The sequence below is a fragment of the Nonomuraea sp. NPDC059007 genome, from assembly GCF_042740555.1.
Taxonomy (GTDB): Bacteria; Actinomycetota; Actinomycetes; order Streptosporangiales; family Streptosporangiaceae; genus Nonomuraea.
The window spans coordinates 1-43,924 of record NZ_JBHYJD010000071.1; the positions used below are offsets into that span (position 1 = coordinate 1).

Below are 43,924 nucleotides of genomic sequence, written 5' to 3' on the forward strand. Positions count from 1 at the left end.
CCTTCGTCGCCATCTCCTGCGACCCGGCCAGCCGCGCTTTCTACGAGCGCAAACGCGCCGAGGGCAAGCGGCACCACCAGGCACTCATCGCCCTGCCCCGCCGCCGCATCAACGTCCTGCACGCCATCTTGCGCACCCGCAAGCCCTACGACCCCGGCCACCAGATCCGCACCGCAGCTTGACAGAAGCATTAGGCAGCCCCCTGGTACTCGACGCTGTCCTTGGTCAGCTCCATGAAGGCATCCTCCAGCGAGGCGAGCTGCGGGGTGAGCTCGCTGAGCGCGACGCCGTGGTAGGCGGCGAGCTTGCCGATCTCCTCGCCCGTCATGCCGGAGACGACCAGCGAGGACTCCAGGCCGTCGCGGACGGTGGCCCCGGCGGCGGTGAGCCGCCGTGCCAGCGATCCGGGGTCGGAGGTGCGCACGAGCACGGTGCCCGCGCCGTTGGCCCGCATCAGCTCACCGATGCCGGTGTCGGCGATGAGCCGTCCCCGGCCGACGACGACCAGGTAGTCGGCGGTCTGCGCCATCTCGCTCATGAGGTGGCTGGAGACCAGCACCGCCCGTCCCTCGCGGGCGAGCGAGCGCATGAAGTCCCTGATCCACCGGATGCCCTCGGGGTCGAGGCCGTTCACCGGCTCGTCGAAGATCAGCACCCGGGGGTCGCCGAGCAGCGCCGCCGCGATGCCGAGCCGCTGCCGCATGCCGAGCGAGAATCCGCCCGCCCGCCTTTCCGCGACGCCCTCCAGGCCCGTCCTGGCCAGCACCTCGCCGACCCGCCGCCGGGGCAGGCCGTTGCTCACCGCCAGCGCCAGCAGATGGTCGTACGCCCTGCGGGCGCCGTGCACCGCCCCGGCGTCCAGCAGCGCGCCCACCTCGGTCAGCGGCACCGGCAGGTCGGCGTAGCGGCGGCCGCCGATGGTCACCGAGCCACGGGTCGGAGCGGCCAGCCCCATGATCATTTTCATGGTGGTGGACTTGCCGGCGCCGTTCGGCCCGAGAAACCCGGTCACCTGGCCGGGCTCGACGGAGAACGACAGGTCGTCCACCACGGTGTCGGGCCCGTACTTCTTGGTCAGTCCTCTGACGTCGATCGTGGTCATGCGGGAGATCCTGGCGGGCCCGGCTGGGCGGGTTCTGAGCGCTTCTGGGAGAACTCTGAGAACCGGCGAAGGCCCCGGCCCGCGGCGGCCTGGCTCACACAGGAAACTCTCAGCCGGAAAGGGCCCGGACCACCCCGGTGAAGACCGACGGCAGCCGGGCCGCCGCCGGGACGATCAGCCTCGCCGACGCCCGCCGCCGCGCCGCGGCCAGGAGCGCGGCGGTGAGCACCCGGTGCTTGCGCGTCAGCAGCAGCCAGGCCCGCTCGTAGTCCTGCGGCCGCTCCTCGACCAGGCAGCGGACCAGGGCCCGCGCCGTCAGGACCGCCAGGCACAGCCCTTCGCCGGTGAGGGCGTCGGTGTAGCCCGCCGCGTCCCCCACCAGCAGGACCCGCCCGGCCACCCGGCTGCGTACGCGCTGGCGCAACGGCCCCGCCCCGCGCACCGGAGTGGCCGCGGGGCCGTCCAGCCGGGCGAGCAGGCCGGGAAAGGACGGCAGGCGCTCGTCGAAGCCGCCCCGGTCCCGGCTCAGGATCGCCACGCCCACCAGGTCGTCGGCCACCGGCGTCACGTACGCCTCGCCGGCCGCCGACCAGTGCACCTCCACGTGGTCCGACCAGGGGGCGACCCGGTAGTGGCGGCGCAGGCCGTACCGGGCGGGCGCGCGGTCGGGCAGCCCGAGCCGCAGCCAGGAGCGCAGCGGCGAGTGCAGGCCGTCGGCGGCGACCAGCCAGCGGGCCCGCAGCCCCGCGGCCTCGACGCCGTCCCGGTCGTGGCGGGGCCGCACCACCTTGCCGGTGACGGTCTCCACGCCCAGTTCGGCGGCCCGCGCGGACAGCGCCGCGTGCAACACGGTCCGGCGTACCCCCAATCCGGGCGCGTCGCCGAAGTCGGCGCGCGCGTGGGTGCCGGCGTCGAGGTAGTCGATGCCGAGGAGCGGGTGGCCGGACAGCTCGACGCCCATCGCCCGCAGCGCCGTCACGCCGCCGGGCATCAGGCCCTCGCCGCACGCCTTGTCGACGGGCGAGCTGCGCGGCTCCACGACCACGGCGCGCAGCCCCGCCAGCGTGGCGTGGATCGCCGTGGCCAGCCCGGCGGGACCGCCGCCGGCCACGACGACGTCGATCACGCGACCTCGTCCAGCTGGGCCAGCGCCCGGTTCTCGCAGCGGATGCGGACCACCATGAGCACGGCGTTCAGCACGGTGAAGGTCAGCGCGGTCACCCAGGCGGTGTGCACGAGCGGGAGCGCGAGACCCTCGACGGCGACCGCCACGTAGTTGGGGTGGCGCAGCCGGCGGAACCGGTACGGCCCGCTACGCACCAGCGGCAGCCCGGGCACCACGATCACCTGCGTGTTCCAGCGCGGTCCGAGCGCGGTGATGCACCACCAGCGCAACCCCTGCGCGGCGACGACGAGCGCGAGCATCGTCCAGCCGAGCGCCGGGACGAACGGCCGCCCGGCCAGGAACACCTCGGCCAGGCACCCGGCCAGCAGGCCGGTGTGCAGCAGCACCATCCAGGGATAGTGGCCCTGCCCGCTGAGGATCCCGCCGCGTTCCATGCTCCAGCGGGCGTTGCGGCGGGCGACGACGAGTTCGGCCAGGCGTTCCAGGCCGACGAGCAGGATGAGGAGGGGGTACCAGAACATCGGCGGCTACCAGCGCAGCAGGACGAGTTCGGAGCAGAATCCAGGGCCCATGGCCATCATCAGACCATAGCTTCCCGGCGGTGGGGTACGGCTGCGCAAAGTGTCACGAAGGACATGCAGCACCGACGCCGACGACAGGTTGCCGTTGCCGGCCAGCGAGCGCCAGGTCAGCTCCAGCGCCTCGCGCGGCAGGCCGAGCGTCTCCGCGACGGCTTCGAGCACCTTCGGCCCGCCCGGGTGGCACACCCAGGTGGTCACGTCATTCCTGGTCAGGCTGTGTTCGGCCAGCAGGGCGTCGACGTCGCCGGCCAGGTGGGCGCGGACGACCCCCGGCACACCGGCGTCGAGGACGACGCCGAAGCCGCTGTCGCGCACCTCCCAGCCCATGACGTGCTCGGTGTCCGGGTACAGATGGCTGCGGGTGGCCACCACCTCGGGCCCCGCCGCAGTGCCCTCGGGTCCGGCAGGAGTGCCGGAGCCGCGGACCACGACGGCCGCGGCGCCGTCGCCGAACAACGCGCTGGCCACCAGGCTCGCGACCGAGCCGTCGCCGCGCTGCAGGGTGAGCGAGCACAGCTCGACCGACAGCAGCACGGCCACGTGGTCCGGCCAGCCGCGCAGGTAGTCGTGCAGGCGGGCGATGCCGGCCGCGCCCGCCACGCAGCCCAGGCCGAAGATCGGTACGCGCTTGACGTCCGGGCGCATGCCCAGCCGCAGGCCCACCCTGGCCTCGATCGAGGGCGCCGCGACGCCCGTGACCGTGGTGAACATGATCAGGTCCACGTCAGCCGGGGTGAGCCCGGCCTGCTCCAGCGCGCCGGACACCGCCTCGGCACCCAGATCGACGGCGGCCGCGACGAACACGTCGTTGGCCGCGCCGAAGCCGTCGAGCTTGCCGTACTCCTCCAGGGGCAGGACCAGGTTGCGGTGATCGACCCGGGCGCTGTCGTGCAGACGGTTCAGCAGGCGCCGGTCGGCGCCCTCCGGGAGGAAGGACCGTGCCGCCAGTTCGGTGATTTCGGTCTGCGCGTACCGATGCGGGGGTACCGCGCCGTGCACGGCTGCGATCCAGGTCATAGCCGGAGATTGCCCCGCACCCATGGTTACTATGCCCATAAAGCGTCATGGATCGAGGTGCGCGTGCGAACGGTGGCAGGGCTGGCGCGCGCATGTCATCCCGGGCCCACGCTCGCCGTCACCGCCTTCGTCACCGCCGTGACCGCGGCCAGCGGACGCGACCTGCGAGGAACCGTCCTGGTCGCGGCGGCGATCCTGACCGGGCAACTGTCCATCGGGTGGTGCAACGACGCCGCCGACGCCGCCCGCGACGCCGCCGCCGCGCGCGGCGACAAGCCGATCGTGGCGGGCATGGTGGCCGCGGGCACCGTGCGCGCGGCCGCGTTCGCCGCCCTGGCGCTGTGCGTGCCGCTGTCGCTGGCCTCCGGCCCGCAGGCGGGCCTGGCGCACCTGCTCGGCGTCGGCGCCGCGTGGGCCTACGACCTCGGGCTGAAGGCGACCATGCTGTCGTGGCTGCCGTACATGATCGGTTTCGGCGTGCTGCCCGCGTTCGTCACGCTCGGCCTGCCCGGCCGGCCGTGGCCGGCGTGGTGGGCCGTCCTCGGCGCCGCGCTGCTCGGGCTGGGCGCCCACCTGGCCAACGTCCTGCCGGACATCAAGGACGACCTGGCCACCGGCGTACGCGGCTGGCCGCAGCGGCTCGGCCCCGCCCGCGTCGCCGCGCTCGTCCCGCTGCCCCTGCTGGCCGCCACCGCGCTGATCTCCTTCGGCGTGTACGGCGCCGCCTCCTGGCCGGCCCTCGCCGTGGCGGCCGCGGTGACCGTGGCCGGGCTGTGGCGCGGCGGCAGGGCGCCGTTCCTCGCGGCGATCGTGGTGGCGGGGATCGACGTGGCGCTGCTGGTGATCAACGGCTCCAGACTCACCGGCTGAACGCCACGCTCAGCCCGGCTCTGGCTCCCGGCTCACCGGGTGAACGCTCCGGGTTCACCGGCTGAATGCCGTGCTCAGACCGGTTCTGGCCCAGCGGGTCACCACGGCGGCGGCCAACGGGGCGGGGACCGTACCGGCGCCGAGGCCGACCTCCACGAGGAGGTCGAAGACCTCCGGGCGGCGCGCGGCGGTGGCGATGGCCGCGTCGATGAAGCCGGGTGACTGTGCCGCGCCGCCAGCACGTCGGTCGTGCGCAGGTGCCGCCCGAGCGCGGCGCGCAGCCCGCGCCGGTAGACGGGCAGCGGGTCGGCGCTCGCGGTGACGGCGGCCTCGCCGGCCAGGCGGCCCGACAGCAGCGCGTAGTAGATGCCCTCGCCGGTGAGCGGGTTGATGAGGCTGGCGGCGTCCCCGGCGAACAGCACCCGGCCGACGCCCGCGCGCGGTCGGCCGGGCGACAGCGGCAGGTGATGGGCGCGCAGGTCGCGGGCGGGCAGGTGCGGCAGCAGTTCGGCGAGCCTGCCGTGCAGGACCTGGCGGCCGGGCAGGCCGGTGGCGCGCAGGTGGGGGAGCAGCATGCCGAAGCCGACGTTCGCGGTGCCGTCGCCGATCGGGAACGCCCAGGCGTAGGCGGGCCACCCGGCCCGCTGCATGGCGATGAGCTGGGCGTCGTCGTCATCCGGCAGGTCGGCGTAACCGCGTACGGCGATCGCGATGTGCCGCTCCGGCGTCTGCCTGGCACCCAGCAGGCGGCGTACCGCGGAGTAGGCGCCGTCGGCCGCGACGACGGCGCGGGCGGTCAGCGTGCCGTCCACGGTCAGCAGGCCGTCCCGGACGGCCAGCGCGCGCACCCGGTGGCGCCGCACCTCGACGCCGCGCTCGCGGGCCGCCTCGACCAGCCGCGCGTCGAACACCATGCGCGGCACGACGTGGTTGGGCCGGGCGACCGTCGCCGAGACGCGCACGCCGCCGGGGGAGACCACGGACAGGCGCCGGGTCGGGCGGTAGTCGTCGAGCAGGCCGGGCAGTCCGAGCAGGTCCAGTTCGTCACGGCCGTGCGCGGCGATGCCGTCGCCGCAGGCCTTGTCGCGCGGGAAGTCGTCGCGGTCCACGAGCAGGACGCTCGCCTCGGGCCGTAGCTGTTTGGCGCGCAACGCGGCCGCCGCGCCCGCGGGTCCGCCACCGACGACGAGCACATCCCACACGTTGGTCACGTAGCGCCTCTACCCACTCCAACCATCGCGGCAACGCCCGGTGTCACACGCGCGGCGCCGGCGGTGCTCTACAGATGTGAACGTTGTGAGGCATCGTAGGAGCGCATCGGCCGCGGTGGCCAGGCGGGCCGAGTGGAAGGACGGCGCGGTGGTGTCGAGTCCCCCCGGCGTCCGGGCCGACCTCGAGCAGGTGTTCCGCACGGCCTATCCGCGCGTCGTCGCGGTCGCCGCCAGGGTGCTCGGCTCCCGGGACGAGGCGGAGGACGTGGCCCAGGAGGTGTTCCTGACGTTCGGGCGCTCCACGGTGCCCGCGGGGGAGGCGCTGGGCTGGTTGTCGGTGGCCGCCGCGCACACCGCGCTGAACCATCTGCGCACCGGCCGCCGCCGCGCCTCGCGCGAGGAGGCCGCCTCCCGTGCGGCCGGTCCGCGCGAAGCGGTCGCCGGTGAGGTCGTGAGCCCGGACGTCGCCGACGCGGTCGTCACCCGCGAGGAGCGCCGCCGCGTGCGCGAGGCGCTGGCGAGGCTGCCCCGCAGGCAGGCCGTCGCGCTCGTCCTGCGCCACAGCGGTCTCAGTTACGCCGAGGTCGCCGCCGTTCTCGACCTGTCCCCGGGCAGCGTGGGCACCACGGTGCGCCGCGCTGAGTCCGCTCTGCGCAAGGAGTTGAACCGTCATGCGTCATCCGAGTGACGGCACGCTGCGCCGGCTCCTCGACGAGCCCGCCGCGGTCGCCGAAGCCGACCGCGAGCACGTGGCCGGCTGCCCGATCTGCCGGTCGGGACTGGCCGATGTCCAGCAGGACGCGGCGCTCGTGGGCGCGGCATTGGGCACCGCACCCGGCGTGGACGCCGACGCGGGCTGGCGCCGCCTGTCCGGCGCGCTCACCGCCGGGGGCGGGCAGGTCACGGCCCCGGCCACGCCGCACCGGCGGCGGTGGAAGGCACTGCGCAGCCCGCTGGCCGCGGTCGCCGGCGCCGCCGTCCTGGTGAGCGGGGTCACCGCCGCGGCCGCCGCGGAGTGGCTGCCGATCTTCCGCGCCGAGCAGATCGCCCCGGTCGTCGCCCCGCGCGCCGACCTGGTGCGGATGCCCGACCTGTCCGACCTCGGCGACATGGAGGTCACCGAGAAGATCGACCTGCGGCGGGTGGCCGACGCCGCCGCCGCGCAGAAGGCCACCGGGCTGTCCGTCCCCCGGGTGGACTCGCTGCCGCGCGGCGTCACCGGACAGCCCAGCTTCCACGTCGTCGGCCGGGTGAGCGCGACGCTCACGTTCTCGGCCGAGAAGACGGCCCGGACCGTGGCCTCGGCCGGCCGGACGCTGCCGCCCACGCTCCCCGGCCTGGACGGCAGCCGGTTCCGCCTGGCCGCCGGTCCCGCCGTGGCCGCGGCCTGGTCGGCGGGCCGGCCGATGCCCGCCCTGATCGTGGCCCGCGCGGTGCCGCCCACGGCGGAGTCCTCCGGCGTGCCGTTCCAGAAGGCCCGCGACTACCTGCTGTCGCTGGGCGTCCTGCCGGAGAACGTGGCCGCGCAACTGCGCGCCTTCTCCGGCGACGGGACGACGCTGCCCCTGTTCACGACCATCGAGAAGGTGACGAGCTCGGCCACCGACGTCGGCGGCGTACCGGCGACCCTGCTCGTCCCGCGCGACGGCACGATGGCGGCGGTGATCTGGATGGACCGCGGCGTCCTCACCGTGGTGGCCGGCACCCTGAGCGCCGGCGAGGTGCTGACGGTGGCCCGCGAACTGAAGGTGGAACGATGATCGACGACACCGCGGCCCGGTTGCTCACCGAGCTGCCGCCCGCTTCGGCCGCGTGGGGTTCCGGCCTGCGCAAGCGCTACCGGCGCCGGACCGCCGTCGACGGCGTCTCCCTCAGCGTCGCCCGCGGCGAGGTGGTGGGCCTGCTCGGCCCGAACGGAGCGGGCAAGACCACCGTGATCAAGATGCTGCTCGGCCTGGTCCGGCCGGACGCGGGGGAGGTGCTCCTGCTCGGCCGGCCGGCCCACGACCCGCGGGCCCGCGCCCGCGTCGGCTACCTGCCGGAACTGTTCCGCTACCAGCCCTGGCTCACCGCCGCCGAGGTGCTGGACCTGCACGTGCGGCTGGCCGGCGTCATCGTCCCCGACCGGGATCGGCGCGAATGCCTGGCGACGGTCGGCCTCGCCGACCGCGCCGCGGATCGGGTGGGCGGCTTCTCCAAGGGCATGCAGCAGCGCCTCGGCCTGGCCGTCGCGCTGGTCGCCCGCCCCGAGCTCATCGTGCTCGACGAGCCGACCAGCGCTCTCGACCCCATCGGCCGCGCCGACGTCCGCGACCTCCTGCTGTCGCTGAAGGCCCGCCAGGTCGCCGTCCTGCTCAACTCCCACCTCATCGGCGAGGTCGAGCGCGTGTGCGACCGGGCCGTCATCCTCGACAAGGGCCGGGTCGCCGCCTCCGGCACCCTCACCGAACTGCTCGGCGGGCGCGAGCTGCGGCTGCGTCTCGACGGAGTGAGTCAGGAAGCGGAGGTACGGCTGGCCGCCGCCGGCCGCGTGCACCGCACCGGAGAGGCGTACACCGTCGAGCTGCCCGCGGAACAGGACCCCGCCACCGTGCCGGACCTCGTCGCCGACCTGGTCGCCCTCGGGGTGCGCGTGCACGCGGTCGAACCCGGCCGGGTCACCCTCGAAGAACGCCTCCTCGACATCGTCCGCTCCGACCAGGCGGAGGAAAGCCGATGAACGCCGGGATCGTGCTCACGCTCGCCGCCCTCACCATCAAGGAGTCGGCCCGGCGCAGGGTGCTGCGTGCGCTGGCCGTACTGACCGTCGTGCTGCTGGGGCTCAGCGCGTGGGGGTTCTCCCTGATGATCACGATCGAGTTCGACGGCGGCGTGATGACCACCGGGGAGGCCAAGCTGGTGGCCTCCCAGATGCTCAACCTGGTGATGTTCGGCATGAGCCTGATCGCCGCGCTGGGCACCGCCTTCCTCGCCGGCCCCACCCTGGCCGGCGAGATCGAGTCGGGCATCGCGCTGGCGGTGCTGGCCCGCCCGGTGCACCGCTGGGCGGTGCTGCTGGGCAAGTGGCTGGGCCTGGTCGTGTTCGGCAGTGGCTTCGTGGTCGTGGCGGGGCTGGCCCAGTTCCTCATCGTCTGGTTCATCGTGGGCTACTGGCCGCCGCAGCCGGTGACCGGCCTCGCGCTGCTCGCGGCCCAGACGACGGTGCTGCTCACCCTCGGCCTGCTGCTGTCCACGGCCGTTTCGCCGATGGCCTCGGGCATCGTGGCCGTCGGCCTGTTCGGCGCCACCTGGATCGCGGGCGTGGTCGGCGGCGTCGGGCTGGCCCTCGGCAACGAGGGGGTGGCCAGGATCGGCACCGTCTCCCAGATCCTGCTGCCGACGGACGGGCTGTGGCGCGGGGCCATGAACGCCTTCCAGGACCCGATCGTGCTGGCCCGCTTCGGCGGACCGGCGCTGGAGGGCGGTTTCCCGTTTCTGAGCAACGCCCCGCTGACTCCGGCGTACCTGGTGTGGACCGGCGTCTGGGTCGTTCTCGTCCTGGGCCTGGCCGCCCTGTCCTTCCGCCGCCGCGACCTCTGAACTCAGCGGCCGGCCAGCTCGGAGAAGATCTCCACCAGCTCCGGCCGGTCGAACGGGCCGACATGCGGCGCCGCGACACTGCGCACGTCGGTCCGGTTGTCCGGGGTGAGCCGGTCGGCCTCGGCGATGAACCGGTCCTGCAGCGCGAGCGGAATCAGCCGGTCGAGGGTGAGGCGTACGTAGGTGCGGGGGATGCGGCCCCAGGTGTGCGCCTCGCCCCGGGCCTCGGCCAGCGGAATGCTCGCGGTCTCGTCCGGTTCGAGGGCGTTGAGCAGCCGGCTCACGCCTTCGTCGGTGAAGTCCGCCGCCAGGGCCTGCTTGACGGCCCGGAACAGTGCCGGGCCGGCCGAGCGCCAGTTGATCCGGGTCACCCCCAGGACCGCCGGGTCGGCGACCACGGCGGCGCTCAGCAGGTGGACCAGGCTGTCCTCGTTCTCCGGCGTTTCGAGGTAGGCGGCCAGGTTCGGCAGGTCCACGCAGCAGTAGGCGGCGACGTAGACGACCCGGTCGAGCAGGTCGGGGATGGCGTTGCCGACCCGGCTGACGGTGACGCCGCCCTGGCTCATGCCGGCCAGGATCACCGGGCCGTGGCGGCGGGCGCGGCGTACCACGTCCACGACGCGCTCGACGTAGTCGTCGATGGTGATCTTGGCGAGCGGGGACGGTTCGGCGGCCAGCGCCCGCAGGTCCTGTGGGGCCTGGTACGAGCGGGGGTAGAAGGCCTCCCGGCCGTGTCCCGGCAGGTCGACGGCGACGCACCGGTGCCCGCGCAGGGTGAGCTCGGTGGTCAGGCCGGTGGCCCAGGAGGACGAGGAGTTGGTGCCGTGGATGAACACGAGAGTGGTCATGGTCGTTCTCTTCCTTGGCTGGGGTTGGATGGGCGCCACATCGGCCACAGCGGCGGGCTGCCGGCCACGTGGACCGGCTCGCCGAGATCCTCGAAGCCGTGGCGGCGGTAGAGGGCGCGGCTGCGGGCCGAGCTCGCCTCCAGGTAGGCGGGCAGGGCGTCGGCGTCCGCTCGTTCGAGCCGGTGCCGGAGCATCGCCGAGCCGAGTCCGGCGCCCTGCCGCCCCGTGACCACTCCCATGCAGGGGAGGTAGAGGTGCCGTTCGCGGTTGGGGTGGCGTGGGGCCAGCGCTTCGCCGAGAGCCCGCAGCCGCTCGCCGCCGCCCGGCTCCTCCTCGGGCGTGTGGCCGGCGGGCAACGTCAGCCAGATCGCGGCGCCCGCGCGGCCACCGGCCAGGTACGCCTCGGCCATGGGGCGGGTGAGCAGGTGGCGGTAGTAGTGCTCCTGGACGGACTCTGGCGGGCCGAGCCAGCGGACGAGCGGGTCGTTCAGGAACGCCTCGGTGAGGACGTCCAGCACCGCCCGCCGATCCGCCTCCTCCGCCCGCCGCACGTCTGCGTACGGTGTATCAAGTGTCATGTCTTGAGGGTATTTGCCGCTCGCTCACATGCGCATATTTCTGGAATTTGGCGGGCGGAAGTGCACTAGCGAGGGCTGCGATTGAACTAGTACACTCAAGCTTCATGTCGACCCAGCGTCCGGAACCGCCCTACAGACACATCGCGGCGGAGATCCGCGCCCGGATCGTCAACGGCCGCCTGCGGCCCGGCGACCGGGTGCCGTCGATCCGGGAGATCGCCCAGCGCTGGGGCGTCGCGGTCGCGACCGCGACCCGGGTCATGGCCACCCTGCGCGACGACGGGCTGGTCGAGACGAGGGTCGGCGCCGGCACGGTGGTCAGCGGGCGCACGGGCCTGAAACGGCAGCCGGGACCACGGCAAGCGCTGGACGGGAAGCAGACCCTCCGCGCCGCCATCGCGATCGCCGATGCCGAAGGCCTCGACGCCGTGTCCATGCGGCGGCTCGCGGCCGAACTCGGCGTCGGCCCGATGTCGCTCTACCGGCACGTGTCGGGCAAGGACGAACTGGTGGCGCGGATGACCGACGAGGTCTTCGGCGAGCAGGAACTCCCCGACCCGGGGCCGGACGGCTGGCGGGCCAAGCTCGAACTGATCTCCCGCCTGCAGTGGGAGCTGTGCCGGCGACACCTCTGGCTGCCCCGGGCCGTCTCCTTCACCCGGCCGTTGCTGGTGCCCAACGTGATGGCGTACACCGAATGGACCCTGCGCGCGCTGGACGGGCTCGGACTGCCGATGACGATCCGGATTCGTGAGGCCCTGACGCTGCACGCCCTGGTCCTCACCGTCGCGCTGTCCATGGCCGAGGAGGTCGAAGCCGAGCAGGAGACCGGCGTGACCCTCGACCGATGGTGGCTCACCCAGCGGAAGAAGGCCGACGACCTCCTGCGTTCCGGCCGGTTCCCGCTGCTGGCCACGCTGGCCGGCGACGAGGTGGCGGACGCCGACGGCCTGTTCGAGTACGGCCTGGCCCGCCACCTCGACGGCTTCGCCACCCTGATCGATCGATGATCAGACGGTGCGCTTGGCCCAGAAGTGGATCCCGATCTGCGCGAACTGCGACACCGGAACGGCACTGGACGACTGGCTCTGGCCGAGGTGCCGGAGCGTCTGGACGTTCTTCGTCGGCAGCGTGCCGCCCGGGCCGGCCACGGCGGTCGGGTGGAACCACTTCTGCCGGTCGCTGTTGTCACAGGTCGCCACGGTGACGTTCACCGTGTTCGTGGCGGTCAGGCACAGCGGAGCGCCGCTGCCGACGCTGGCCCGCAGCGTGTAGATGAACGCGCTCTGCCCGCCCCCGGACGAGACGGTGGCCGTCTGCGCCCACTGGCCGAAGCCGCTGTTCGTGTCGCTCCTCAGCACGACGTTGGCCCCGTTGAAATTGGCGGAGGCCGTGAGCACCGTCCTGGCGTTGTCCCCCCGATACTCCAGCTCCTTGAACACCTCGGCGTGAGCCGGAGAGGCGACCAGCGCCCCGATCCCCGACAGGCTCACCGCGGCGAGCGTCATCGCGACGGAGCGGCGCAGGTTGTGTGATGCGGACATGAAAAAGGAACCCCCTGGTTGATGTCCCTTGAGACCGATCGGCTCAAGGCGGCATCAGTACACAGCGGGGTCACGTCGTGGTCAGCGCACAAATACCACTTCACCCGGCACGCACACGAGACGTACATCACACCCGGCCGGGCCTTGTGGTCTGTGGCCCGATTTGACTGGAAATGTTAGATCATAGGCTCGTGAATGATCAGATCAGGGACATTGCCGCCCGAAATGGACTTGGTAGGCCTGAGGCGGTCTATGGGCCCGCGGATGGGGGAACTCCCTGGGATCGGGAGATGCACCTCTTCGAGCACGGGCTGGTCGTCCGGTTGCCGGATGGGCGGGTTCAGGGGCTCCGGTGGGAGTCGGTGACGGTGCTGAAGGATGTCATCGATCCGTTCCGGAGCGTGTACTCGCTGACCGACGGGGGCTCGGCGCCCGTGGTCATCGACGGGTTCGAACGGCCGGAGCAGTGGGGGCCCGCCATTCACGGGGCGGTCCTGCGGGCGCATCTGCCGCAGGCGCGGGCGGCGCTGCAGGCGGGCAACACCGTGGCGTTCGGGGAGATCGCGGCGACCCAGCAGGCGTTGCTCACCCCGGCCGGCGTGGTGCCGTGGCCGGAGATCAGCGAGATCGGGGTCGAGAACGGCGTCGCCTCGATCAAGGTCCGGCAGCAGTGGCGGCCGCTCACCACCACGCATGTCCGCGACCTCCCGAACTTCCTGGTCCTGTTCACGCTCATCGAGGAGCTCAAGGGCGGGGCCCCCGCCTCGGGCTCCCGGCTGGGCTGGGTGGTCGGCGGGGTGGTGAGCTTCCTGGTCATCGCCCTGGTGGCCGGCGGAATCGTCGTGGTCAAGCGCCTGGTCAAGACGGGTGTGCGCGAGGGCATCACCGCCGCGCAGGAGACGCCCACGCCCACGCCGTCCGACACGGCCTCGGCTGATCCGCAGCCCTCGGAGACGTACACGCCGACGCCCGAGCCGACCCCGACCGAGGAGCCGTTCGACGCGACCACGCTCGACGACGAGGACACCGACCAGACCCCGATCACGACCGGCGCGCTGCTCGCCGACACCTTCACCACCCGCAAGGGCGTGCGCTACAACCTCAAGGGCACCCGGTCGGACGACTGCCCCGCCTGGTTCCAGGAAGGCCGGGTGCGGACCTTGCTGCGCGGCGCGCGCTGCAAGGAGATGATCTCGGGCGTCTATGCCAGCGCCAACTCGACCAAGAACAACCGGATCATGGTCGTGATCCGGGTCATCCCGTTCAAGGACTCGAGCACCGCCAAGCGCACGTTCAACAAGCTGCCGGCCGGCTCCCGGGACTGGGGCTTCATGTGCCCGCTGAAGGGCCCGGGCTCCGGCCTGTGCGCGAACGGCCGCGGCAGCTGGTCCTCGGCGTACATCTGGGGCTGGACCCAGCACAACCACCGCTACGTCATCGCGACCCTGGCCCTGTACGAGAACCTCGCCGACGGCAGCAGCACCAAGCCGTGGCTCACCGACGCGTCGAAGGCGGCACTGGCGGCGGCCGGCCCCATGGTCTACCACGACAACAACTGAGCGCGGCATCGCTCAACGGCGGAGCACCAGGACGATGTGGCCGAGCGGGGTGTCGTGGAGTCCGGCGATCTGCAGCCCGGCCCCCGCGGCGAGGCCGGCGTAGTCCGCGACGGTCCGCTCGCGCCCGCCGCTGAGCACGAGCATGCGCAGGTTCATCTCGGCGAACCCGGCCGGATCGGCGCGCTGCTCGATGACGACCACCCGCCCGTCCGGCCCGGCCGCGTCGGCGCACCGCCGCAGGATCCGCCGGGAGTCGTCGTCGCTCCAGTCGTGGATGACCCGCCTGAGCACGTACGCGTCGCCGCCGGCCGGCAGCGGGTCGAAGAAGCTCTGGCCCGCGAACGAGCACCGCGGCTCCAGCCCCAGCCCGGCGAGGTGCCGCCGGCCGCGTTCCACGGTGCCGGGCAGGTCCACGAGCGTGCCCCGCAGATCCGGGAAGGCGCCGAGCACCTCGGCCAGCAGGGTCCCGGCCCCGCCGCCGACGTCGACCACGTGCCGCACACCGGACCAGTCGTAACCCCCGGCCGCGTCGGCGAGGTAGTCGGCCCCGTCCGCCATCATCGCGTCGAACGTCTCGCTCATCCGCGGGTTCGCCGCCAGGTAGGACCAGAAATCCGCGCCGAAGACGGTCTCCCACGCCGGCAGCCCGGTGCGGACCGTGTGCAGCAGGCCGGTGAACGCCACGTCCATCTGCCCGCCGAACCCGTCCAGGTCGAGCCGGGCCCGCATCCCGGACGGATGGGCCGAGGCCAGCAGCGCGGCGGGCCCGTTGACGGCGAACGTGCCCGGCTCCGGCTCGGTGAACACACCCTTGCCGGCCAGGTGCCGCAGCAGGCGTACCAGAGCATCGGGGTCGGCGCCCGAACGGCGGGCCAGCTCGTGCACGGGCACCGGCTCGTCGCCCATCAGATCGCTCAGCCGCAGTGTGGCCGCGACCCGCACCGCCATCGGGGTGACCAGGTCGGTCACCGGCGCCAGCACCGCCCACGCCTCTTCCCACGCCGTCATGGCCGGAGCCCCTTCTCGCGAGATCGAGCTCCGAGCGTACTCCCGAAGGTGATCACAGGGCCGCAAGCAGCAGGATGAGCGGCAGCGAGATGACCGACGACAGCGACATCGCCAGCGAGTGGGTCTTGAACGTGCCGCGCGTGGACAGCCCCAGCATGGTCTGGAACATCCAGAAGAAGTTGCTGCTCACGTGCGGCAGGAACAAAGCTCCGGAACCGGCGGCCAGCGCCACGAACACCAGTGGCGTGTCCAGCGACCCGGCCAGCGGCGCGAGGATGCCGGCCGCGGTGATCGCGGCGACGGAGATCGAGCCGAGCGCGATGTGCAGCACCGCCGCCACCAGCCAGACCAGGATCAGCGGCGGCAGGAAGTTCGAGCCGAACGCGCCGCCGAGCACCTTGGCCAGCCCGGAACCCTCGATGACCGCCCCGAGCGAGCCGCTGATGCCCGACAGCACGAGGATCGGCCCGCACGACGACAACCCCTGGCCCATGGCGGCGTGGACCTCCGCGCGGGAGTGCGTGCGGAGAGTCAGCAGGTACGACGCGGTCGCCCCGGCGAACATGGCCACCACCGGATCGGTCACGAAGCCGAGCACCGGCGAGGTCCAGCCGAGGTTGCCGGCCAGCGCGCCGAGCGCGATGAGCATCAGGGTGGCGACGACGGGCAGCAGCGACACTCCCAGCCCGGCCTTGGTCTCCCGCTTGACCAGCACGGACCCGGCGGCCGAGCCGCCGTCATCGGCCGGCTCCTCGTCGGGGATCTCGTCCAGGGCCGGGTCCCAGCGCAGGGCGCGCGGGGTGAGCAGGGCGAAGACGAGCATGGTGAGCACCGCCGTCGGCAGGCCGACGATCAGGCCGTACCAGAACATCTGGCCGAGCGGCACGTCCAGCAGCCCGGCCACGGCCAGCGCCGCCACCCCCGGCACCACGAACACCAGCCCGACCTCGATCCCGGCGGTCAGCGCCCCGCCCATCAGCGCCTTGCCGTCGCGCCCCAGACGCGGGCCGAGGCGGCGGGCCAGCGGCGCGGTCAGCACGAGCAGCACGTCGGAGTAGATCGAGGTGAACAGCGAGCTGAGCGACACCGCGAACACGTACGGGATGCTGCGCTCGCCGAAGACGCGCAGCATCAGCTCGATCAGCCGGCGCAGCGCGTCGGTCAGCGTCAGCAGCGAGCCCATCAGCACGCCGAACGTGACCAGCAGCCCGATGTCGGCCATCACCTCGCCGAACCCGGCGGTGATCGCCTTGGTGGTGCCGTCGGCCCCGACGCCGGTGGTCAGCCCGAGGAAGATCGTGCCGAGGAGCAGCGCGATGACGGGCGGGATCTTCCAGACGGTGATGGTGACGATGACGCCCAGGATGGCGACGCCGGTCATCGTCAGGAGCAGAGCGTTGCTCACAGTGGCCCTCCTCGGGGGGTGACGGGGCAATCACCAGTCAGGCAGGCCACCCGGCATACTGTCCACGATGAACTTTGTCGTTCTTCCATAGGCAGCGCCTATGGAACCGGGGGTGCGGAGACGGACGTGGACGCTCGCCAGCTCGCCTACTTCCTCGCCGTCGTCGACCACGGCGGCGTGCAGCGCGCGGCCGAGGAGCTGTGGGTGGCCCAGCCCTCGGTCTCCCAGGCGATCAAGAAACTGGAGCGCGGCCTGGGCACCCCGCTGTTTCGCCGGTACGGCCGGCGCCTCGTGCTCACCCCCGCGGGCGAGGCCCTGGTCACCCCGGCCCGCCAGGTCACCCGCTGGCTGGCGGCGGCGGACGAGAGCGTGGCCGCGGTGGAACGCCTGCTGGCCGGGAAGCTGACCATCGCCGCCATGCCCAGCCAGGCGGTCAGCCCGCTGACCGAACTGGTGGCCGCCTTCCGCCGCCTGCATCCCGGCGTGCAGGTCTCGGTCCGGGCCGCCGACCGCCCGGCCGACGTCGCCGCGGCCCTGCGGACCGGGACCGCGGAACTCGGCCTCATCGCCACGCTCGGACGCCCCGGCCCCGACCCCGACCTGGTCGTGCACCCCGTGGACGAGCAGCCGTTCGTCCTGGTCGCGCAGGACGCCGCCGACCTGCCCGGGGGTGACGATCCCGTCGCGCCCGCGCTGCTGGGCGGCGCCCGGCTCATCGTCGGCCAGCCCGGAACCGGGATGCGCAGGGCCGCCGACCGGATCCTGGCCGCCGCGCCCGATGCCGCGATCGCCGTCGAGATGGAGCACCGCGAGGCGCTGCTGCCGCTGGTCCTGGCCGGAGTCGGCATCGCCGTGGTCGCGGCCTCCTGGCGGCGCCTGGCCGAGCCGATGGGGCTGGTCGTGCGCGACCTGGCGCTGGAGGAGGTGCTGCACGTCTCGCTGGTGCACCGCACCGAGCCGGTCAGCGCCCTGGCCCGCGCCTTCGTCGCGGCGATATAGCGAACGCCTATAGGACGGCCACGATCCTCGTCTTGGACCGCGGCCCGCCGGTTCCGGCTCAATGGCGCCATGACCTCCCACCGCATCGCCCTCATTCCCGGCGACGGGATCGGCATCGAGGTGCTGCCCGCCGCGACCGCCGTACTCGACGCCGTCGGCCGCAGGCACGGCTTCACGCTGGGCTACGACACCTTCGACTGGTCGTGCGAGCGCCACGAGCGCGAGGGCGCGATGATGCCGGCCGACGGCCTGGACCGCATCCGCCACCACGACGCCATCCTGCTCGGCGCCGTCGGGCGGCCGGGCGTGCCGGACCACGTGTCGCTGTGGGGACTGCTGATCCCGATCCGCCGGACCTTCCGCCAGTACGTCAACCTGCGGCCCATCACGACCCTGGACGGCGTTGCGGGACCGCTGCGCGCCGCGGAGGGCGTGGACCTCGTCGTGGTGCGCGAGAACGTCGAAGGCGAGTACTCCGAGATCGGCGGCCGGCTCAACCGCGGCTTCCCCGAGGAGATGGCGGTCCAGGAGTCGGTGTTCACCAGGGCGGGCGTCACCCGCGTGGTGGACTACGCCTTCGACCTGGCCGCCCGCCGCCGCGGCGTCCTGACCTCCGCCACCAAGTCCAACGGCATCATCCACACCATGCCCTTCTGGGACGAGCTCGTCAGGGAACGCGCGCGGCCCGAGGTGTCCTGGAACCAGGAGCACATCGACGCGCTCGCCGCGAAGATCGTCCTGAGGCCGCGGGAGTTCGACGTCATCGTGGCCTCCAACCTGTTCGGCGACATCCTGAGCGACCTGGCCGCGGCCGTCGCCGGCGGCATCGGCCTGGCCCCGGCCGCCAACCTCAACCCGGAGCGCGACTTCCCGTCGATGTTCGAACCGGTGCACGGCTCGGCCCCCGACATCGCCGGGACCGGCGTCGCGAACCCCGTCGGCGCCCTCTGGTCGGCCGCCATGATGCTCGACCACCTGGGCCACGCCGAGGCCGGTGACGAGGTGCGCGCCGCCTTCCGCGCGGTCCTGGCCGAGACCCCGGTACGCACTCCCGACCTGGGCGGCGCCGCCACGACCAAGGAGTTCACCACCGAGGTGCTGAACCGTCTCGGCACGGGAGGAGGCCGCCCACGCCAGGCATGAGCGGCCTCCCCGGTCAGAGGGTCACGGACAGTTGTGCACACCGCTCCTTGCGGAGGAGACCACCACGTCAGCCACCGCAGGGGCGCTCACGTGGACGGCGTTGACCAGCATCCCGGCGGACGTGCCCGCCACCGGCCGCTGCTCGTTCAGCGTGATCGTCGCCACGCCCGCCCGGATGACGGTGTTGGGCGCGATCGAGGCGACCGGGTGCGACACCCCGCCGATGGTCAGCGAGCCGAGCGTCGTCGTGCCGCTCGCGCTCGCGGTGTACGTCCCGAGCGCGCACGTGCTCGTCGAGGTGGCCCGCACCCCGGCGACCTTGATGACCGGCAGGCCGGGCAGCCCGATGGACACCTCGTCGGCCGTCGCCTGCCCCGTGGAACTGCCCAGGCCGGTGACCACCCCGGCCTTGAGCGCCTTGGCGTTGACCAGCGCGAGCGAGATCGCGGCCGCCGTCTTCTCGGTCGTGGACCTGGCCGAGGTGGACACCTCGCCCGTGTCGGCCACGACGGTCTGCGGCAGCAGGATCGGCTTGACCGACAACGCGTGGGAACGGCCGGTGTAGTACAGCAGCTTGGCCGTGCCCGAGGCGTCCGACGGCAGGTAGCACGCGTCGCCGGTGAAGCTCGCCTTGATCGCGACGCTCGTCGCGGTGGCCGGCTGGGCGACACTGGCGATCACGCAGCTCGCCACGCCCGCGGCGTCCGTGCGCGCCTGGCACGACTGCGCCGCCGAGCCCGTTCCGAGGGTCAGCGTCACGGGCCGGTCCTTGACCGGACGGTCCGCGGCGTCGGTGAGCGTGGCCTTCAGGGTGGCCGGGGCGTCGTTGGCGACGTTGGCCGGGCCGTTCACCTTCAGGCCCGTCTTGACCAGCACGTGGGTCTCGGCCCTGGCGGTGTCGTTGGCCGCGTTCGGGTCCGGACCGGCGAGGTTGTCGATCACCGCGGTCGCGGTGATCGTGCACTCCTCGCCGCTGTGCACGACGTCGTCCTGAACCTTCGCGCGGATCGTGATCTGCCGCGAGGTGCCTCGGGTCAGCTCGCCGAGATGACAGGTGACCTTGGCGGCGTCGCGCACGCACGGGCCGGTGCTGTCCACGAAGGCGACCTCGGGAGGCAGCGTGGTGGTGACCTCGACCGAGCTGGCCGGGTTGGGGCCCTCGTTGGTGGCCTTCACCGTCCAGGTCAGGGTCTCGCCGCCGCGCACCGGGTCGGGGGCGGCGGTGATGGCGACGCCGACGTCGGTCGTGTTGACCGCCTCCCAGTTGTCCTTCAGCTGCTCCAGGGTGGGCAGTTGCTCCGGGAGCGGTTCGGCCACGACGGGCAGGTCGGCTCCACGGCGCAGTCCGCCCGCGAAGCCGGTGAACGGGATCGAGGTCGCCACCCTGGCCCAGTCGTCGAAGCCGGTCAGCGTATCGGTGCTGCTGGTGTTGGTGGCGCAGTCGGCCGGGTCCCTGGCGCCGGTGACCGGGTCCGGCGGGCCGGCGGTGTTGATGTTGACGGCGGGGTTGACCGGGTTGTCGTCCTCGTCGCCGTCGTCGTTCCAGTCCGGGTCGACGTTGACGTCCTCGGTGACCTTCGCGCCCTGGACGCCGGGGATGCCCGGTCTTTGGTCGCGGCCGTTGACGAAGATGAACCTGTTCTCGTTGTCGTCGGCGTCCAGGAGCAGCTCGTCGAGCGCGTTCTCGGTCAGCGGGCGCAGCACCTTGCCGCGCGAGGTGCCGTCCAGCGCCAGGCGGGGCGGCGAGAAGTCCACGATCCTGCCGCCGCCGACGCGCGGGATGCCGAACTGCAGGTCGTAGTTCATGGCGCTGACGTAGTTCGGCTTGCAGTTGACGTCGACATCACCGCCGTGTTCCAGCCGCAGGGTGTGGCCGAGCTCGTGCAGCAGCGTGCCGCCGTCGTGGTTGTAGTCGACGAAGAACCTGTTGTTCGTGCTGGCCTGGCCGCCGCTGGTGCAGGTGGCCGCCTCGGAGGTGCTGATCGCGTAGCGGAAGACGCCGCGCCGTACCGCCGCGAAGTTGTTGGTGTTGCCGGCGGCGGCGTTGAAGGCGGCGTCGATGCCGCAGTTGTTCAGCGCGCCGATCATGCCGCCGCCGCCGAGGTCGTCGCCGACCAGGCAGGCCGGGTTGGCCACGTCGGCGTTGGTGCACCGGCCGCCGGGGGAGGGGTCCTCTGCGCTGGCGTCGATGAACAGGCAGTCGGCGTCGGCGCCGTCGCGCTGCCCGTCCAGGCCGTTGTCCAGGTCGTCGAAGCACGTGCCGGGCTGCTGCTGGCGGCGTACCGTCGTGTCGACCAGGTTGCCGGTGTCCACCCACAGGTTGATGCCGCGCGAGCCGTCCGGATTGGAGATCGGCGCGGACTTCATGGCGTTCTTCATCGCCTGGATGTCGACGCGGCCGGGCGCCTCGCCGGCCGAGTAGTCGAGCTCCAGGAAGACGTCCTTGCGCAGTGGGTTCGCGCCGAACCTCTTCAGGTCCAGCGCCATCGAGCCGTCGGCGTTGCGGATGCCGTGGATCTCGGCCAGGTCGGTCAGGCCGTCGCCGTCGCTGTCGGTGCTGGAGCCGACGGTCGAGGAGATCGTGAAGCCGATCCTCGTCTTGGCGCCGTCGTTCTCCTCGGGGTAGTCGAAGTCGCCGTTGCCCTCGGCGCAGGTGTGGCCTTTCGGCACGCCGTCGCGCAGGCAGGGGGTGCCGACCGCGAGGTTGTCGCCGGAGAAGGTGGCGTTGACGATGTCGAACTCCAGGTCGAGCGTGAGGTCGCGCTCGTTCTTGCTGAGGTCCATCTGGTCGTCGCCGAAGTTGGTGCCGTCGTCGTAGTCCCAGATCTCGATGGCCAGGTCCACCGTCGTGTCGTTGCCCTGCAGGTTCACCGCCTTGCTGAACACCCAGCCGTTGGGAGCCTCGGGCAGGCCCAGGGGCTCGAACTCGTCGTCCTCGATGCGCGGGCCGCGGGGGAAGCGCTCGCCGGCGATCGTGGCCACCGGGTAGTAGTCGCCGTCGCCGGAGGCGTCGTCGGGGTTGTCGATCTGTTTGAGGTAGTCGATCCTGACGGTGACCGTGACCTGGGTGTCCGCCGACGCGTTCCCGGTCAGCGCCACCATCAGGGCGGCGATCAGGACGCCGATCAGGGCGACGGATCTGCCGCGTGGTAAGAGTGCCATGATGTACCGCTCCAGAGAGATTCACAGGGGAATGTCCTCCCTGTGACTGTCGGGGGCGTCACGTCCGGAAACATGAGTAACCCCGTACTCAGAGCGGGTTGCGCAGGGGCTGGGCGGGCAGGCTCGCCTCGGGTTCCGGCAACCAGGCGTCGCCGGGCGGGGCCAGCCAGTCATGGGCCGTGGCCAGGTCGTCCACGGCCTCACGCAGGGCGCGCAGGCCCGGATGGTCGCCGTCGGAACGCCAGATCATCATCCAGGGAAACACCGCGACCGGATCCACGAGCGGCCGCAGGACCGCGCCCGGAATGTCAGGTTGCGTGGTCAACGTGAGGATGGGCGCGTCGCGGTCGCGGATGTGCTGCGCGAGCTCGTCGCCGCCCCGCACGTGCGGGTGGGCGAGCGCGGGGTCCACGCCGAAGGGCGCCAGCAACTGCAGGAGCGCGTGCTCCCACCCGGGCGTCGCGTGGTCGCCCGCGCGGATGCACGGGTTGGTGCCGCGCAACGACTCCAGCGGTACGGCCGGCAGCGCGGCCAGCGGATGCCGCTCGGGCACCAGCACCGCGATGCGCTCATGGCGGACCGGGCGCTGCCGTACCCCGTCCAGGAGGCCGGGACTGCGGCCGAACGTGACGTCCAGCCGCCCGTCCAGCAGCAGCGGCACCGCGGCCTCCGCGCCGCTGTGGAAGCGGGCGAAGAACTCCACCCCCGGCGCCCGCCCGCGCGCCGCGGCCAGCACCAGCGCGGGCGTGAGGCCGGAGCCGACCACGTCGACGGTCAGCGACCGGGGCTGGCCGCGCAGTTCGATCATGGTCGCGTCGAACAGCCCCAGGATCTCCCGCGCCCGCGTCAGCAGCAGGCGGCCCTCCGCCGTGAGCGTGACCTTGCGGGTCGTGCGCTCCAGCAGCCGGCGGCCCACCCGGTCCTCCAGCCGCCTGACGTCGCGGCTGAGTGCCTGCTGCGCCACGAACAGACGCTGGGCGGCTCGGCTGAAGTGCAACTCCTCGGCCACGGCCACGTAGTGGCGCAACAGCCGGATCTCCACGTCGTCAGGCACCCCTCCTTCCTACCCGATTAACGCAGCTGGCGCGTGAATCACCTTCGAACAGGTGTTGGACCCCAGGCGAGCGCCGCCGCCAGGATCGAGACATGGCGGGACGAGGGACGATCATGATGGCCTACGGGCTGACCGGTGTGATGAACGCGCTGTGGGGCGCCACGCTCCCGGCCACCGACGCCCGCCTGGAACTCGGGCCGGGACGGCTCGGCGGGCTGCTGATGGCGCTGGCCGTCGGCGCCCTCGTGGCCATGCCGGTGGCCGGCCGGCTGGCCGAGCGGTGGACGGGGCGGCGCCTGCTCCGGATCTGCGCTCCGGCGGCGGCGCTCGGGCTGGCCGGCCCGGCGCTGGCCGGCGGGACCGGCACGCTGATGATCTCGGCGGTCGTGCTCGGCATGCTGTTCGGGCTGCTCAACGTGGCCCTGAGCCTCCAGGCGGCGGCCGTGGAGCGTTCCCTCGCGCGGCCGGTCATGGCCACGGTGCACGGGACGTGGACGCTCGGGGCCGTGGCGGGCGGCGCGGTCATCACCGCGGCCCTGCGGGCCGGGGTGGACGTGCGGGTGCTGATGGGCACGGGCGCGATCATCCTGGCCGTGGCCTTGCTGGGGGTCAAAGGCATCCCGGAGCCACCCCTGCGCCTCGTCCCTCAGCCCGCCGGGCACGCGCGGCCCGCTCCGCCGCGGCCCGGGATCATGGTGATGCTCGGCGTGGTCGGCGCGGCGGCCTTCATCACCGAGGGCGCCGCCACCGACTGGGCCGGGGTGCACGCCACCCGCGTCCTGGGCGCCGACCCCGCCACCGGCTCGCTCGTGTACACCGTCTTCTTCGTCGCGATGACACTCGTCCGCTTCGCCGGGGACGCGCTGCGCACCCGGCTCGGCGTCCGCACCACGATCCGGCTGTGCGGCGTGACCGCCACCGCCGGTTACGGCCTCGTCCTGCTCGCCGGCGTCCTGCCCTTCGGCACGGCGGCGCGGGTGGGCTGCGCGATGGCCGGCTGGGCGCTGGCCGGCGCCGGCATGGCCGTCGTCTGGCCGATCGTGGCCAGCCTGCTCGGCGCCGCCGACGGCGCGGCCCGCCGCCTGTCGGCGGTCACCACCATCAGCTACGGCGGCGGCCTCGTCGGACCCGCCCTCATCGGCTACGTCGCCACAGCGGCGACGCTGCCCCTCGCCCTGGTGATCCCGGCGGCGCTCGCGCTGCTCGTGGCCACCGCCGCACCACCCCTGCTGAACGCGGTCTCCGCGGCAGCGACCCACCACCGGCCCCTCAGGGCCACCGCATCCAGGAGGACATCATGACCGTCGGCACTCTCGGCACCCCGGGCGCCCGCCTGCACTTCGAGGTACGCGGCCAGGGCCCGCTCGTCGCCCTCGCCGGCGCCCCGATGGACGCCGACTCCTTCGCCCCGCTGGCCGACCTGCTGGCCACCGACCACACCGTGCTCACCGCCGACCCGCGCGGCATCAAGCGCAGCCTGCTCGACGACCCCGCCCAGGACTCCACGCCGGAACTGCGCGCCGGCGACCTGTCACGCCTGCTGGCACACGTGGACGCCGGTCCCGCCGTGGTCTTCGGCTCCAGCGGCGGCGCGATCACCGCCCTCGCCCTCGCCCAGACCCACCCGGAGCAGCTGCGCGCGGTCATCGCCCACGAGCCCCCGCTCGTCGAACTCCTGGAGGACCGCGACAAGCTCCACGCCCAGACCGGCGAGCTCATCGCCACCTACCTCGGCGGCGACGCGGTCGGCGCGTGGGCGAAGTTCATGGCGCAGGCCGGCATCACGGTGCCCGACGAGGCGCTGGAGATGATGTTCGGCGGCGAGCGCGACCCGCAGGACGTGGCCGACGAGCGGCGCTGGTTCGCCCACGAGCTGCACGGCACCACCCACTGGGCGCCCGACCTGGACCTGCTGCGCGCGGCCCCGCGCCTCGTGATCGGCATCGGCGAGGAGTCGGCCGGGCAACTGTGCGACCGTACCTCCCGCGCCCTCGGCGCCGCCCTGGGCATCGAGCCGGTCGTGTTCCCCGGCGACCACACCGGCTTCGCCGACGACGCAGGCGGTTTCCTCCCCGCCCTGCGCGCAGTCCTCTGACTTTTCGCGAACATTCTGTATACCTGGAAGCTTTCAGGGTCCCCGGATATAACGCATCGACAGGGAATCCAAAGCGCTTATTCATAGTGTCCTTCACCAACGGGAAATCAGCCTGATCTCCCCGGTTTCGAAGGAGCTTCCCATGTTTCTGAAATTCGCCGTCGGCGTGGCCGCCGTGCTGGCAGTGGCGGCCCCCGCGCAGGCCTCTGAGCAGCGGACGGAGACCGCGGCCCCGCAGGCGGCCGAGCAGTCGGCCGACCTGCGGAAGACGGTCAAGCGGCCCAAGTTCCAGATGCCTTTCACCTGCAACCAGAAATGGTACGCGGAGGCGTCGACCAGAGACCACAACCCGGCGCTCGATTTCTGGCTGGGCGACCACAACACCAACAAGCCCTCGACATATGGGCAGTGGGTACGCGCGTCCGCATCGGGCAAGGTCGTCCTTGCCTACAAGGACGACCAGGCCGGGCACGTCGTGCAGATCCGGCACACGTTCAAGACCGGAAAGGACTGGTTCACGACCTACCTTCACCTGAAGAAGCGCAGCGTGAAGGTGGGCCAGACGGTGCCGATGGGCAAGAAGATCGGCGAGGTCGGCCGCAGCGGTCCGACCGCCAACGGCGTGAACCACCTGCACTACGAGCAGGCGGCCTCCTACGGGAAGACCGCGGACTGGGGGAACTCGGGAGCGCCGCGCAAGGCCGTCAAGTTCAACAACAAGACGTACACCGGGGTCGGGGAGTCGTGGCAGATCCGCAGCCGTAACACCGGCGCCCAGGACAGCTGCGGCCGCCCCGGCCGCTGACCATCGGCAGGGGCGGCCGCACCCGCCCCTGCCGGAGGTTTGGCGCGAGCCGTCCGGGCAGATGAGCGGCATGGACGAACGAGAGCCCGAAGACCTTCCCGAAGCCGTCGGTCGGGTCAACGGCGAGAGCGACATGCGGGTCGAGCGCGCCGGCGTCGAAGTACGGGACACACCGCGCCCGATCCCGGCGGAGCCGATCGACCCCCCGCCCGATCCCGAGCGGAAGGTGCGGGAGGAGCGGCGCGAGGCCGCCGAACAGGAGAGCCGGGACGTGGAGCCCGACGCCGAGCCCACCGACTAGGAGCCGTCCATGAGGCGGCTCTCCCAGGCCCAGGCCACGATCCCGACCCGCCCGCGGACGCCGAGCTTGTCCAGGATGCCCGACACATACCCCTTGACGGTGCTCAGCGACAGGAACAGCTCATCGGCGATCTCCTGGTTGGTACGCCCCCTGGCGATCGCCCGGACGATCTCGGCCTCCCGCGCGGTCAGCGGCCGTACCGGCACCCGCGCCCCTGCCCGCGCCCCGCGTTCGGCCAGATGGCGCAGCAACCGCAGCGTGATCGACGGCGAGATGAGCGCGTCCCCCGTGTACGCGGCCCGCACCGCCTCCACGAGCAGCTTGGGACCCGCGTCCTTCAGCACGAACCCGGCGGCCCCCAGCCGCAACGCCCCGTAGACGTACTCGTCCAGGTCGAACGTGGTCACCATGACCACCCGCGTCGGCGCGCCGGCCAGCGCGCGGGCCACCCCGATCCCGTCCAGGCGGGGCATCTGGACGTCCACCAGGCACACGTCCGGCAGCGTCCGGCGCGCCTGCTCGATCGCCTCCACGCCGTCGGCGGCCTCGGCGACCACGATGATGCCGGGCTGGTCCTCCAGGATGATCCGCAGGCTGGCCCTGATCATCTCCTGGTCGTCGGCCAGCAGCACCCGGATGGGCGGCGTCATCGACGCCCGCCGGTCGGGATGACGGCGTGGACGGACCAGCCGCGGCCGGGCCGGGGCCCGGCCGCCAGCGTGCCGCCGAGCGCTTCGAGGCGCTCGCGCATCCCGATCAGCCCGTACCCGGGACGGCGGTAGCGGCGGGCGGGCGCCTGCGGCGCGTCGTCCTCGACCGCGACGGTCACCGCCCGGTCGTCCTCGCTGATGCCGACGGTGACCGCGCGCGCGTGCGGCGCGTGCCGGGCGACGTTCGTCAGCGCCTCCCGCACGATCCGGTACACGGTACTGCTCACCTCCGGCGGCCAGCCGGACGGTTCCGCGTCCATCCGCAGGTACGCCCGGCGGCCCTGGCCGGCGAAGCCCTCGATCAGCTCGCCGAGCCGTTCATGGCCCTCGCCGGCCGGGGCGGCCTCGCGCAGAAGGTCCACCACGCGCCGGGTGGCGGCCAGCGCCGCGGTGCCCGCCGACTCGATGCCGGCCAGGGAGCCGGGGGTCTTCTCCGGATGCTTGGCGGCGACGAGCTGGGCGGCCTGGGCCTGGAGCACGATGCTGGTGATGTGGTGGGCGACGACGTCGTGCAGCTCCCTGGCCAGCTCCAGGCGTTCGGCCTGCCGTACCCGCTCGGCCGCGGTGTGGCGGCGGGCGGCGAGCAGCCGGGGGGCCAGCCCGAGCAGCACGGCGGCCAGCCAGGCCAGGGCGCTCAGCGGCGGCACCGCCGAGCCGGGATCGGCGAGGAAGCCGCCCGCCACCACGGCCAGCCCGGCGGCGGCCACGGCGCCGGCCACGCGCACGGGCAGCGTCCTGACCGCGGCGCCGACGAGCACCGCGAGTGCCAGCGAGGTGGCCGGGCTGGGCTCGGCGGGCAGGGGGACGAGGCGGGTGGCGAGAACGGCGAGCGCGGCGACGGCCAGGCCCGCGAGCGCCGTCCACAGCGGGCTGAGCCCGCGCACGAGAGCGAGTACGCACACCACGACCGCCACCGCCGCCCCGAACAACCCATGACCGGGCCCCCAGCTGCCGGCGACCTGGTACGCCTGGAAGGCGACGGCCGCCGCCAGCACGGCACCGAGCCCCGCGTTCTTCAGCTGTTCGGGAACACGCACGTCGCCCAGGCTAGAAGAGGACCCCGCCGGGCTGTACCGGCCAAAGGTACGGTCCCTTTCCCTGCTTTCCGCCGATGTGGGGGCCGGTCCCGGCTCGCAGGATGAAGCCTCATGTCACAAGAAACGCTCCCCGCGACGTCCTCCGGCCGGCCGAGGGTCGCCGCGCTCGACGTGCTGCGCGGGTTCGCCCTGTGCGGCATCCTGCTCGCCAACGTCAAGCCGATCGCGCACATGGGCGGCACCGCGCCGGCCGATCCGGACAGCGGGCCTTCCCTGCTGGGGCTGCTCGTCGACCAGCGCTTCTTCCCGATCTTCTCGCTGCTGTTCGGCGTCGGGTTCTCGCTGCTGCTGGAGTCGGCGCGCCGCCACACCCCACGTCCGCGCGTCCTGCTGCTGCGGCGCCTCCTGGTCCTGGCCGCCATAGGTCTGGCGCACATGTTCCTGCTGTGGCGGGGCGACATCCTGACCATCTACGCCGTCGCCGGCCTCGTCGTACTGCTGCCCTCGACCTGGCTGCCGCGCTGGGCCGTCGCTGGGCTGGCGGCCGCCCTCATCGCGACGCCACTGATCCTCGGCAGCAACGGCGTGCCGCTGGTACCCGGGCTGTTCCTGCTGGGCTCGGCGCTGACGCGCTACGGCGTGATCGACCGGATGGAGCACGCCGTGCGCGGCCCGGCCGTCCTGTTCGTGCTCTTCGCGGCGGGGGCGGTGCCCGCCGTGTGGCTGCAGGTCGCGACCGGCTCCAACCTCTGGTTCTCCGTGGCCGGGCTGCTGACGGCGGGCGTCTACGTGTGCGGCCTGCTGCTCCTGCTGCGTACGCCGCTGCGGCCGGTGCTGCACCGGGTGTTCGCGCCGCTGGGCCGGATGGCACTGACCAACTACCTGACCGCCACCGTGCTCGTGCTGCTGGCCACCCTCGTGCTCGGGGGGTCGCCGGACGCGTGGTCATCGGGGATGGTCGTGCTGATCGCGGGAGCCGTACTCGTGCCCCAGTGGGTGGTGTCCACGTTGTGGCTGCGGCGCTTCCGGCAGGGGCCGCTCGAATGGCTCTGGCGATGGGCCACCTGGGCCCGCCGCCCGGCCCTGCACCGCACCCCGTGACCGGCTCGTCAGAGGGCGGGGCCGGGGAGGGCTCGATCGAACTCCATCAGGGCGACCGGAGGGCCCTCGCCGAAGTCGTGGTCGTGCCGCCTGCCGGTCTCGGCGAAGCCGTGCTTGCCGTAGAAGCGGCGTGCCTGAGCCGAATCCCGGAGCGTCCACAGATGCACCCGGTCGTAGCCGGCCTCCCGCAGCCGGTCCAAGGTGGCGGTCAGCAGGGCCGCCGCCAAGCCGCTGCCCCAGACGTCCGGGTGGGCGAAGAAGGTGTGGATCTCCGCCAGTCCTGGGCTGGAGGAGGCGCCGAAGCGGGAAAAGGCTCCTGCCCGGTCGTCCAGGAGCGCGAGCAGGATCGGATCCCCGCCCTCGGCCACGATGGTGTGCCACTTGACGCGCCGCTCCTCGATCCCGGCGGCGGCGACTTTCGGCGTGCACAACGGGCCGTGCGAGATGCCCCAGGAGACGGCGTGAATCTCACCGAGAACGTCACCGTCGCCGGGCCCCGCCTCGCGAATCGTGATCATGCTGTGCATGGGATCGACCCTATGCCGTGGCCTCGGGGGACACGTCCTCGGGTGGGCTGCTCAGGCACGGTGTTCACGAATCGTGCTGGGCCGCGGGCGGCCGGCTCGTCGAGGACGTGCCAGTGGGTGGTGGCCTGCCGCCCGGCGATCAGCCCGGCGGCGCCCAGCAGGAACGATCCGGTGCCACATCGGGGCTGGGCACGTCGGGGAAGGAGGTGGTCGCGGTGAGGCTCAGGTCTCTCACACCCCCGTCAAGTCGGCCCGAAGCGTGCCCCGAGATCGCGGGCCGGGCGACGACCAGCGGCTCGACCGGCAGGCCGAAACCGTCGGTGGCGGCTGCCAGGATGGCCGCCATGACCGACGATCTGCTCCGGCGGGTGATCGCCAAGGCGTCCGAAGAGGACCTGCCGCCCACCGTGACCGCCGACGAGCTCGGGCAGGCCGAGCGTGAGCTGGGCTTCCCGCTGCCACCCCTGCTGCGGCGCCTCTACCTGGAGGTGGCCGACGGCGGGTTCGGGCCCGACTACCAGCTGCTCTCCCTGCGCGAGGCCGTCGCGGCCCGCGAGGAGGAACGATGGCCGGCGGGCGTCCTGCCCGTGCTGGACTGGGGGTGCGGGATGTACGCGGCGATCGACTGCGAGCACGCGCGCGCCACGGTGCTGCTGTACGAGCCGAACGGGCTGAGCAGTGACGATGACGAGCATCTCGCCTGGTACGTCGACGCCGACGACCTGACCGGCTGGCTGGAGACCTGGCTGGCGGAGACGGGCTGGTACGAGGAGGACGCGGAGGAGACCGCCGAGATGCCGCACTGGACCCTCGCCCGGGAGCGCCTGACCCGGTAATCGCTACTCGCCGCCGCGAGCCAGGCCGCCACGCGTCGGGCCGTCGCGCGCCGGGGTGTCCGCGAAGCGGCCCAGCGTCTGAGCCGGTGAGCCGCTACTCGCCGCCACGCGCCAGGGTGCCATCGAAGCTGTCGCGCGCTGGGGTGCTCGCGAAGCCGTGGTGCATGATGCGGAGGAGTTCGCGTGCGTGTTCCGCGCCGGTGGCGGCGATGGCGGCGGCGCTGGTCAGGGTGAGCAGGTCGGTAGCGGTGAGGGCGGCGTTCACCTCGCCGGACCGCTGGGCTCGGGTGAGGAGCTTCTGGGCGGTCGCCCGCATGGAGCTGTGCCACCGGTCGAACAGCTCGGTGCGGCGCTCGGTGTCCGTTCCCGCCAGGGCCGGCGCGCGTTTGGTGGCGACGTGGGTGACGAAGGCGTCCAGCCAGGTGAACAGTGCCTGCGCCGCCGGTTCGGTACCGAGCAGTGTGGCGCCCTGCTCCTCCAGCGCGGTGACCTCGCTCGCGTACACCGCCACGATCAGGTCCTGACGGGTGGGGAAGTGGCGGTAGAGGGTCGCGTTGCCCACGCCCGCCCGGCGGGCCACCTCGTCCAGCGCGACGTCGGGCCCGCGCTCGTCGAAGAGCTCCCGCGCCGCCGCGAGCAGCGCCTGGGCACTCCTGGCCGCGTCCGCTCTGCGTGGCCGTCCGGCCGCCATCCGATGCTCCTCGGTTGCTAAATGGGGAGTTCCCCGTTTACCGTAGCGCATCATGACACTCACCTACGAGGACCGCGTCGCCATCACCGACCTGATCGCGATGCACGGGCACCTGTGCGACAGCGGAGAGCTCGATCGCCTGGACGAGGTGTTCACCGCCGACGTGCTCTATGACGTGACCGACTTCGGGCAGGAGGTCCTGAGAGGGGTGGCGGCCTGCGCCGACGCCGGGCGCGCGCTGGGGGAGCTGAACCCGGTCGGGCATCACGTCACGAACATCGTCCTGAACGAGGAGGCCGATGGGCGGGTGCGTGCTCGTTCCAAGGGCATCGGGGTCAACGCCGACGGCACCAGCGGGAGCGTCATCTACGAGGACACCGTCCTGCGGCTGGGCCAGGGCTGGCGGATCAGCCGCAGGAAGGTGATCGCGCGGCGCGTTCCTCTCGGCGGTTGACGCGAAATATCCGGACCTGACGCTGGTCCAGGGCTCCCATCCGGGTCGCTCGGTCGAGCCCCGGCTTCCGGCAGCGGAACCGTCAGGTTCGCAGGACGGCGGCGAGGTCGTTGAGGCTGGTGAGGGTGTCGGCCATCGTGTCCTGGTCGGCTTCGGTGAGGGGGATCTGCCGGGCCTTGGTGAGGAACTCACGGGCGGCGGGGTGGTCGTCGGCCCGGGCGGCCAGTTCGGCGCGGTAGGCCAGGGCTTCCAGGAGTTCCTTCGGCGTCGCGGTGTCCTGGTCGCGGCGCAGGGCGGTGTCCAGGATGCGGGCGGCCTGGTCGTGATTGCCGTGGGAGTCGCCCATGACCACGGCGTTGCGTATGGAGGCGGCCAGCTTGGTCAGCGGCGGGTCCGTGTCCGCGGCGCCGGTGTCGGCCTGGGCGGCCATGAATCTGATCCAGTTGCCGCCGGGGTCGATCACCGTGAATCCGGAATGGTTGTCGGCGTTCTTCCGCTTGCGCGGGCGGGTCATCCTGGGGATGCCGGAGACCAGCAGCTTGCCGTACGTCGCGCGCATCCCCTCGGCGAAGGCGCCGAACAGTTCCCCGGTGTCGGGCACCACCACGACGCAACTCCCGTAGGAGTCTTCCGGGATGAAGTCCGGCATGCCGAAGAATCCGATCTCGATGTCGTCGCGCTTCAGCGTCACGTACGGGTTCGGGCGGGTCTGACGGTAGGTCTTGGTGAAGCCCAGCATCTCGTAGAACTCGGCGATCTCGTCGATGGAACGGCAGGGCAGCAGCGGCACGGTCTTTTCACCGGTCATGCCGAGCACTCTACTAGACAAATTTGACTAATGACGGACCCGGGCGCGAGATGATGTTCCTTGTTCGTACCGTGACAAGGAGCATCATGTCGGTTCTCGAATTCCGGACCTACCGCCTCAAGCCCGGCACCCGTGCCGACTTCGTCCATGCGATGGCGACGCTGGCCGTACCTCTGCTGCGCCAGTACGGCATCGACGTCGTGGACAGCGGGGCGTCGCTGGTGGATGAGGACGGCCACGAGGAGGCCTACCTCATCCGGGCCTTCGCCTCGCTTGAGGCGCATCGCGAGCAGGAGGAGGAGTTCTACGGCAGTGACGCCTGGCTGAAGGGTCCCCGGGAGGAGATCGTCTCGCGGATCGAGAGCTACCACTCCATCGTGATCGAGGTGCCGGAGGAAGCCGTTGAGGCGTTGCGCCGTGGCGGTCAGCTCTTCAGGCGGTAGCGGATCGGCAGGTGCTTCAGGCCGCCCACGAAGGTGGTCGACATCCACTCGGGTGTTCCGGCGAGTTCGATCGAGGCGAGGCGGGGCAGGAGCTCGGCGAACAGGGCCCGGGTCTCCATGCGGGCCAGGGCCGCGCCGAGGCAGTAGTGGACGCCGAACCCGAAGGCGAGGTGCTTGTTGGGGTCGCGGCCGACGTCGAAGCGGAACGGGTCGGTGAAGACGTCCTCGTCGCGGTTGGCCGAGGGGTAGGACAGGAGCACCGACTCGCCCGCCTTGACAGCCACGCCGTTCACCCGGGTGTCGGCGGCGGCCGTGCGCATGAACTCCTTGACCGGCGTCACCCAGCGGATCATCTCCTCGACCGCGGCCGGCAGCAGGGCGGGATCGTCGCGCAGCCGGGCCAGCTCGGCGGGGTGCTCAATGAGCGCGTGCAGGCCGCCGCTGATCGTGGAGCTGGTGGTGTCGTGGCCGGCGGTGGCGATGATGACGTAGTAGGAGGCGGCGTCGTAGTCGGACAGGAGCTCGCCGTCGACGCGGGCGTTGGCGATGGCCGAGGCGAGGTCGTCGGTGGGGGTGTCCCTGCGCGCGGCGGTCAGGCCGTGGAAGTAGGTGAAGAAGTCGAGCAGCGTCGCCATGATGTCCTCAGTGGTGTCGCCCCGCTGGAACTCCTTGTCGGTGCCGCCGAACAACTGCTGGGTGAGCTTGAGCATCCGGGGGAAGTCCGACTCCGGCAGGCCGAGCAGCGAGAGGATCACATACAGCGGGTACTGCGTGGCGACCTGGGTGGCGAAGTCGCATTCTCCGCCGTACTCGCTCATCCGGTCCACGTACTGCCGGGCCAGCTCCCGCACCCGCTGCTCCATCGCGCGCATGGCCCTGGGCTTGAACCAGTCGGCGCCGATCGCGCGGGTCACCCGGTGCTGCGGGTCGTCCATGTGGATCAGCGTCCGCAGGGCGGTGCCCTCGGCCCGGCTCTGAGCCATCCGGGCGTCCGTCTCGGCCTTGGCCAGCACCGGCCGGGGCGCGTTGCGGAAGACGGGATGATTGCGTTCGATCTCCATGATGTCGGCGTGGCGGGTCACGGCCCAGAACGGCTGGTATCCCTCCGCCTCCACCCAGTGCACCGGATCGTCGCGGCGCAGCAGGCTGAGCGCCCGGTGCAGCCGGGCCTCGTCGGCGTAGGCCGACGGGTCGGCGAGGGTCAGTCCCGCCTCGGTCAGAGTCATCGTCATGGGGGAGATCCTTGGTGTGGGGCGGAAACGGCCTCACACTACGATCTTCCACCGGTACGCGCACGGGCAAGGCCGGCCCGGCCCCGGGAGGCCGGGCCGGTTCAGGTCAGATGGTGTCCTGCCAGGTGACGCCGCCCGCGCGGTAGCCGGCGACCCGGCTGTTCACCTCGGCGGGGGAGACGACCTCGTTCTTGGCGTGGTAGACCCAGTCGACCTGCTGGATCCAGGTGCGCATCGGCCCGGTCTGGCCGGCCGAGATGAACCACTCGTTGAAGTTGATCGACATAGGAGTCTCGGGATAGTACTTGCCGCCGTGCTCGGCGGCGAGCCGGCCGTCGATGTAGTAGCGGATCGTGCCGCCGGAGACCTGGACGACCAGGTCGTGCCAGCCGGCGTGGCTGGAGTTGACGAACGTCGAGGTGTTGTCGGCCAGCCACGGGTCGGGCTGGTAGGTCTCCCAGCTCGTCATGTACATGAGCGGGCCGGTCAGGCCCCACCCGCCGTTGGGCAGGTACTCGAAGTCCAGTTCGCCGTAGTCCGGGTCCATCGGCGCGTCCAGCGGGGTGATGGTGAAGAACGTCTGCACCGTCTCGTCCCCGTCGGCGCCCGTGGTGGGGGCGTCGCTGAACCTCACCCGGGCGGCGTAGGTGCCCTCGAAGAACTTGCGCTGGTGCAGCATCTCCGACTGGGTGACGTTCACGCCGTCGTTGGTCGCCTTCAGCTGCATCACCTTGGCGCCGTCGGCCGTCGGGAAGGTCACGTTCCCCTTCGGCCAGGTGGCTCCCGGCACGCCCGGCCCGCCGGGGTTGGTGCGGACCGTCCAGTTACGCGCGGCGATGAGCGGGTCGTCGGCGCTGGTGTACGCGAAGTCGTCGAACAGCACGCCCGCGGGCCCGGTCGTGGGCGGGTCGCCCCACAGCCGCGTGCCGGCCAGGTGGACGGTGGCCTTCGGCCAGTCGGTGTAGGCCGGCACGGCGCCGAAGGAGTAGTCGTCGCTCTGGCTGAACGACTGCCAGTCGGCCCGGTGGAAGCGCACCTCCAGCTGGGTCTGGGCGCCCGCGCCCAGCGTCCCGCCGCGGAAGCCCACCTCCAGGTAGCCGTTGCCGAACGTGCCGGTGACCTGCGAGCATCCTGCCCGCGCCCACGAGCAGGCGAAGACGTGGGGTCCCGAGCCGGTGAAGTAGTAGCGGATCTTCAGGTCGCGCAGCCGGAGCGTCGTCGTGCCCGTGTTGACGAGGTTGAACAGGGGCTCCGCCTGCGGTGCGGCGGGCTGGGGCGCGGTCGTGTAGTACTGCAGGCGCACCGCCGGAGCGGCCGTGGCCCGCGCGGGCACGGCCAGCGTGCCCAGCACGGCCAGGGCCACGAGTAAGTGCTTCATCATGGGGGGTTTCTCCTCACCTGTTGGTGCTAACGGACGGCTCCGGCGGTGAGGCCGGAGGTGATACGGCGCTGGAAGACCACGTACGCGGCCAGCACCGGCAGCATCGAGATCGTGAGCCCGGCGAACAGCCCGCTCCAGTCGCTGGCGTAGCCCTGCCGTACGGCCAGCACCGCCAGCCCCTGCGCCAGGACGAACTCGGACTCCTCCGGATTGAGCGCGAGCGGCAGCAGGTACTGGTTCCAGAGGCCGAGGAAGTTGAAGATGCCGACGCTGATGAGGCCGGGCTTGGCCATGGGCAGCATGACCCGGAAGAACACGCCGGAGTGGGAGCAGCCGTCGAGGAAGGCGGCTTCGGCGACGGAGGTGGGCAGCGTGCGGAAGAAGGAGGTCAGGAAGAAGACGGTGAACGGCAGCGCGTACGCGGTGTAGACGAGGATCAGCCCGAGCGGGGTGCCGAGCAGGCCCAGGGAGCGCACGACGAAGAAGAGCGGGACGAGGGCGAGGAAGAGGGGGAAGGCCATCCCGGCGATGAACAGGTAGTAGAGGAGCCGCGAACCGGGGAAGCGGTAACGGGCCAGGACGTAGGCCACCATCGCCCCGAACAACATGGTGAGAACCACCGCGCTCCCCACCACAACCGCCGAGTTCAGGAAATATCGGCCAATGGAGGCTTCTGTCCATGCCCGAACCCAGTTCTCCCCATGCAACCGGTCCGGCAGGCTCCACGGGCTGGTCAGGATGTCCCGGTCGGCCTTGAACGAGCTCATCACCGCCCACACCAGCGGCAGCGTGACGATGACGCCCCAGCCCACGAGGGCCAGGTGCAGCAACGAGCTCCACGGGCGCGGCCGCCGTACCCGATGAGAGAGGGTCATGCCATCTCCACCCGATCGCGGCGCGAACCACGCAGCACGAGCACGGCGAGCGCCAGGGTGAGGAAGAACAGCGCGACCCCGAGCGCGGAGGCGTAGCCGAACTTCCCGTAGGTGAAGGCGTTGCGGTACAGGGTGAGGCCGAGCACCTCGGTGGCGTTGTCGGGGCCGCCGGGACCGACGGTCATGATCTGCACGATGGCGAAGCCGTCGAGGGCGGCCATGCCCAGATAGATGAAGGCGACCTGGACGTTCTCCCAGACCAGCGGCAGTACGACGCGGGTCAGGCGGGTGAGCGCGGAGGCGCCGTCGATGGCGGCGGCCTCCAGGATCTCCCGGGGGATCGACTCCATCGCGGCGCAGAACAACACCACGTAGAAGCCGGCCGCGCTCCACACGACCACCGCCATGACCGCCCACAGCGCGAGCGACGGGTCGCCGAGCCAGGAGCGTCCCTCGATGCCCAGCAGGTTCAGGACCCCGTTGAGCAGCCCGGAGTTCGGGGTGTAGACGAACTGGAACAGGACCCCGACCACGGCGACCGACAGCAGTTGCGGGAAGAAGTAGACGACGCGGTAGACCCCCGCGCCCCGCCGGCGGCCGAGGCTGAGCGCCGCGGCCAGGAACAGCGCGAGCACCACGGTGGCGATCGGCACCACCAGCAGCATGAGAGCGTTGTTCTTCAGCGCCGCCAGCACCTGCGGATCGTCCAGCAGCCGGGCGAAGTTGTCCGCCCCGACGAACTCCGCCCGTGCCGAGACCCCGCGCCAGTCGGTCAGCGCCAGGTAGAACGCCTGCGCGTAGGGCGAGAGCACGAGCACCGCGTACAGCGTCAGCGGCAGGACGAGGAACCCCGCGATGAACGGCAGCCGGCGGTGCCTCATCGCTCGTACTTGGTGATCGAGGCGTCCGCGGCCACCTGGTCGGCGGCCTTCTGCACGCGATCCGTCCACTGCGCGGCGCTGACCCGGCCGTTGAGCAGCTCTCCCGTCGAGTCGTGTACGGCTTTCGCCAGCGGCGCGTACCAGCCGGGAAAGCGGTAGGACAGCACGTGCTCGCCCGCCGCCGCGACCAGTTCGCCCACCGACTTCAGCCCGCTGGACAGCGGGAGCCCCTCCAGCGCGTCCTTGCGCACCGGCATGGCGCTGGCGGTCGTGGCGAAGTTGGCCGCGCTCTCCTTCGCCAGCATGAGGCGCAGGAACTCCAGCCCGCCCGCGGTGTTCTTGCCCTGCGCGGGGACGATGAACGGCTCGCTGCCCGCGGCCTGGATGGCGGTGCCGGGCAGCTTGTCGCCGTCCGAGAGCCGGGGCGTGGGCCCGGCGACCATGTCGAAGCCGGCGGGGGTGACCTTGGCCTGTTCGGCCTCCAGCCAGGAGCCGCAGGGGAGGAAGACGGCCTTGCCCTGGCACCAGGCGGTCTGCGCCTCGGTGTGCGACAGCGCTTCCGAGCCCTTCATGATGTGCCCGCGCCCGGCCAGCTCGGCGAAGGCCTCGACGACGTCCTTGACGCTGCCGGCCCGCCAGGCGCCGGGCTCCAGGTTGTCGATGGCGGCGACCTGCTCCATGCCGCCGGCCTTGGCGACCATGGTGAGCAGCGGGTCGTTCATGTACTCGGGGTACTTGCCCTGATAGGTCCAGGGGGCCAGGCCCGCCTTCTTGATCTCGTCGCCGAGCGTCAGCATCTCGGCCCAGGTCGCCGGGTAGGTCCAGCCGTGCTTGGCGAACAGTGAGGAGCTGTACCACAGGCCCCAGACGGTATAGGCGTAGTTGAGCACGTACGGCACGCCGCCGAAGCTGCCCGCCTCGACGATGCCGGGCACCAGGGTGTCGCGCACCTTGACGGCCGGATCGTCGGCCGAGGGCGCGTCGAGTAACTTCTCCAGCGACAGAAGCTGCTTGTCGGCGACGAGCGAGGCGACGTCCAGCGCGCCGGCGCCGGAGTTGTCGATCACGTCGGGCGGGTCGCCGGCCACCATGCGCGGCTGCATGGCCTGGCCGACGCCCTGGATGCCGGCGTGCGTGATCTTCGCCCCTGGATGGCGCTTGGTGTAGAGCGACTCGGCGAACTTCGCCCAGTCGTCGCCGAATCCGCCCTTGAAGATGACGACGTCCAGCGGGTCCTTGGCGGCGACGCCGAGCGGGTTGGCGGCGCTGGTGGGCCCGGCGGCGGCCGGGGCGGAGGCCACGGGCGCGCCGCCGCCGGTGGCGCAGGCGGCGACGACCGGGGTGAGGGCGAGCAGGCCGAGGAATCCGCGGCGCGTGGGGGTGTTTTCAGGCATGACGAAGACAGCTTTCGGCTAAGAGACTGGTCCTTGTGCTGGGGGTTGCGAGGGAGTTCAGGAGCCGCGGCGGATCCGGCCCGCGTAGAGCGCTTCGAGGCGCAGGTTGTGCTCGTCGCCCTCCGGCACGTTGGCCGACAGGTAGATCGGCGGGGCCTTGCCCGCCTCCAGCTGGTCGCGGACGACCCGCGTGACGACGAGCTGGGCGAGCAGGGCCGAGGTGATCGTGGAGACCGCGCCGACCGCGCCGCCGTCCGGAAGGGGGAGTACGGCGTCGCCGTACGGTGCCATGTTGTCGAGCACCACGTCGGCCAGGTCGCACAACCGGGCGCCCGAGGGATGGCGGGAGGCGACGGCGGTGCTGTGGGCCAGGGAGGTGATGGCGATCAGGTCGTGACCGCGCTTCTTGACGGCCTGGGCCAGCTCCACCACGACGCCGTTGACGCCGGAGTTGGAGATGACCACGAACAGGTCCGGCTCGCCGATCGGGGCGGCGGCCAGGATGCGGTGCGCGACCTCGGGGTCGCGTTCGAGGTCGTAGCGGGTGAGTTCGGCGCGGTCGGCTCCGCCGTACAGGACGATGTCGCGCAGGGCGAGCCGGTTGGTGGGCACGAGGCCGCCCGCGCGGCCGGCGATCTCCATGGCGACCGCTTCCGAGTGGCCGGAGCCGAAGGCCTGGATCACGCCCCCGTTGTCGAGACATCTGCCGATAAGGCGGGCGGCTTGCCCGATCTCGCCGGCGTGGGTCCGCGGAATGGTCCTGACCAGGTCGGCCACATGGTCTGCGTAGGTGTCGGGGTTCATTGCCCTCCGTCTAGGCGGTGTCCGGTGACGGCGCGTACCGTCAGGTCGAACGCCTCCTTGGTGCGCTCGTAGGTGCGCTGCGCGACCGCGACGTAGACCACGTCGAGGACGAGCAGCTGGGAGTGGATCGCGGCGAACCCGTCGCTGCGGAAGGTCGTCTCCCGCGCCGCCGTCGTGAGGACCAGTTCGGCCACCTCGGCCAGCGGGGAGCTCGGATGCGAGGTGACCGCCACGGTGATCGCGCCGTGGCTCGCCGCCTCGGCGAGCACCTCGATGACCTCCCTGGTCCTGCCGCTGTGCGAGATGCCGATCGCCACGTCGCCGTCGCCCAGCAGCGCGGCGTCGGTCAGCGCGCTGTGCGCGTCCGACCTGCTCCAGGTGGGGACGCGGATGCGCTGGAGGCGGTACTCCATCTCACCGGCGACCGCCGCGCTGCTGGCCACGCCGAACAGCAGCACCCGGCCGGCGTTCTTGATGACGTTCGCCACCTTCTCCACCGTGGCCAGGTCGAGCTGGGCGGCGGTCTCCTGGATCAGCCGGATGTCGCTGTTGGAGACCACGCCCAGCACCTTGTCCAGGCCGTCGGCGGGCAGGATCTCCTGCCCTATGTCGGTGTCCCAATGCTGCTGGGCGGCCCGGCCGGTCTGGCTGGCGATCGTGACCCGGAGTTCGGCGTAGCCGCTGAAGCCCAGCGCCCGGCAGAACCGGGTGATCGTGGCCGTGGACGTGCCGCTGCGCTCGGCCAGATCCACGATGGTCATCCTGGCTGTCTCCGCCGGGTCGTCCAGGATCACCTCCGCGACCTTGCGCAGCGCTTCGGGCATCTCGCCCTGCTCGGCCCGGATCCGGGGCAGTAGTTCCACGTCGTCCTCCTTGATGGTGAAAATTATGCTCACCATCTGGTGTCGTCAAGGGTTTAGGCCGATAATTCTTGACATGAGTTTAGTTCTCGGCGTGGACGCCGGAGGGACGTCGTCGCGCGCGGTCGTCGCCACCCTGGACGGGCAGGTGCTGGGGCGGGGGCGGGCCGGATGCGGCAACCCGGCCGCCTGCCCGCCCGGAGAGGCTTTTCGCCAGGTGGGCAAGGCCATCGAGGAGGCGTTGGCGACGGCCGGGCCCGGCGGGGTCCGGGCGGCGGTGATCGGTCTGGCGGGCATCGAGGGGCTGCCCGAGGGGCTTGCCGCGCACTTCCCGGTGGCGCCGCGGGTGGTCGGGGACGTGGTCGTGGCCTTCGCCGCGGGCACACCCGCGGCCTCCGGAACCGTGCTGATCTCCGGCACGGGGGCGATCGCGGCGAAAATTATTGACCACGAGATCGCGGCGACGGCCGACGGGCACGGCTGGCAGCTCGGGGACGAGGGCTCCGGGTTCTGGATCGGGCGGCAGGCGGCCCGCTCGGCCGTCCGCGGGACACCGGGCCCGCTCACCGCGTCGGTGCTCGGGCACCTTGGCGTCCGCGAGCCGGAGATGGTGGCGGTGGCCGTCCAGGCGGCCGCGCCGCTGGCGCTGGCCGAACTGGCGCCCCTGGTCAGCCGGGCGGCCGGTGAGGGCGATCCGGCGGCGGTGAAGATCGTCGAGCGGGCGGCCGGGTTGCTGGTGCGGACCTTCCGCGAGGTGCACGTGCCCGGCACGCCCGTGGTGCTGGCCGGGAGCGTGCTGACGAGCGAGGGTCCGGTACGGCGGGCCGTACGGGATCTGCTGCCGGACTGCGCGCCGCTGGTCGCCGGGCGGGGCGAGGACGCCGCGGCCTGGCTGGCGGCACGCGCACTCGCACCCGCAACACCCCACCGGGACTTCCTCCCATAATGACCCCCACGCACCCTGCGGCCCGCCCCGGCAGGACCGCGTGGGGCGGCTGGCCCATGTGGAGCGGTATCGGCGTCCACGGGTCGGGGACCTCCTCGGCGTGGAGGCCGGCCGAAGGGCGTGGGGCCGGCCGAAGGGCGTGGGGGCCGGTCGAAGGAGATGTCAGCGGCTCGCCACGGTCCTGAAGTGGGCCAGGCAGGCGGCCAGGGCCAGTTCGAAGGCGTCGTCGGCGCGCGACGGCGGGGCGGCGGCCATCGCCTGGGACAGGGCGGGGGCGTCGTTCTGGCCGGACAGGTCCCAGATCGGGTCCGGCGCGGCCAGGTCGAGAGCCGAGCCGAAGATCAGGTTCTCCACCGCGGTGATCATGGTCAGGACGTCCCGGAGGGCGAACCCGGCCTCGTTCAGCATCCGTACGGCCTGCTCGTACTGCCCCAGCACCCGCGGCGTCCGCACCGGCGTCGCCAGAAGCAGCGGGATGGCGCGCGGGTGCGCGGCGAAGGCGGCGCGGTAGGAACGCGCCCAGCCGGCCAGCGCCTTGTCCCAGGGCGGGACGTCGAGCATGGAGGAGTCGATCCGGTAGGAGACGTGCTCGCGGATCAGCTCGATGACGCCCTCGCGCCCGTCGACGTGGTGGTAGAGCGAGCCGGTCTGCACGCCGAGCCGCCGCGCGATCTGCGGCAGGCTGACCTCGCCCTGCTCGTCGACCAGGGCCAGCGCGGCGGTGGTGATGCGTTCGCGGTCAAGGAGTGGTGTCCGAGGCCGGCCCATGTGTCGTTCTCCCCGTTACGTCTTCTCAAGCGTGCCCTCAGAGGCTACATTGCCAAAATCAAAACGCTTTAGGTTTTTGGTGCTGGTGCCTAGAAGGGCGTAACCGCCATGCCTCTCAGATCCGACTCGCTCGGCAGCGTCGACATCTCCTTCTTCGTCATCTCCGCCGCCGCGCCGCTCACCGTCATGGCGGGGGTCTCGCCCATCGCGATCATGCTCGGCGGCATCGGGGCTCCCGCCGGCTACCTGGTCGCGGGTCTCGTCCTGGCGATCTTCGCGATCGGCTTCACCACGATGAGCAGGCACGTACGCGGCGGCGGCGCCTTCTACGCGTTCATCACCCACGGGCTGGGCCGCCCGGCCGGAGCCGGCGGCGCGCTGGTGGCCATGGTCGGCTACAACGCCATGGAGATCGGCGTGTACGGCCTGCTCGGCAGCGCCACCGCCGGCACGCTGAAGAGCCTGCTGGGCATCGACGTGCCCTGGGTCGTCATCGCCGTGGCCGGGCTGCTGATCACCTACTACGGCGGCTACCGCTCGATCACCTTCGGCGCCAAGGTCCTGGGCGTCCTGCTCGTCGCCGAGACCGCGATCCTGCTGCTCCTGGCCGGCGGGGTGCTGCTGAAGGGCACGCTGAGCCTGGACTCCTTCGCCCCGGTCAACGTGACGGCGCCGGGCATGATCGCCGTCCTGGCGTTCGCGTTCGGCGCGTTCACCGGGTTCGAGTCGACCGTGATCTACCGGCGCGAGGCCCGCGACCCCGGCCGCACGATCCCGCGCGCCACCTACGTCGCGCTGGCCTTCCTCGGCTTCTTCTACGCGTTCATCGTCTGGATCGTGATCCAGGCCTTCGGCGGCGCCGCCATCGTGAAGGCCGCCGCGGACGACCCGGCCGGGCTCTTCTTCGGCGCGATCACCGCCTACGTGGGCGGCTGGGCCGCCGACCTCATGCACATCCTGATCGTGACCAGCATCTTCGCCTCGCTGCTCGCCTTCCACAACGCGATCAACCGCTACACCCTGTCGCTGGCCGAGGAGCGGGTGCTCCCGTCCGTGCTCGGCCGGATCCATCCCCGCCACCAGTCCCCGTACGTCGCGGGCATCGCCCAGACCGCGCTCGGCCTGGTCGTCGTGCTCGCCTTCTGGCTGGCCGGCGCCGACCCGTACACCCACCTGCTGCTCTGGGTGAACACGCTGGGCATGATGAGCCTGGTGACGCTGATGCTGCTGGCGGCCATCGCCGTACCGTTCTACTTCGGCAGGGACCGGCGGGGGGAGGGCCTCGTGCGCACGCTCGTCGCGCCCGTCGCCGCCGCGGTCCTGCTCGCCGGGGCGCTCGGCCTGATCGTCACCAAGATCTCCCTGTTCACCGGCGGCGCCGTCGCGGTGAACACGGTCATCCTCACCCTCATCCCCGCGGTCTTCGCCATCGGAACAGGGCTGGCGCTCTGGCTCAGAAGGCACCGCGCGGAGGTCTACCAGAACTTCGGGAGTGAACCGTGCCCACAGCCGACCTCGTCCTGATCGGCGCCCGCGTCCGTACCCTCGACCCGGCCCGGCCGCGCGCCACCGCGCTCGCCGTCAAGGGCGGCCTGATCGCCGCCGTCGGCGACGACAGCGACGCGCGGGACTGGCGGGGGAACGGCACCCGCGTCGTGGACCTGGCGGGAGCGACCCTGGTGCCCGGCCTGACCGACGCGCACGCCCATCCGCTGTGGGGCCTGGACCTGGCCACCGGCACCGATCTGTCCGGAGTCACCGACCTCGGCGGGCTGCGCGCCGCCCTCCGCGCGGCGCCGCGGGTGGACGGGTGGGTGCTCGGCTACGGGCTCGACCACAACGTGTTCGGCGGCCGGGCGCTCCACCACGACCTGATCGAGGAGGCGGTGTCCGGCGCCCCCGCGCACCTGCGGCTCTACGACGCGCACTCCGTCCTGGTCAGCGGGGCCGCGCTGGAGCGGGCGGGCATCGACGGGCCGCGTGTGTTCGCCCAGCGCGCCGCCGTGGTCTGCGACGCCGGCGGCCGCCCGACCGGCCATCTCGTGGAACACGCCGCGATGGATCTGATGAAGCCGCTGCTGCCCGTCACGCCGCCGGCCGTACGGGCGGAACGCCTGCTGGAACTCCTGTCCGGCATGGCCGCGACCGGCCTGACCGGCGCCCACGTCATGGACGTGGGCGCCGACGAC

46 protein-coding genes and 1 pseudogene are annotated in these 43,924 nt (G+C 72.1%); 21 read left to right on the forward strand and 26 right to left on the reverse strand.

Annotated elements, in window-relative coordinates; translation table 11 throughout:
* Nucleotides 1–182: pseudogene (locus ACFWY5_RS53165) on the forward strand (IS110 family transposase); the annotation flags it as partial.
* A gap of 8 nt (nucleotides 183–190) precedes the next feature.
* Here the strand turns inward: ACFWY5_RS53165 and ACFWY5_RS53170 are convergent.
* From ACFWY5_RS53170 to ACFWY5_RS53185, 4 genes are all read right to left on the reverse strand, one after another.
* A complete protein-coding gene (locus ACFWY5_RS53170) occupies nucleotides 191–1,102 on the reverse strand; it encodes an ABC transporter ATP-binding protein (protein ID WP_379639635.1) in 912 nt (303 codons plus the stop codon).
* Nucleotides 1,103–1,211: 109 nt separating this feature from the next.
* The gene (locus ACFWY5_RS53175; protein ID WP_379623004.1) at nucleotides 1,212–2,228 is read right to left on the reverse strand and encodes an NAD(P)/FAD-dependent oxidoreductase; all 1,017 of its coding nucleotides are present in this window, start codon (nucleotides 2,226–2,228) and stop codon (nucleotides 1,212–1,214) included.
* A complete protein-coding gene (locus ACFWY5_RS53180; protein ID WP_379623002.1) occupies nucleotides 2,225–2,749 on the reverse strand; it encodes an isoprenylcysteine carboxyl methyltransferase family protein in 525 nt (174 codons plus the stop codon). Before ACFWY5_RS53180 ends, ACFWY5_RS53175 begins: the two co-directional genes overlap by 4 nt.
* A gap of 6 nt (nucleotides 2,750–2,755) precedes the next feature.
* A complete protein-coding gene (locus ACFWY5_RS53185; protein WP_379639636.1) occupies nucleotides 2,756–3,826 on the reverse strand; it encodes a type III polyketide synthase in 1,071 nt (356 codons plus the stop codon).
* Nucleotides 3,827–3,889: 63 nt separating this feature from the next.
* On the opposite strand from ACFWY5_RS53185, the gene ACFWY5_RS53190 reads away from it, so the two are divergent.
* Complete coding sequence (locus ACFWY5_RS53190; protein ID WP_379622998.1) at nucleotides 3,890–4,696, forward strand: UbiA family prenyltransferase; 807 nt, start codon at nucleotides 3,890–3,892, stop codon at nucleotides 4,694–4,696.
* Between the two features lie 98 nt (nucleotides 4,697–4,794).
* On the opposite strand, the gene ACFWY5_RS53195 is transcribed toward ACFWY5_RS53190, so the two are convergent.
* The gene (locus ACFWY5_RS53195) at nucleotides 4,795–5,907 is read right to left on the reverse strand and encodes an NAD(P)/FAD-dependent oxidoreductase (RefSeq protein WP_379639637.1); all 1,113 of its coding nucleotides are present in this window, start codon (nucleotides 5,905–5,907) and stop codon (nucleotides 4,795–4,797) included.
* Between the two features lie 85 nt (nucleotides 5,908–5,992).
* Between ACFWY5_RS53195 and ACFWY5_RS53200 the strand changes: the two genes are divergently transcribed.
* Genes ACFWY5_RS53200 through ACFWY5_RS53215 form a run of 4 tightly spaced genes read left to right on the forward strand, consistent with a single transcriptional unit; the run spans nucleotide 5,993 to nucleotide 9,486 of the window.
* On the forward strand, nucleotides 5,993–6,595 hold the full coding sequence (locus ACFWY5_RS53200) for a sigma-70 family RNA polymerase sigma factor (protein ID WP_379622994.1): 603 nt from the start codon (nucleotides 5,993–5,995) through the stop codon (nucleotides 6,593–6,595).
* Entirely contained in the window at nucleotides 6,579–7,667 is a 1,089-nt protein-coding gene (locus ACFWY5_RS53205) for a hypothetical protein (protein WP_379639638.1), read from the forward strand. Before ACFWY5_RS53200 ends, ACFWY5_RS53205 begins: the two co-directional genes overlap by 17 nt.
* Nucleotides 7,664–8,626 (forward strand): ABC transporter ATP-binding protein, encoded by a 963-nt coding sequence (locus tag ACFWY5_RS53210; protein ID WP_379622990.1) that lies wholly within the window; start codon nucleotides 7,664–7,666, stop codon nucleotides 8,624–8,626. Before ACFWY5_RS53205 ends, ACFWY5_RS53210 begins: the two co-directional genes overlap by 4 nt.
* Nucleotides 8,623–9,486 carry an ABC transporter permease subunit gene (locus tag ACFWY5_RS53215; RefSeq protein ID WP_379622988.1) on the forward strand — a complete coding sequence of 288 codons (864 nt, stop codon included), beginning with the start codon at nucleotides 8,623–8,625 and terminating at the stop codon, nucleotides 9,484–9,486. The genes ACFWY5_RS53210 and ACFWY5_RS53215 overlap by 4 nt, the downstream gene beginning before the upstream one ends.
* A 2-nt stretch (nucleotides 9,487–9,488) precedes the next feature.
* On the opposite strand, the gene ACFWY5_RS53220 is transcribed toward ACFWY5_RS53215, so the two are convergent.
* Entirely contained in the window at nucleotides 9,489–10,334 is an 846-nt protein-coding gene (locus ACFWY5_RS53220; RefSeq protein WP_379622985.1) for an alpha/beta fold hydrolase, read from the reverse strand.
* Nucleotides 10,331–10,912 (reverse strand): GNAT family N-acetyltransferase, encoded by a 582-nt coding sequence (locus ACFWY5_RS53225; RefSeq protein ID WP_379622982.1) that lies wholly within the window; start codon nucleotides 10,910–10,912, stop codon nucleotides 10,331–10,333. The genes ACFWY5_RS53220 and ACFWY5_RS53225 overlap by 4 nt, the downstream gene beginning before the upstream one ends.
* Nucleotides 10,913–11,016: 104 nt before the next feature.
* On the opposite strand from ACFWY5_RS53225, the gene ACFWY5_RS53230 reads away from it, so the two are divergent.
* Complete coding sequence (locus ACFWY5_RS53230; RefSeq protein ID WP_379639639.1) at nucleotides 11,017–11,922, forward strand: GntR family transcriptional regulator; 906 nt, start codon at nucleotides 11,017–11,019, stop codon at nucleotides 11,920–11,922.
* Here the strand turns inward: ACFWY5_RS53230 and ACFWY5_RS53235 are convergent, their stop codons facing one another.
* Nucleotides 11,923–12,456 (reverse strand): RICIN domain-containing protein, encoded by a 534-nt coding sequence (locus tag ACFWY5_RS53235; RefSeq protein WP_379622978.1) that lies wholly within the window; start codon nucleotides 12,454–12,456, stop codon nucleotides 11,923–11,925.
* Nucleotides 12,457–12,746: 290 nt separating this feature from the next.
* Between ACFWY5_RS53235 and ACFWY5_RS53240 the strand changes: the two genes are divergently transcribed.
* Nucleotides 12,747–14,015, forward strand: a complete 1,269-nt coding sequence (locus ACFWY5_RS53240) for a DUF6585 family protein (RefSeq protein WP_379622975.1) — start codon at nucleotides 12,747–12,749, stop codon at nucleotides 14,013–14,015.
* Nucleotides 14,016–14,027: 12 nt separating this feature from the next.
* Here the strand turns inward: ACFWY5_RS53240 and ACFWY5_RS53245 are convergent, their stop codons facing one another.
* Both ACFWY5_RS53245 and ACFWY5_RS53250 read right to left on the reverse strand, forming a co-directional pair.
* On the reverse strand, nucleotides 14,028–15,023 hold the full coding sequence (locus ACFWY5_RS53245; RefSeq protein ID WP_379639640.1) for a methyltransferase: 996 nt from the start codon (nucleotides 15,021–15,023) through the stop codon (nucleotides 14,028–14,030).
* Nucleotides 15,024–15,075: 52 nt separating this feature from the next.
* Nucleotides 15,076–16,428: a GntP family permease gene (locus tag ACFWY5_RS53250; protein ID WP_379622971.1), complete on the reverse strand. Its 1,353-nt coding sequence runs from the start codon at nucleotides 16,426–16,428 to the stop codon at nucleotides 15,076–15,078.
* A 126-nt stretch (nucleotides 16,429–16,554) separates the two neighbouring features.
* Here ACFWY5_RS53250 and ACFWY5_RS53255 point away from each other — a divergent pair, with 126 nt between their 5' ends.
* Together ACFWY5_RS53255 and ACFWY5_RS53260 are read left to right on the forward strand one after the other, a co-directional pair.
* Complete coding sequence (locus ACFWY5_RS53255; RefSeq protein ID WP_379639641.1) at nucleotides 16,555–17,427, forward strand: LysR family transcriptional regulator; 873 nt, start codon at nucleotides 16,555–16,557, stop codon at nucleotides 17,425–17,427.
* Between the two features lie 69 nt (nucleotides 17,428–17,496).
* Nucleotides 17,497–18,570: a tartrate dehydrogenase gene (locus ACFWY5_RS53260; protein WP_379639642.1), complete on the forward strand. Its 1,074-nt coding sequence runs from the start codon at nucleotides 17,497–17,499 to the stop codon at nucleotides 18,568–18,570.
* Between the two features lie 21 nt (nucleotides 18,571–18,591).
* On the opposite strand, the gene ACFWY5_RS53265 is transcribed toward ACFWY5_RS53260, so the two are convergent.
* Nucleotides 18,592–21,732: a choice-of-anchor P family protein gene (locus ACFWY5_RS53265; protein WP_379639643.1), complete on the reverse strand. Its 3,141-nt coding sequence runs from the start codon at nucleotides 21,730–21,732 to the stop codon at nucleotides 18,592–18,594.
* 88 nt (nucleotides 21,733–21,820) lie between these two features.
* Entirely contained in the window at nucleotides 21,821–22,786 is a 966-nt protein-coding gene (locus ACFWY5_RS53270; RefSeq protein WP_379639644.1) for a LysR family transcriptional regulator, read from the reverse strand.
* Between the two features lie 92 nt (nucleotides 22,787–22,878).
* Between ACFWY5_RS53270 and ACFWY5_RS53275 the strand changes: the two genes are divergently transcribed.
* From ACFWY5_RS53275 to ACFWY5_RS53290, 4 genes are all read left to right on the forward strand, one after another.
* On the forward strand, nucleotides 22,879–24,087 hold the full coding sequence (locus tag ACFWY5_RS53275; protein WP_379639645.1) for an MFS transporter: 1,209 nt from the start codon (nucleotides 22,879–22,881) through the stop codon (nucleotides 24,085–24,087).
* Entirely contained in the window at nucleotides 24,084–24,881 is a 798-nt protein-coding gene (locus ACFWY5_RS53280; RefSeq protein ID WP_379622956.1) for an alpha/beta fold hydrolase, read from the forward strand. Before ACFWY5_RS53275 ends, ACFWY5_RS53280 begins: the two co-directional genes overlap by 4 nt.
* Before the next feature lie 142 nt (nucleotides 24,882–25,023).
* Nucleotides 25,024–25,686, forward strand: coding sequence for a M23 family metallopeptidase (locus ACFWY5_RS53285; protein WP_379622954.1), 663 nt, complete (start codon nucleotides 25,024–25,026; stop codon nucleotides 25,684–25,686).
* A 70-nt stretch (nucleotides 25,687–25,756) separates the two neighbouring features.
* On the forward strand, nucleotides 25,757–25,987 hold the full coding sequence (locus ACFWY5_RS53290) for a hypothetical protein (RefSeq protein WP_379639646.1): 231 nt from the start codon (nucleotides 25,757–25,759) through the stop codon (nucleotides 25,985–25,987).
* On the opposite strand, the gene ACFWY5_RS53295 is transcribed toward ACFWY5_RS53290, so the two are convergent.
* Both ACFWY5_RS53295 and ACFWY5_RS53300 read right to left on the reverse strand, forming a co-directional pair.
* Complete coding sequence (locus tag ACFWY5_RS53295; RefSeq protein ID WP_379622950.1) at nucleotides 25,984–26,637, reverse strand: response regulator; 654 nt, start codon at nucleotides 26,635–26,637, stop codon at nucleotides 25,984–25,986. The two genes, ACFWY5_RS53290 and ACFWY5_RS53295, sit on opposite strands and share 4 nt — an antisense overlap.
* Nucleotides 26,634–27,734, reverse strand: coding sequence for a sensor histidine kinase (locus ACFWY5_RS53300; protein WP_379639647.1), 1,101 nt, complete (start codon nucleotides 27,732–27,734; stop codon nucleotides 26,634–26,636). The genes ACFWY5_RS53295 and ACFWY5_RS53300 overlap by 4 nt, the downstream gene beginning before the upstream one ends.
* A gap of 111 nt (nucleotides 27,735–27,845) precedes the next feature.
* Between ACFWY5_RS53300 and ACFWY5_RS53305 the strand changes: the two genes are divergently transcribed.
* Nucleotides 27,846–28,835 (forward strand): DUF418 domain-containing protein, encoded by a 990-nt coding sequence (locus tag ACFWY5_RS53305; RefSeq protein WP_379639648.1) that lies wholly within the window; start codon nucleotides 27,846–27,848, stop codon nucleotides 28,833–28,835.
* Between the two features lie 8 nt (nucleotides 28,836–28,843).
* Here ACFWY5_RS53305 and ACFWY5_RS53310 read toward each other — a convergent pair whose 3' ends face one another.
* Nucleotides 28,844–29,362, reverse strand: a complete 519-nt coding sequence (locus ACFWY5_RS53310; protein WP_379639649.1) for a GNAT family N-acetyltransferase — start codon at nucleotides 29,360–29,362, stop codon at nucleotides 28,844–28,846.
* A 139-nt stretch (nucleotides 29,363–29,501) separates the two neighbouring features.
* Complete coding sequence (locus ACFWY5_RS53315; RefSeq protein WP_379639650.1) at nucleotides 29,502–29,708, reverse strand: hypothetical protein; 207 nt, start codon at nucleotides 29,706–29,708, stop codon at nucleotides 29,502–29,504.
* Here ACFWY5_RS53315 and ACFWY5_RS53320 point away from each other — a divergent pair.
* Entirely contained in the window at nucleotides 29,707–30,198 is a 492-nt protein-coding gene (locus ACFWY5_RS53320) for an SMI1/KNR4 family protein (protein ID WP_379639651.1), read from the forward strand. The two genes, ACFWY5_RS53315 and ACFWY5_RS53320, sit on opposite strands and share 2 nt — an antisense overlap.
* 94 nt (nucleotides 30,199–30,292) lie before the next feature.
* Here the strand turns inward: ACFWY5_RS53320 and ACFWY5_RS53325 are convergent, their stop codons facing one another.
* Entirely contained in the window at nucleotides 30,293–30,889 is a 597-nt protein-coding gene (locus tag ACFWY5_RS53325; RefSeq protein WP_379639652.1) for a TetR/AcrR family transcriptional regulator, read from the reverse strand.
* 52 nt (nucleotides 30,890–30,941) lie between these two features.
* Here ACFWY5_RS53325 and ACFWY5_RS53330 point away from each other — a divergent pair, with 52 nt between their 5' ends.
* A complete protein-coding gene (locus ACFWY5_RS53330; protein ID WP_379639653.1) occupies nucleotides 30,942–31,343 on the forward strand; it encodes a nuclear transport factor 2 family protein in 402 nt (133 codons plus the stop codon).
* An 82-nt stretch (nucleotides 31,344–31,425) separates the two neighbouring features.
* Here ACFWY5_RS53330 and ACFWY5_RS53335 read toward each other — a convergent pair whose 3' ends face one another.
* Nucleotides 31,426–32,151, reverse strand: coding sequence for a VOC family protein (locus ACFWY5_RS53335; RefSeq protein WP_379639654.1), 726 nt, complete (start codon nucleotides 32,149–32,151; stop codon nucleotides 31,426–31,428).
* 86 nt (nucleotides 32,152–32,237) lie between these two features.
* Between ACFWY5_RS53335 and ACFWY5_RS53340 the strand changes: the two genes are divergently transcribed.
* The gene (locus ACFWY5_RS53340) at nucleotides 32,238–32,594 is read left to right on the forward strand and encodes an NIPSNAP family protein (protein WP_379639655.1); all 357 of its coding nucleotides are present in this window, start codon (nucleotides 32,238–32,240) and stop codon (nucleotides 32,592–32,594) included.
* Here the strand turns inward: ACFWY5_RS53340 and ACFWY5_RS53345 are convergent.
* The 7 genes from ACFWY5_RS53345 to ACFWY5_RS53375 form a co-directional block, all read right to left on the reverse strand.
* Nucleotides 32,576–33,826: a cytochrome P450 gene (locus ACFWY5_RS53345; RefSeq protein ID WP_379639656.1), complete on the reverse strand. Its 1,251-nt coding sequence runs from the start codon at nucleotides 33,824–33,826 to the stop codon at nucleotides 32,576–32,578. The two genes, ACFWY5_RS53340 and ACFWY5_RS53345, sit on opposite strands and share 19 nt — an antisense overlap.
* Nucleotides 33,827–33,932: 106 nt before the next feature.
* Nucleotides 33,933–35,207: a cellulose binding domain-containing protein gene (locus ACFWY5_RS53350; protein WP_379639657.1), complete on the reverse strand. Its 1,275-nt coding sequence runs from the start codon at nucleotides 35,205–35,207 to the stop codon at nucleotides 33,933–33,935.
* A gap of 26 nt (nucleotides 35,208–35,233) precedes the next feature.
* A complete protein-coding gene (locus ACFWY5_RS53355; protein ID WP_379639658.1) occupies nucleotides 35,234–36,082 on the reverse strand; it encodes a carbohydrate ABC transporter permease in 849 nt (282 codons plus the stop codon).
* The gene (locus ACFWY5_RS53360) at nucleotides 36,079–36,963 is read right to left on the reverse strand and encodes a carbohydrate ABC transporter permease (protein WP_379628203.1); all 885 of its coding nucleotides are present in this window, start codon (nucleotides 36,961–36,963) and stop codon (nucleotides 36,079–36,081) included. The genes ACFWY5_RS53355 and ACFWY5_RS53360 overlap by 4 nt, the downstream gene beginning before the upstream one ends.
* Nucleotides 36,960–38,357 (reverse strand): N-acetylglucosamine/diacetylchitobiose ABC transporter substrate-binding protein, encoded by a 1,398-nt coding sequence (ngcE, locus tag ACFWY5_RS53365; protein ID WP_379639659.1) that lies wholly within the window; start codon nucleotides 38,355–38,357, stop codon nucleotides 36,960–36,962. The genes ACFWY5_RS53360 and ngcE overlap by 4 nt, the downstream gene beginning before the upstream one ends.
* Before the next feature lie 57 nt (nucleotides 38,358–38,414).
* On the reverse strand, nucleotides 38,415–39,161 hold the full coding sequence (locus ACFWY5_RS53370; protein WP_379639660.1) for a sugar isomerase domain-containing protein: 747 nt from the start codon (nucleotides 39,159–39,161) through the stop codon (nucleotides 38,415–38,417).
* Nucleotides 39,158–40,024: a MurR/RpiR family transcriptional regulator gene (locus ACFWY5_RS53375; protein ID WP_379627955.1), complete on the reverse strand. Its 867-nt coding sequence runs from the start codon at nucleotides 40,022–40,024 to the stop codon at nucleotides 39,158–39,160. Before ACFWY5_RS53375 ends, ACFWY5_RS53370 begins: the two co-directional genes overlap by 4 nt.
* 73 nt (nucleotides 40,025–40,097) lie before the next feature.
* Here ACFWY5_RS53375 and ACFWY5_RS53380 point away from each other — a divergent pair, with 73 nt between their 5' ends.
* Nucleotides 40,098–40,967, forward strand: coding sequence for an N-acetylglucosamine kinase (locus ACFWY5_RS53380; protein WP_379639661.1), 870 nt, complete (start codon nucleotides 40,098–40,100; stop codon nucleotides 40,965–40,967).
* Nucleotides 40,968–41,129: 162 nt separating this feature from the next.
* Here the strand turns inward: ACFWY5_RS53380 and ACFWY5_RS53385 are convergent, their stop codons facing one another.
* On the reverse strand, nucleotides 41,130–41,735 hold the full coding sequence (locus ACFWY5_RS53385) for a TetR/AcrR family transcriptional regulator C-terminal domain-containing protein (protein ID WP_379639663.1): 606 nt from the start codon (nucleotides 41,733–41,735) through the stop codon (nucleotides 41,130–41,132).
* 108 nt (nucleotides 41,736–41,843) lie between these two features.
* Here ACFWY5_RS53385 and ACFWY5_RS53390 point away from each other — a divergent pair, with 108 nt between their 5' ends.
* Nucleotides 41,844–43,259: an APC family permease gene (locus tag ACFWY5_RS53390; RefSeq protein WP_379639664.1), complete on the forward strand. Its 1,416-nt coding sequence runs from the start codon at nucleotides 41,844–41,846 to the stop codon at nucleotides 43,257–43,259.
* Nucleotides 43,235–43,924: amidohydrolase family protein (locus tag ACFWY5_RS53395; RefSeq protein WP_379639665.1), on the forward strand; the 690-nt coding region annotated here is incomplete at its 3' end. The genes ACFWY5_RS53390 and ACFWY5_RS53395, both read left to right, overlap by 25 nt.

Bases quoted from the DNA above. Each gene is read 5' to 3' on its own strand.
- ACFWY5_RS53260 (WP_379639642.1), top strand. From the start codon at position 17,497: ATGACCTCCCACCGCATCGCCCTCATTCCCGGCGACGGGATCGGCATC.
- ACFWY5_RS53285 (WP_379622954.1), top strand. From the start codon at position 25,024: ATGTTTCTGAAATTCGCCGTCGGCGTGGCCGCCGTGCTGGCAGTGGCG.
- ACFWY5_RS53215 (WP_379622988.1), top strand. From the start codon at position 8,623: ATGAACGCCGGGATCGTGCTCACGCTCGCCGCCCTCACCATCAAGGAG.
- ACFWY5_RS53310 (WP_379639649.1), bottom strand. From the start codon at position 29,362: ATGCACAGCATGATCACGATTCGCGAGGCGGGGCCCGGCGACGGTGAC.
- ACFWY5_RS53390 (WP_379639664.1), top strand. From the start codon at position 41,844: ATGCCTCTCAGATCCGACTCGCTCGGCAGCGTCGACATCTCCTTCTTC.
- ACFWY5_RS53210 (WP_379622990.1), top strand. From the start codon at position 7,664: ATGATCGACGACACCGCGGCCCGGTTGCTCACCGAGCTGCCGCCCGCT.
- ACFWY5_RS53290 (WP_379639646.1), top strand. From the start codon at position 25,757: ATGGACGAACGAGAGCCCGAAGACCTTCCCGAAGCCGTCGGTCGGGTC.
- ACFWY5_RS53335 (WP_379639654.1), bottom strand. From the start codon at position 32,151: ATGACCGGTGAAAAGACCGTGCCGCTGCTGCCCTGCCGTTCCATCGAC.
- ngcE (WP_379639659.1), bottom strand. From the start codon at position 38,357: ATGCCTGAAAACACCCCCACGCGCCGCGGATTCCTCGGCCTGCTCGCC.
- ACFWY5_RS53315 (WP_379639650.1), bottom strand. From the start codon at position 29,708: ATGGCGGCCATCCTGGCAGCCGCCACCGACGGTTTCGGCCTGCCGGTC.
- ACFWY5_RS53235 (WP_379622978.1), bottom strand. From the start codon at position 12,456: ATGTCCGCATCACACAACCTGCGCCGCTCCGTCGCGATGACGCTCGCC.
- ACFWY5_RS53295 (WP_379622950.1), bottom strand. From the start codon at position 26,637: ATGACGCCGCCCATCCGGGTGCTGCTGGCCGACGACCAGGAGATGATC.
- ACFWY5_RS53205 (WP_379639638.1), top strand. From the start codon at position 6,579: ATGCGTCATCCGAGTGACGGCACGCTGCGCCGGCTCCTCGACGAGCCC.
- ACFWY5_RS53355 (WP_379639658.1), bottom strand. From the start codon at position 36,082: ATGACCCTCTCTCATCGGGTACGGCGGCCGCGCCCGTGGAGCTCGTTG.
- ACFWY5_RS53245 (WP_379639640.1), bottom strand. From the start codon at position 15,023: ATGACGGCGTGGGAAGAGGCGTGGGCGGTGCTGGCGCCGGTGACCGAC.
- ACFWY5_RS53325 (WP_379639652.1), bottom strand. From the start codon at position 30,889: ATGGCGGCCGGACGGCCACGCAGAGCGGACGCGGCCAGGAGTGCCCAG.
- ACFWY5_RS53240 (WP_379622975.1), top strand. From the start codon at position 12,747: ATGCACCTCTTCGAGCACGGGCTGGTCGTCCGGTTGCCGGATGGGCGG.
- ACFWY5_RS53305 (WP_379639648.1), top strand. From the start codon at position 27,846: ATGTCACAAGAAACGCTCCCCGCGACGTCCTCCGGCCGGCCGAGGGTC.
- ACFWY5_RS53320 (WP_379639651.1), top strand. From the start codon at position 29,707: ATGACCGACGATCTGCTCCGGCGGGTGATCGCCAAGGCGTCCGAAGAG.
- ACFWY5_RS53185 (WP_379639636.1), bottom strand. From the start codon at position 3,826: ATGACCTGGATCGCAGCCGTGCACGGCGCGGTACCCCCGCATCGGTAC.
- ACFWY5_RS53230 (WP_379639639.1), top strand. From the start codon at position 11,017: ATGTCGACCCAGCGTCCGGAACCGCCCTACAGACACATCGCGGCGGAG.
- ACFWY5_RS53275 (WP_379639645.1), top strand. From the start codon at position 22,879: ATGGCGGGACGAGGGACGATCATGATGGCCTACGGGCTGACCGGTGTG.
- ACFWY5_RS53280 (WP_379622956.1), top strand. From the start codon at position 24,084: ATGACCGTCGGCACTCTCGGCACCCCGGGCGCCCGCCTGCACTTCGAG.
- ACFWY5_RS53370 (WP_379639660.1), bottom strand. From the start codon at position 39,161: ATGAACCCCGACACCTACGCAGACCATGTGGCCGACCTGGTCAGGACC.
- ACFWY5_RS53265 (WP_379639643.1), bottom strand. From the start codon at position 21,732: ATGGCACTCTTACCACGCGGCAGATCCGTCGCCCTGATCGGCGTCCTG.
- ACFWY5_RS53345 (WP_379639656.1), bottom strand. From the start codon at position 33,826: ATGACGATGACTCTGACCGAGGCGGGACTGACCCTCGCCGACCCGTCG.
- ACFWY5_RS53330 (WP_379639653.1), top strand. From the start codon at position 30,942: ATGACACTCACCTACGAGGACCGCGTCGCCATCACCGACCTGATCGCG.
- ACFWY5_RS53180 (WP_379623002.1), bottom strand. From the start codon at position 2,749: ATGTTCTGGTACCCCCTCCTCATCCTGCTCGTCGGCCTGGAACGCCTG.
- ACFWY5_RS53350 (WP_379639657.1), bottom strand. From the start codon at position 35,207: ATGATGAAGCACTTACTCGTGGCCCTGGCCGTGCTGGGCACGCTGGCC.
- ACFWY5_RS53360 (WP_379628203.1), bottom strand. From the start codon at position 36,963: ATGAGGCACCGCCGGCTGCCGTTCATCGCGGGGTTCCTCGTCCTGCCG.
- ACFWY5_RS53225 (WP_379622982.1), bottom strand. From the start codon at position 10,912: ATGACACTTGATACACCGTACGCAGACGTGCGGCGGGCGGAGGAGGCG.
- ACFWY5_RS53385 (WP_379639663.1), bottom strand. From the start codon at position 41,735: ATGGGCCGGCCTCGGACACCACTCCTTGACCGCGAACGCATCACCACC.
- ACFWY5_RS53380 (WP_379639661.1), top strand. From the start codon at position 40,098: ATGAGTTTAGTTCTCGGCGTGGACGCCGGAGGGACGTCGTCGCGCGCG.
- ACFWY5_RS53220 (WP_379622985.1), bottom strand. From the start codon at position 10,334: ATGACCACTCTCGTGTTCATCCACGGCACCAACTCCTCGTCCTCCTGG.
- ACFWY5_RS53170 (WP_379639635.1), bottom strand. From the start codon at position 1,102: ATGACCACGATCGACGTCAGAGGACTGACCAAGAAGTACGGGCCCGAC.
- ACFWY5_RS53340 (WP_379639655.1), top strand. From the start codon at position 32,238: ATGTCGGTTCTCGAATTCCGGACCTACCGCCTCAAGCCCGGCACCCGT.